Origin of the sequence: [Clostridium] clostridioforme AGR2157, from assembly GCF_000424325.1 — a bacterium.
In the GTDB taxonomy this organism is placed as follows: domain Bacteria; phylum Bacillota; class Clostridia; order Lachnospirales; family Lachnospiraceae; genus Enterocloster; species Enterocloster clostridioformis_A.
The window spans coordinates 1-44,729 of the sequence record NZ_AUJR01000042.1 but is presented as its reverse complement, the minus strand read 5'-3'; the positions used below and the strand labels follow the sequence as shown (position 1 = coordinate 44,729).

Annotated in this window: 35 protein-coding genes and 5 pseudogenes; 10 read left to right on the top strand and 30 right to left on the bottom strand. The window is 51.3% G+C overall.

The genetic code is table 11. From position 1 onward, the window contains the following. Positions 1–394 precede the first annotated feature (394 nt). From G614_RS0117230 to G614_RS0117200, 7 genes and pseudogenes are all read right to left on the bottom strand, one after another. Complete coding sequence (locus G614_RS0117230; protein WP_002565896.1) at positions 395–715, bottom strand: YerC/YecD family TrpR-related protein; 321 nt, start codon at positions 713–715, stop codon at positions 395–397. 225 nt (positions 716–940) lie between these two features. Next, positions 941–1,750 carry a Cof-type HAD-IIB family hydrolase gene (locus G614_RS0117225; protein ID WP_027642951.1) on the bottom strand — a complete coding sequence of 270 codons (810 nt, stop codon included), beginning with the start codon at positions 1,748–1,750 and terminating at the stop codon, positions 941–943. A 95-nt stretch (positions 1,751–1,845) separates the two neighbouring features. Further along, positions 1,846–3,150, bottom strand: coding sequence for a hypothetical protein (locus tag G614_RS0117220; RefSeq protein ID WP_027642950.1), 1,305 nt, complete (start codon positions 3,148–3,150; stop codon positions 1,846–1,848). Positions 3,151–3,199: 49 nt separating this feature from the next. Next, positions 3,200–4,537: an amidohydrolase gene (locus G614_RS0117215; RefSeq protein ID WP_027642949.1), complete on the bottom strand. Its 1,338-nt coding sequence runs from the start codon at positions 4,535–4,537 to the stop codon at positions 3,200–3,202. Between the two features lie 23 nt (positions 4,538–4,560). Then, the gene (locus G614_RS0117210) at positions 4,561–5,667 is read right to left on the bottom strand and encodes a M20/M25/M40 family metallo-hydrolase (protein ID WP_027642948.1); all 1,107 of its coding nucleotides are present in this window, start codon (positions 5,665–5,667) and stop codon (positions 4,561–4,563) included. 127 nt (positions 5,668–5,794) lie between these two features. Further along, on the bottom strand, positions 5,795–6,484 hold the full coding sequence (locus G614_RS0117205; protein ID WP_002589957.1) for a hypothetical protein: 690 nt from the start codon (positions 6,482–6,484) through the stop codon (positions 5,795–5,797). A 13-nt stretch (positions 6,485–6,497) separates the two neighbouring features. Continuing rightward, a pseudogene (locus G614_RS0117200) lies at positions 6,498–7,300 on the bottom strand (DUF5058 family protein). A 419-nt stretch (positions 7,301–7,719) separates the two neighbouring features. Here G614_RS0117200 and G614_RS0117195 point away from each other — a divergent pair. After that, entirely contained in the window at positions 7,720–8,724 is a 1,005-nt protein-coding gene (locus tag G614_RS0117195) for an ABC transporter substrate-binding protein (protein WP_027642946.1), read from the top strand. 186 nt (positions 8,725–8,910) lie between these two features. Here the strand turns inward: G614_RS0117195 and G614_RS0117190 are convergent, their stop codons facing one another. The 8 genes from G614_RS0117190 to G614_RS0117155 form a co-directional block, all read right to left on the bottom strand. Then, positions 8,911–10,431: a hypothetical protein gene (locus G614_RS0117190; protein ID WP_027642945.1), complete on the bottom strand. Its 1,521-nt coding sequence runs from the start codon at positions 10,429–10,431 to the stop codon at positions 8,911–8,913. Beyond that, positions 10,428–11,477, bottom strand: coding sequence for a sensor histidine kinase (locus tag G614_RS0117185; RefSeq protein ID WP_027642944.1), 1,050 nt, complete (start codon positions 11,475–11,477; stop codon positions 10,428–10,430). Before G614_RS0117185 ends, G614_RS0117190 begins: the two co-directional genes overlap by 4 nt. A gap of 24 nt (positions 11,478–11,501) precedes the next feature. Then, the gene (locus tag G614_RS27845) at positions 11,502–13,088 is read right to left on the bottom strand and encodes a response regulator transcription factor (RefSeq protein WP_044918074.1); all 1,587 of its coding nucleotides are present in this window, start codon (positions 13,086–13,088) and stop codon (positions 11,502–11,504) included. A 142-nt stretch (positions 13,089–13,230) separates the two neighbouring features. Beyond that, positions 13,231–14,202 carry an ABC transporter substrate-binding protein gene (locus G614_RS0117175; protein ID WP_330366952.1) on the bottom strand — a complete coding sequence of 324 codons (972 nt, stop codon included), beginning with the start codon at positions 14,200–14,202 and terminating at the stop codon, positions 13,231–13,233. 100 nt (positions 14,203–14,302) lie between these two features. Further along, positions 14,303–15,334, bottom strand: coding sequence for an ABC transporter permease (locus G614_RS0117170; RefSeq protein ID WP_027642941.1), 1,032 nt, complete (start codon positions 15,332–15,334; stop codon positions 14,303–14,305). Positions 15,335–15,350: 16 nt separating this feature from the next. Beyond that, entirely contained in the window at positions 15,351–16,856 is a 1,506-nt protein-coding gene (locus G614_RS0117165) for a sugar ABC transporter ATP-binding protein (RefSeq protein ID WP_027642940.1), read from the bottom strand. 338 nt (positions 16,857–17,194) lie between these two features. Beyond that, complete coding sequence (locus G614_RS0117160; protein WP_027642939.1) at positions 17,195–18,598, bottom strand: D-alanyl-D-alanine carboxypeptidase family protein; 1,404 nt, start codon at positions 18,596–18,598, stop codon at positions 17,195–17,197. A gap of 159 nt (positions 18,599–18,757) precedes the next feature. After that, positions 18,758–19,198: an HIT family protein gene (locus G614_RS0117155; RefSeq protein ID WP_027642938.1), complete on the bottom strand. Its 441-nt coding sequence runs from the start codon at positions 19,196–19,198 to the stop codon at positions 18,758–18,760. Between the two features lie 154 nt (positions 19,199–19,352). On the opposite strand from G614_RS0117155, the gene G614_RS0117150 reads away from it, so the two are divergent. The 3 genes from G614_RS0117150 (at position 19,353) to G614_RS0117140 (ending at position 22,676) form a co-directional block, all read left to right on the top strand. Next, complete coding sequence (locus G614_RS0117150) at positions 19,353–20,933, top strand: hypothetical protein (protein ID WP_027642937.1); 1,581 nt, start codon at positions 19,353–19,355, stop codon at positions 20,931–20,933. Positions 20,934–21,091: 158 nt separating this feature from the next. Next, positions 21,092–21,859 carry an ABC transporter ATP-binding protein gene (locus G614_RS0117145; RefSeq protein WP_027642936.1) on the top strand — a complete coding sequence of 256 codons (768 nt, stop codon included), beginning with the start codon at positions 21,092–21,094 and terminating at the stop codon, positions 21,857–21,859. After that, the gene (locus tag G614_RS0117140; RefSeq protein ID WP_027642935.1) at positions 21,852–22,676 is read left to right on the top strand and encodes an ABC transporter permease; all 825 of its coding nucleotides are present in this window, start codon (positions 21,852–21,854) and stop codon (positions 22,674–22,676) included. Before G614_RS0117145 ends, G614_RS0117140 begins: the two co-directional genes overlap by 8 nt. Before the next feature lie 756 nt (positions 22,677–23,432). On the opposite strand, the gene G614_RS0117135 is transcribed toward G614_RS0117140, so the two are convergent. The 12 genes and pseudogenes from G614_RS0117135 to G614_RS27825 all read right to left on the bottom strand — a co-directional run bounded on the left by G614_RS0117135 (position 23,433) and on the right by G614_RS27825 (position 36,525). Then, entirely contained in the window at positions 23,433–25,235 is a 1,803-nt protein-coding gene (locus tag G614_RS0117135; protein WP_027642934.1) for an ABC transporter ATP-binding protein, read from the bottom strand. After that, positions 25,232–26,962: an ABC transporter ATP-binding protein gene (locus G614_RS0117130; RefSeq protein WP_027642933.1), complete on the bottom strand. Its 1,731-nt coding sequence runs from the start codon at positions 26,960–26,962 to the stop codon at positions 25,232–25,234. Before G614_RS0117130 ends, G614_RS0117135 begins: the two co-directional genes overlap by 4 nt. Before the next feature lie 47 nt (positions 26,963–27,009). Then, positions 27,010–27,609 (bottom strand): annotated as a pseudogene (locus tag G614_RS34530) (hypothetical protein). A 32-nt stretch (positions 27,610–27,641) separates the two neighbouring features. Beyond that, a pseudogene (locus G614_RS34525) lies at positions 27,642–28,447 on the bottom strand (MurR/RpiR family transcriptional regulator); the annotation flags it as partial. A 391-nt stretch (positions 28,448–28,838) separates the two neighbouring features. After that, on the bottom strand, positions 28,839–29,987 hold the full coding sequence (locus tag G614_RS0117115; protein WP_027642932.1) for an ABC transporter permease: 1,149 nt from the start codon (positions 29,985–29,987) through the stop codon (positions 28,839–28,841). After that, positions 29,984–31,132, bottom strand: coding sequence for an ABC transporter permease (locus G614_RS0117110; RefSeq protein WP_044918071.1), 1,149 nt, complete (start codon positions 31,130–31,132; stop codon positions 29,984–29,986). Before G614_RS0117110 ends, G614_RS0117115 begins: the two co-directional genes overlap by 4 nt. A 23-nt stretch (positions 31,133–31,155) precedes the next feature. Further along, positions 31,156–32,220 (bottom strand): HlyD family secretion protein, encoded by a 1,065-nt coding sequence (locus G614_RS0117105; RefSeq protein ID WP_027642930.1) that lies wholly within the window; start codon positions 32,218–32,220, stop codon positions 31,156–31,158. 5 nt (positions 32,221–32,225) lie between these two features. Further along, positions 32,226–32,642: a MarR family winged helix-turn-helix transcriptional regulator gene (locus G614_RS0117100; RefSeq protein WP_027642929.1), complete on the bottom strand. Its 417-nt coding sequence runs from the start codon at positions 32,640–32,642 to the stop codon at positions 32,226–32,228. Positions 32,643–32,997: 355 nt separating this feature from the next. After that, complete coding sequence (locus G614_RS0117090) at positions 32,998–33,600, bottom strand: AAA family ATPase (protein ID WP_022201873.1); 603 nt, start codon at positions 33,598–33,600, stop codon at positions 32,998–33,000. 63 nt (positions 33,601–33,663) lie between these two features. Then, the gene (locus tag G614_RS0117085) at positions 33,664–34,707 is read right to left on the bottom strand and encodes an alcohol dehydrogenase (RefSeq protein WP_420341529.1); all 1,044 of its coding nucleotides are present in this window, start codon (positions 34,705–34,707) and stop codon (positions 33,664–33,666) included. Between the two features lie 213 nt (positions 34,708–34,920). After that, entirely contained in the window at positions 34,921–35,745 is an 825-nt protein-coding gene (locus tag G614_RS0117080) for an SDR family NAD(P)-dependent oxidoreductase (protein WP_027642927.1), read from the bottom strand. Between the two features lie 183 nt (positions 35,746–35,928). Next, positions 35,929–36,525: a hypothetical protein gene (locus tag G614_RS27825; RefSeq protein WP_242828126.1), complete on the bottom strand. Its 597-nt coding sequence runs from the start codon at positions 36,523–36,525 to the stop codon at positions 35,929–35,931. A gap of 195 nt (positions 36,526–36,720) precedes the next feature. Between G614_RS27825 and G614_RS0117070 the strand changes: the two are divergent. Further along, positions 36,721–36,904: pseudogene (locus tag G614_RS0117070) on the top strand (recombinase); the annotation flags it as partial. On the opposite strand, the gene tnpA reads toward G614_RS0117070, so the two are convergent. Both tnpA and G614_RS27820 read right to left on the bottom strand, forming a co-directional pair. Then, a complete protein-coding gene (gene tnpA, locus G614_RS35065; RefSeq protein WP_420341528.1) occupies positions 36,879–37,136 on the bottom strand; it encodes an IS66 family insertion sequence element accessory protein TnpA in 258 nt (85 codons plus the stop codon). The pseudogene G614_RS0117070 and the gene tnpA sit on opposite strands and share 26 nt — an antisense overlap. A gap of 29 nt (positions 37,137–37,165) precedes the next feature. Beyond that, a pseudogene (locus G614_RS27820) lies at positions 37,166–37,294 on the bottom strand (helix-turn-helix domain-containing protein); the annotation flags it as partial. A 58-nt stretch (positions 37,295–37,352) separates the two neighbouring features. Between G614_RS27820 and G614_RS0117060 the strand changes: the two are divergent. The 5 genes from G614_RS0117060 to G614_RS0117040 all read left to right on the top strand — a co-directional run bounded on the left by G614_RS0117060 (position 37,353) and on the right by G614_RS0117040 (position 42,302). Then, a complete protein-coding gene (locus G614_RS0117060; RefSeq protein WP_027642924.1) occupies positions 37,353–37,544 on the top strand; it encodes a hypothetical protein in 192 nt (63 codons plus the stop codon). Further along, positions 37,541–37,909, top strand: coding sequence for an FAD-dependent oxidoreductase (locus G614_RS0117055; protein ID WP_027642923.1), 369 nt, complete (start codon positions 37,541–37,543; stop codon positions 37,907–37,909). Before G614_RS0117060 ends, G614_RS0117055 begins: the two co-directional genes overlap by 4 nt. A 167-nt stretch (positions 37,910–38,076) precedes the next feature. After that, complete coding sequence (locus G614_RS0117050; protein WP_027642922.1) at positions 38,077–38,910, top strand: PRD domain-containing protein; 834 nt, start codon at positions 38,077–38,079, stop codon at positions 38,908–38,910. A gap of 24 nt (positions 38,911–38,934) precedes the next feature. Then, the gene (locus G614_RS0117045; protein WP_027642921.1) at positions 38,935–40,848 is read left to right on the top strand and encodes a beta-glucoside-specific PTS transporter subunit IIABC; all 1,914 of its coding nucleotides are present in this window, start codon (positions 38,935–38,937) and stop codon (positions 40,846–40,848) included. A 26-nt stretch (positions 40,849–40,874) separates the two neighbouring features. Beyond that, complete coding sequence (locus tag G614_RS0117040; RefSeq protein ID WP_002587034.1) at positions 40,875–42,302, top strand: 6-phospho-beta-glucosidase; 1,428 nt, start codon at positions 40,875–40,877, stop codon at positions 42,300–42,302. 274 nt (positions 42,303–42,576) lie between these two features. On the opposite strand, the gene G614_RS32900 is transcribed toward G614_RS0117040, so the two are convergent. After that, positions 42,577–44,729: doubled motif LPXTG anchor domain-containing protein (locus tag G614_RS32900; protein ID WP_242828125.1), on the bottom strand; the 2,153-nt coding region annotated here is incomplete at its 5' end.

Here is a 44,729-nt window from a genome sequence, read left to right as displayed (position 1 = left end):
ACTTCTCACGGCAAGCTTTACTCCGTGACAGCGAATGTTTTATCGCCACTTTCACGTCCGTGAGACCTCCCCGGGTACTCACACGTTCTTTCCCACTTATACCTGCCCCGTTTACTGCTGGCGTTCCGTGCAGTTATTGGACTTTAGTTTGTTAGGCAACCTCATCCACGCTTCACAGCCTATCCGGACAACTTTTACAGGCCAGTGGTTTGCCTCCGGCTTCCTTCAGACCCCACCTCACGATGACGCCCTTGCCATTGGCTGCACCCTTCCCACTGCCGGGCGGGTCAGGGACTTTCACCCGTTAGAACGTGCGCCCGCCGGGCGCACCCAAAACGGATATCGCGGCAATTCCTGCCGCTATATCCGTTTTTTAATACACCCTTTATCATACTCAGCTTTCATTATCCCCTTTGTCTGCCTGCGTTCCCCCTGTGAGCCTGGCGAATACCATGTCGTATCCGTCACTTCCATAATTAAGCGAACGGTTTACCCGACTGATGGTAGCTGTGGATGCGCCGGTCTTCTCCGCAATCTCCAGGTAGGTCTTGCCTTCCCGCAGCATCTTGGCCACCTCATAGCGCTGGGACAGGGACAGCAGTTCATTGATGGTGCACACGTCCTCGAAAAACTTATAGCATTCATCCGGAGTCTTTAAGGTCAGTATGGCATCAAATAGATGGTCCACTGCTTCTGTTTTAATTTTCTTGTTCATGTCCTGGTTATCTCTCCTTATAATTCATACGGCCTTCTCCTTCCGTATATGTATTGTAAAATGATTACAGGTCATATAAGCCCCATACTTGTTCATTTTAGCATATTAAAGTCTGAAAGTCCATACGTGGCAGGAGATTTTATAAGGGCATTTTTTTTCAGATTTTTTCCGGCACTTTTTCTGTGCGTTTCCCGGATATATTTTCTTCTGTTTTCCCTGCCTGTTTCAGGACAGCATGAATTTCTCAACCACCAGCCCTACGCCGTCGTGGTTGTTGGATGCAGTGATATAATCAGCGGCCTGCCTCACCGGAAGGACGGCATTTTCCATGGCCACGCCCAGGCCGGCATACTTAATCATGGTCAGGTCGTTGTATCCGTCGCCGCAGGCTATCATCTGCTCCCGGTCAAGCCCCAGCACCTCCAGCAAACGGGCCAGCGACTGGGCCTTGTCGATTCCCTTTGGCATGATTTCCAGGAAATACGGCTCGGAACGGTACACGCTGAAATCGCGCCCCATGGCGGCCTTTACCTTGGGCTCCACGGTCACCAGATAATCGCCGTCATCCAGCATCAGAAACTTGGGCACCTTAAAATCCACATAGGACTTCATGTCCTCCACCTGGCGCAGAGGCAGATGGTTGATGTTGGACTCGGCTATGGCGTAGGGACATTCCTCATTGTTGGTGATGATTTCCCCGCCTTCATATGTAAGGATATCTACCCTGTGCTCCTCTGCCAGCCCGATGATCTTCTGATTGGACTCCCTGGGCAGCAATGAAGAAAACACGGTTTTACCTGTCTTACAGTTGGTTATCATCCCGCCGTTGTAGGACAGGATATAGCTGCCGAAACGTGACAGCTCCAGCTCCCTTGCCAGCGGCTCCACGCCTGCCGTGGGACGGCCGGATGCCAGCACCACCACGTTTCCTGCTTCCTGGGCCTTCATCAGGGCCTCTTTTGTCCTGGGCGTGATGATTTTATCACGGTTGGTCAGTGTACCGTCCAAATCCAGTACGATTATCTTGTAGTCCATTGCTTTTCTCTCCTGTATCCGCTTCTCTATTCCCAATTACATTTCCAAGGAACCATTTTATCAGAAATACAGCGCAGTGACAACCGGAACAGGTATTAATCCATATCCCTGAGACCGAATTTCAGCTCTACCAGAGCCCTGGGGCGGCCGCCCTTGGCAGCGCTTTCCCTGGCGCAGACCGTCCCCAGGCCGGCTGCCTGAATCTTGCTGAGAATCCGCCTGGCGCTCCTGACCGTAATGCCCAGACATTCGGCCAGTTCCAAAGCGTCAAACACATAGCTCTTCCTCACATCCGCAATGGCCTGAATCTTCAGAATGGATTCCATGCTGAGTCCAGTCTTTTCAGAGATCGTCTGGATTTTGGGTTCAAAGGATATCATGCTGTACCGAAGCTGCTGCACCAGGCCCAGGGGGCCCTGAATCTTCTCTTCCTCATCAATCTGGAAGATTCCTCCCTCCCCCTTGCCAAGAGAATATTCCAGAGCCTTCCTGGCATGCATCTCTGCCTGGTAAGCTGTCACGCCCATGCCCAGACCTATATTTACCACCAGTCCCAGGTTCTTTCCCTCCCCCTGAAGAATCCTCAGGTCCTTGTGGTTCTTCTTGCCCTTCACCACTCCGGAATTGGCATAAATCACATATTCATCACGCCCAAAGGGGAATACAGATCCCTGGATTCCCCTTACGTAGCGTATCAGTTCCACTTCAAATTCCGCCTTGCTTGCCATGGCATTGTAATACTGGTCCTCCTTCTCAGGGAAGTTGGACATCTGAATCAATTCCACCGCAATCTGCGAGTACTCTGCCTGGGCCAGGGCCCAGCCCTTCTCCAGATCGGCCAGGGCATCCCTGACCTGGGAGCGTTTGGGCTCCAGGTAAAAGACCCTGCCGCCCTTTTCTTCTATCATATGATAGACTGCCACATAAGCAGTGACCGCCACATCGGTCATCTTCTTCTCCAGCAGCTCCATATGCCATGCAACATACTCTTCCTCCGCCACACCTGCAAGCAGCGGGCAGGTATATATATTCCTGGGCTGTATGTGAAAGGCATCCAGGATATCCTCGATAATCTGCTTTTCCACCACGTCAATGCTGAAGGTGTCGATTTCACGCCCTTCCCTGACCATTTTCAGAAATACTTCCGAAATACTGCTGGCGGACCGCTTGATGTATGTGTAAGGTTTGTGCATCTGGTGATGCCCCAGCACATAGTCGCAGATGCCGCTTCCGGTAAATATCACACCGTCGCACTCCTGCTCGCAGGTGTCAATGACATCCACGGCCTCTCTTACCAGCTCCCTTGTATATAAACGCACCTCATGACTCTGGTCAATCTGATGAATTGCTTTCCTGATGATTCCGCAGGATTCCTTTGGCCCCACTACTCCCACTATCATTTATACTGTCAACCTCCCGATTTTTTGCGCACAGCGCGCCTTATACCGATTATAAATCAGAAGCGTCGTATAAATCAACCACCTGATGGTCTTTTAAGAGATTTAGATATTCCTCCTTTGTCAGGGCAGGCCGGAAATCCTTCATGATTTCCTTTCCCCTTGCGCCTCCATCCCACAAAAGGTCGATGATGGTAAGGGCCATCATTTTAGCAGGTACAATGTAGGCGGTGTAGGGGTCGTCCATCCGGTAATTCTCCGTGTGGAGGCCGCCTTTTATGCCGCCTGCCCAAATGTGCATGCAGGGCATGATCTGGGAAATGTCCCCCAGGTCCGTGGAACCGGCTGTCTCCCAGTCCTCCACAAACGCATCCTCCCCGGCGTGTTCGTAGGCTATCATGTTGTCCCGGTACAGACGGGCAATCTGACGGTCCGTGTTCAGGGGAAGGTAGCCGATACAGTCGTGAATCTCCACCTTGCCCCCCAGAGCCATGGCAGCTGCCTTCATGCTCCTGTTCACCTTATGGGAGGCATCCTCCATGGCGTCAATGGTAAAGGCACGAACCATGATTTCCATGGTAACACGCTCCGGCACCACATTTACCAGACCTCCGCCCTCCTTGATTACAATGCTTACCCGCACCTTGTCCTCGTCCCTGAAGGTTTCTCTCAGTGCATGAATATTGTTCATGGCCAGCTCCGCCATGTTCAGGGCGTTGATTCCCTGTTCCGGGGCAAACCCGGCATGGGCTGCCTTTCCCAGGAAATGCACGGTCTTGCTGATGAATCCATTGCCTTTGGTGTCCAGGATACAGCATTTTCCCGGCTCCATCTCCATCATATGGCACTGAAGAACCATATCCGTATCGTCCAGGCCTCCACGGTACATAAGCTCCTGTTTTCCTCCCAGATAGTGGATGGTTCCCTGACTCATGAGGCGGTTCCTGTACTCATAGTCCACGCATTCCTCTGCCGGTATGGCTATGAAGTCAGCGGCGCCGCCCAGGTGCTCCATAACGCCTGACGTAAGGATTCCTACGGCTGCCCCGTACAGGTTTGCCAGCTGTACATTGTGCCCGCAGGCATGAACCAGTCCGCCCTCAGCCGCGTCCGGATGAGAGTCGCACATAATGCAGTCCAGCTCGCCCATCACCGCCACCCTGGGACCGTTTCCCTTGGGACCGGAGGATACACGGCAGCCGGTATAGGATACACCGGTCTCCGGCTCCAGCCCAAGCTTGCGGAAGGCTTCCTCCATAAGTTTTCCTGTCCTGAACTCCTTATAGCCCAGCTCCGGCGTTTTATAAGCTTCCTTTCCCAGGGCAATGATCTCGTCCTGGTGTTCCTCAATCACATTGAGGCATCTCTGTTTCAATTCTTCTTTGTCCATATCATCATTCCTTGTCATCTTACTTAAAGTTCTGTCATCCGGCTCATAACCCTGGCGGCGTTCCACAGCTCGTCCATATCCAATGCTTCCTGTACAGTATGTACATCCATCATGCCAACGCTTAATATAAGGCTGCAGCAGCCGTATCCGGCCAATATATTGCCGTCGCTGCCTCCGCCGATGACCATGGGCTTAGGTTCGATTCCTTCCTTCTCCATGGCCTGGGCTGTCATGCGGTACAAATCACTGTCAAGACTTACCTCCAGGGAAGGATATGCCAGTTCATGTTCCATTTCATAGGCGGCTCCCATCTCCAGGCAGGCTGCTTTCAGGCATTCCTCCATGTGGGCCACTTCATTTTTAAGCTTATCCATGCTGTGGGAACGTATCTCGGCGGTAAATGTCACTTCATCGGTCACGATATTGGTGGCTGCCCCTCCCTCGATCCGCCCGATATTGGATGTGGTCTCCTGGTCAATCCGCCCGATATGCATCCGGCTGATTGCCCTGGACGCTGCCACGACGGCATTGATTCCCTTCTCAGGTTCAATGCCCGCATGGGCCTTACGGCCTCTCACCGTACACCTTATGGCCTCCATGGCCGGAGCCTTATAGGCAATGATTCCTGCTGGGCCTGTTGCGTCTGCTATGACCATGTTCTTACATGGCAGGCGGGACGGGTCCATGTGTTTGGTTCCCTGCATGCTTGTCTCCTCAGAGACTGTGAACATGATATAAAACTCCTTGTGGGGTCTGTTGGTCTCCACAATATCCTCCACGATTTCCAGTATGGAGGCCACGGCCCCCTTATCATCGCCTCCCAGGGTTGTGGTTCCGTCCGTGCGGATGATGTGTCCATCCACCACCGGTCTCACATCCTTACACGGCTCAATCTGGTCCAGATGGGCTACAAAGCAGAAGGGAGGATTACATGGCTCGCCCTTGATATGGGCGATAATATTTCCGCCATTTCCTCCATATGCCTTCCCGGCTTCATCTATGGAAGCCTCTATTCCCCTCTCCTTAAAATAGTCCATAAGCCACTGGCACTGCTCCTTCTCCCCGCCGGAAGGGCTGTAAATCTTAACCAATTCCAAAAAACGTTCCTGCAACCGTTCCCGTGACAGCATAGTCATCCTCCTCATTCTATAGGCCTTCATGTACACTTAGCGCCCATGCTTCGGGCGCTTGTGCAAAAATCTTTATTTTCCATCTATATCCTTTTCATATATGTCATTTCCATATATATCCACCCTGTCAGTCAGCCTGCAGCTCCTTCTTGTAGAGAAGCTTGCCTGCGTAGATGGAGCCAAATACAGCTACCAGGATTACCACATAGGATGGATTGCCCGGTATGAAGCTTAGGAAGCCCAGCTTCATGAGCCAGTTCATACCAATGGCGATGATGGCAGCCACCACGCCAAGTTTGGGACGTGTTGCGGCAAACTGTCCGAATACAGCGCCAAAAAGTGCGGGAAGCAGGAAATTAAGCGCTTCCTTCACAGGTGCAGGGAGAATGTTCAGGATAACGCTTCCCGCAACAGCTCCCACGGTAAGAATCACGACATTGACAAGAATGGATGTTGCAATGCCGATGGTGGAAATAATGGAGCCTTCCTCCGTACCCATCTCCACTCCGGCCGCCTCCTGTGCCACGGAAGAACATGGCACACGCATGTTGGAGGTATTGCCTGAGAGGAAGGTCAGGTAGGTGCCCGGAATACCCAGAATCGGGAAGTAGGAAATGGGCTCAACAATGTAAAATGCTCCGCTTACGCTGATCTGCATCAGAGTGCCCGCGATAATGGCGGACACCGGAGGCATGTAGCCTCTGAAGGCCATCACCAGAGCAGGAAGGAATCCTGCGAAAATGCCCAGCAGCAGTGTAATCTTTCCCCATTTCACGATTCCGGGGATATATGTACCAGAATAATAATCGTTTTTCATCTTCTAACCCTCCTTAGATTACGCTGACAGCATATCCGATAAACATGCCGCTGAACATGGCGATTGCAAATGCCCACTCCCTGAGCCAACCGATATCCCTGGCCCTGGACAGCTTCACCAGTATCATCATGATGACGCAGCCCGCTATGGTAGCGATAGCCGGTGCGTTGGTAAAGGTCAGTGAACCCTCAGCCGTAAAAAAGTTGCCGGAAGCCAGGTTGGCAAATGCACCCAGCATGGCGCCTGCGGAAATGATGGGAACCATCTTGGCATTGCCCTTTGACATTAAGTGGTTAACCTTGTCCATCTTATCGCAGAACAGGAAGGTAAAAATCAGCCAGCCCAGAGAGCCGCATACCATGGTCCACACGCCGCAGGCAAATGCCATGGTATCCATGGTCTGAAGTGTCTTTCCCATAGCCTGCGCGCCGAATCCGGCTGCCATGGCCTCATAGTTAACAGAACCGATAAATGACAGACGCATCCACGCCACCGGCGCACCCATGGTGACCAGCAGGGATATCATGGTGACCAGGATTACTACGGACGGGCCAATGGATGATATCACGCTGCTCTTGATTGCCTTGTGTACCTGGTCCGTGGTAAGAGCTGACTCGCTGGCTGCCTTTATAGACCTTTTCATAAACAGAATTGACTGAAACACTACCACCGCTACTGCCAAAGCCGCTGCTGCCCACATCAGAGGGCTGTTGGCATAATCCAAATAATTAACACCTTCGTTCATTCTGACCTCCTTGGTTATCCCCTTTCCAAAAGCTGCAGTCTTTTGGATTTTCTAGTTTCGGTCATGTCCATAACATGTCCTTATATTTATATTTACTACATTTCATCGGTATTGTCAAGTGTTTTTGTTGAATATTCATTTGAATGATGGAATGGGATTTGGCGGAGGTAGTGCAGAATGGTCAGATTTGCCTTACAGATATCAGAACTCTATCTTTGTATACGGAGGACTTTTCGAAAGTCGGAATGGCAGACAAAAAAATCAGAAAGGATCGGCTTAAGCGATGAGCAATCACTAATAGATTTATCCTCATCTGGAACTTTCTTTTCATTCCTTTTTATGGTTTACATAAATTCCCATCTCCCGAAATTTATTTTACGCTAAACACAGCTTCCCGCAGCCATTTTATTTCTCAGTTCCCAATTTTACTCACCGATTCCCCCCAGCCCTAATAGACTATAATATACCAAATCATATAAGGAGCATATTGATGAAAAAAGCAATTAGCATTCTTCTGGCAGCAGCCCTGACCGCCGCTGCCCTAACCGGCTGTTCAAAATCCTCCGGCAGTGCATCCTCCGGCAACACCCCGTTGGTCCTCAACGAAGTAGCCCATTCCATCTTCTACGCCCCTCAATACGCAGCCATTGAGCTGGGATATTTTGAGGACGAAGGCATCGACCTGACCCTTGTCAACGGTGCCGGAGCAGATAAGGTAATGACCGCCCTTATCTCCGGCGACGCCCAAATCGGTTTCATGGGCTCCGAAGCCAGCATCTACGTATACCAGGAAGGTTCCCAGGACTATGCGGTGAACTTCGCCCAGCTGACACAGCGGGCAGGTAACTTCCTGGTGGGACGTCAGCCTGAGGACAATTTTAAATGGGAAAGCCTGAAAGGCAAGAAGGTTCTCGGCGGGCGCGCAGGCGGCATGCCTCAGATGGTCTTCGAGTATATCCTGAAGAAACACGGCATGGACCCCAAGACAGACCTTTCCATTGACCAGAGCATCAACTTCGGCCTGACCGCAGCTGCCTTTACCAGCGATGATGCGGACTATACCGTGGAATTTGAACCTTTTGCAACCACTCTGGAGAGTGAAGGCAGCGGGTATGTGGTGGCCTCTCTTGGAACAGAATCCGGATATGTCCCTTACACTGCTTACTGTGCCAGGAAGAGTTATGTGGAGCAAAACCCGGAAATCATTCAGAAGTTTACCAATGCCATCCAAAAAGGCATGGACTACGTAAATTCCCATTCAGCCGAAGAAATTGCCAAAACCATACAGCCCCAGTTCAAGGAAACGCCGGTGGATAAACTCGCGGTCATCGTAGGCCGTTATAAGGAACAGGATACATGGAAGGATGACACCGTATTTGAGAAAGAAAGCTTTGAGCTTCTGGAAAACATCCTGGAAGAGGCAGGTGAACTGTCAGCACGGGTTCCCTATGAGGACCTTGTTACCACACAGTTTTCTGAGCAGGCGGCAAAATAATTTTCCTCTCCCTTAACTATAAATAGCCGGATTATAAACTGTTACCTGCCCAAATGCCGTACAGTATATAATCCGGCCTGATTCCATTTAACTCACCCACTCCGCCTGTCACTCATCCACGCCGTCCGCCACCCATCCACGCCGTCCGCCACCCATCCACGCCGTCCGCCACCCATCCACGCCGCCTTACCACTCTTGTCTGTACTTCTCCTGATACAAATACAGCCATGGCGTATTCACCGGCAATGCCGCAAACTCATCCCTATGATACTCCTGTACCTGCCCGCCCCGGCGCACCCGCAGGAGCCGGTCCGCCAGAGCCAGAGAATCTGCCAGGTTCACCGCCATAATCACCACAGGAATCCCCTTATTTAAAAACCGTTCCAGCAGCTCCATGATATGGATGCGCAGGGCTACCTCCGCGCTCTTAAAGGGCTGCACACAGAACACGATTTTGGGATTCTGAAGGTATATGCGGGTATATATGAGGTCGTATTTCTGCCATTCCGTCAGACGGTCCACAGGCAGGTCAAATACATCCTCTCCCAAAAGTCCTGCATATTCCTGGCGCAGGCTTTTCTTAATGCGCTTGCTTCCCCACACGCCCCTGACCCGGTGGTCCAGAGTAAAACAAAGATTATCCAGATAGCTCAGGTTGGAAAACAGCATGGAATGTACCGGCAGTTCCTGGATAACTGCGATGCGGCGGTCATTTTTCCCTCCCAGGGGCGTTCCTTCAATGAATATCTGTCCCGCTGACGGCTTTCCTTCACCGGACAGGACCGGAATCAGTTCCTGAATCATGCAGTTATCCAAATCCTGCATCACCAGACATTCTCCCCTTGCCACTGAAAACCTAAGTTCTCCCTCTGCCTGAAACACAATCCGGTTTTCCTCTGGTCTTGGCCTCTGGTCCATCTGCTCCCGCACATGACGGTCAAAGTCCTCGGTACAGTGCAGGAAAAATGGGTCCGGCGCTTTGTCCTTTGCCTGGAAGCACTTTATAATCTGTCCGTTCAGCATGAGGGCCGTCCGCCCGCATACCTGGCGCGCTTCCTCGAAATGAGCGGCTATGTAGAGAAAGGACATGCCCTGTTTTGCATAGTGGTGCAGGATTCCGCTCAGCTGCTCCAGCTCTGCGTCGCTGATGAAGGTGCTGATGTCCTCCAGCACCACCAGATGATTGCCTGCCACAACTGCCTTTAGCAGCTCCACCACAAACCTCTCAAAGTTGGTCAGCTCCTCCACATAGGCGTCGGCCGGAATCTCCACTCCAATATCCTCCATGAAGGGCTTCAACTGTTCCCTCAGTATATGAGGCTGCATCAGCCGCTTCTTGAATCCGGGACGGAGCACGAAAATGTTGTCGGCCACAGTCAGTCCCTCCGCCAGGCAGCTCCGGTTGCGAATCACGCTGATTCGGTTCATGGTGGTTTGATTCATGGCGGTCAGGTTCATGATGGTATGGTTCACGCCTGTACATGGAAATCGCCAGTCGTTTACCAGCTTTTCCTTATAATACACATAGCCGTAATGCAGGGGAAGGTTTTGCTGCAGCAGACGCACCAGGGCGGACAGGCCCAGGTGGTTTACCGGCACCAGGCCCAGTATCTCGCCGGCCCAGATTGTCATGCTGAAATTCTCCAGCAGGGCCACTCCCTGTTCCCGGTAAGTCACCCGCTCCATGCGCAGAATCTCTTCCCTCATTTTAATGCCTCTTTGTTCTTTAAGTCCCTGTCATTGGTAATGGCAGGCAGGTTGATTTCCACATCTGTCCCAACTCCCGGCATGGAGAATACATGAAGCCCGTATTCCTCTCCAAAGAGCAGGTGAATCCGGTTGTTTACATTTACAAGGGCTATGCCGCCCCGGGTCTCTGAACCCTGGGACGCAAATGCCTGACCGCTCTTTCCCAGCCGCTCGTTCATCCTGGACAATACCTCCTCATCCATCCCCACCCCGTCGTCAGAGATGCGTATCAGCAGCCGTTTTCCGCTCCGCTCCAGATGGATGGTCAGGTGACCTGTGCCTATCTTGCACTCCGTTCCATGGATGATGCTGTTCTCCAGGATAGGCTGCATGGTCAGCTTCGGCAGCCGGCTGCCGTATATCTCCTCCCGGTCTTCCGGATCGCATTCCATGGACAGGCTCAGACGGGAACCGAACCGGTACTGCTGTATCCGGAAATAGGTCCTGCAGTTCTCCAACTCCTCCTCCACGGACACCAGGTTTTCCACCTTGCTGATGGTGTAGCGGAAAAATGTGGCCAGGGCCTCCGTCATATCCGCTACGCTGGTAAGCCCTGCAATCAAAGCCTCGCTGCGGATGCTCTCCAGGGTATTGTACAGGAAATGGGGGTTAATCTGGTTCTGGAGCGCCAGATACTGGGCCTGCCGCTTGTTAAGCTTAAGCAGTTCCGATGAATCCATAATTTTCATCATGTGCTCCAGCATCCGGTACACCATGGGAGTCGGGACCACCTGGCACAAGTCAGTCAGATCAGTGGTGGTATATCCCTCCAGGAACAGGTGCATGGTCCGTTCCAATTGGAGGTAGGGCCTGAGTATCCATGTACTGAAGGCCCATATGGAAAGGAGCAGCAGCGCAGCGCCCATGACGCCGGGCCAGAAGGGTGCATTTCCCCGGAACGCCTGGACCAAGCAGGCCACGGTCAGAAACAGTGTTAAACACAGAGCGGCAATAAGCAGCGCCATGACCCGCACTGAAAGATATCTGAACCTGTTTTGTTCCATTTCCCCGCCTCCCTCCTGTTCCCTTTATCCATACAGCTTCCGGTACTCCACCGGATTCAGTCCCGTGGCCTTGTGGAAGGTATGGGTAAAATGCTTCCTGTCGCTGTACCCCACCATCTCACATATCTCCGCAATGGGAATACCGGTCTCGCGAAGCAGTGTCTTGGCTTCCTCAATCCGTACCCTGGTAAGGTATTTTGCAAATCCTTCCCCTGTCTCACGCTTGAACAGCATACTGAAATAATTGACGCTGAAACCGATATCCTCGCACACGGTCTCCAGGGTAATGGGTTCGTCAAAGTGCTGCATCACATATTGTTTGGCAATGCGAATCGGTCTTGCGGCCTCACTGCTTCGAAGCTCCCTGGCCTCAGACAGCAGCCGTTCCTGGATTCGGGCCAGCTGGCCAAAGAGCTCTCCCGCTGTCCTGCACTGGCTGCAGCTGTTCACAAATTCCTGCTGGATTTCCTCCACATTGCTCAGGGCTGTACGGGCGATGAAGAGGCGGCCTGCAGACAGCACCAGCTCCAGTATCTCCCTGCCGCATATATGATCCAGCCCCAGGGCCTCTGTCTCCAGCATACGGCAGGCCTCCCCTGCCTCTGCTGTGCTCAGGCTGTCCACGGTGTGCTCCATCACCTTTACGTATTTGTCCAGCAGGTTCTGCTTTTCTATGCCGGAGCCCGGCGGCACTGTATCCAGCAGCCTTCCGGTTCCCTGAATCAGGCGCTCTGTCATGGCGTTCCTGGCTGATTCCAGGGATAGGGGCATTTTCTCCGGCGCATCCACGGCAATTCCCAGGGAGACGGAAAATTCAAAGGGGCCCAGCAGACTTCTCTTTACTTCCAGGTGATTCAGGCATTCCCTCAGCCCTCTGCGCACCTCATCCTTTTTAGCCGGGTCGTAATTCATGACGCCGCAGCCGGTACAGGACTGGAAATACAGCAGCATGTCATGGCAGACCGGGGCCAGGGAGTTACTGAAGATGTCCTTTATTTTCTCCTGCATGACTTCCAGGCCGGAACGGCTGACCTGGTCAGTGCTGCCGTCTATTTTTACCATGAACACCTGGTATATGCCGCCGTATGTCTCCACATGGTAGATGTCCCTCAGGGCTTCCGCTGTCAGCTCCGTAGGGGTCGTCATCAAATCCTTTACCAGACTCTCCCGGATGCGTCTCAAATCCTTCTGGCTGTTCTGATGCTGCCTGCTGATGGATGCCATTGTCTCCAGCCTGGATTCACATTTTTCCCGGATTTTTTCCAGTGTCTCCATCAGCTCCGCCTGTTTGATGGGCTTTAACAGATAGTAGCCGGCCCCGTACCGCATGGCGCTCTGGGCATACTCAAAATGGGCATAGCCGCTGATGATCACCACTTCCAGGTCCGGCATGATTTGTTTCGCGCTCCGTATCAGCTCCAGCCCGTCGCAGCCAGGCATACGGATGTCCGTAATCAGTATGTCGGGACGCTTAGACTGCACCAGTTCCAGCGCCTCCAGGCCGTTTTCCGCCATGGCCACCACCTCCATGCCCAGTGAGTCCCAGTCCGCCAGCATCTGCACCAGCCTGCATATCAGGCGCTCATCGTCCGCTATTATTACCTTTAACATATACCACTCCCCCTAAGACAGCCTTCCAGGCTATACCCGCGCCCTTCCTCTGACCTTAATCATAACATGCCCTATTTTACATTTCAACAAGAACGCCGTTCCTCAGAGCGGCGTTCCTGGCATATCCATTCTTGGTGATTTCTTACTTCTTCAATACAGACACTCCTGTATCCGTCACAGTTCCTCCTAAGGATTCGCCTTCCAGAGCCTTCACACATGCTTCCACACCCTTGTAGCCCATAACGTCCGGGTTCTGGGCCATGGTGCACAGCAGGTATCCGTCGTCAATCAGGCCGAGGATTGCATCGGACTTGTCAAAGCCAACTCCGATGATTCCGTCTTTGCCGGAAGCCTTGATTGCGTTGCCGGCCCCTGTGGTGGAACCCTCGTTGCAGCCGAAGATGCCCACAACGCCCTGGGTGATATAGTTTTCCGCAATGCTCTGCGACTTGGCTGCGTCGCCTTCGCCGTACTGTGTCTCTAACAGGGTGAATCCGCTGCCCTCAAATGCGGAACGGAATCCTTCTTCACGCATTACACAGGAATCGGTTGCTGCATTTACATTGATGATGCCGATGGAACCGGATGTCACCCCTGCATCCTTCAGGGCCTTAAGCATTTCCCCGCCTGCTGTCTTGCCCGCCGCCTTATTATCCGTGGAGAAGGTTGCCTCTGCGTCCACGTTGGCCGGGGAGTCTACATATACGATTTTTACGCCTGAGGACTGCGCCTCCTTTAATGCGGATGAGATGGCGTCCGGACCGTTGGCTGCCACGATGATGGCCTTGGCGCCTGCGGATACCGCATTGTTCACACATTCAATCTGCTGCGCGTCATCCTTGGTGTTGGGAGCCATAAACTGGACCGTTACACCCAGCTCCTTTGCAGCCTTCTGCGCGCCCTCGTTCAGGGTCACCCAGTGCTGGTCAATGGAATCCATGGTAATCAGGGCAATCATGGTGTCGGAACCAGCTGCCGGCGCTTCTGTCTTTGCTGCTTCTGCCGATGACTGCGCTGCGGTGGTGGCTGATACAACCTCAGTCTTGCTGCCGCACCCGGTAATAAGGGACGCGGCCAGGCCCAGGGAACAAGCCAGTGCTAACATTTTTTTCATTGCATTTCCTCCTTTTTTGCGTACACGCATGTTCACTTTCACATTCATTTTATATTAGCGTCAGGGAAGCTGGCCCGTGACGTCTAATTCCATAAAGTTCCTAAACCTTTTTTTCCGCTGCCGGACGTTTCCTTATGAGCATTCCCTTGCGGAGCACCACGTCCAGAAGTACTGCAAATACCACGATGATACCAATGACAAGGCGCTGGATTCCTACCTGGACCCCAATCATGTTGAGTCCATTTTCAAGGGTCTGCCATACAGCCGCCCCTGCAAAGGTACCCAGCAGGATTCCCGTTCCCCCCAGTGGCGAGATACCGCCGATGACGCCGGCTGCCACTGCATACATCTCATACATATTGCCTGCTTCCATATTGCCCATATTGGCCTGGCCGCAGAGAATCAGACCTACCACAAAGGAACAGAAGGCACTGACCAGATATGTCTTTGTGACTGTCGCCACCACGCTGACTCCGGAGAGCTTGGCTGCCTCCACATTGGAACCAATGGCGTAGATATGGCGGCCTGTCCTGGTCTTGGAGAGCAGGAAAAAGAATGCGATAAACAGTACCAGGGCAATCCAGAAGGTATTAAACACCCCAGCCGTTTTTCCATAGTAAAAAAATGCCTGGAACTTATCAGCCGCTTCCTTGCCAATGCCGGAACTGATGGCATCCGTGTTGCGGTTCCCATTTACCATGTAAGCCACGCCTCTGGCCACGAACATGGTGCCCAGGGTTGCTATGAACGGAGGAAGCTGGAACTTTCCCACCAGAATACCGTTTACCACGCCGATGGCCAGGCAGCAGACCAGTGTAATTAGTATGGCGGCCATGGGATTAACCCCATGGGTCATGAGGGTTGCTGATATCATGGCGCTCATGCCCACCACGGAACCAATGGACAAATCAATGTTGCCTGTTATGAGCACGTAGCTCTGACCGATACCGATAATCAGGTACTTTGACATGGAACGGAACAGGTTTGTAACATTTTGTCCTGAAAATACAGTGGGGTTAATTGCCCCGAATGCTATGTAAATGACAATGAGTCCCGCAAAGGCAGTCAAAGCCCCTCTCATGCCCCTTATATTCAACAACTGTCTGAGGGCCCCTTGATTCTTGTGATTCATACCTTTCTCCTCCTCATTATAAGTCAATCTTCTTCTCAAATCTGGTTGCCAGGGTCAGGATGCTGTTCTGGGTGGCCTCCTCTGCCATCAGCTCACCGGTAATACGGCCGTCACACATGACGACGATTCTGTCAGCGATTCCCATGACCTCCGGCATCTCCGAGGACACGAACATGACTGCAATTCCCTGCTGCTTTAGCTGGTTCATCAGATTATATATTTCTACTTTGGCAGCCACATCAATTCCCCTGGTCGGCTCATCAAATATTACCACCCTGGAATTACGGGCCAGCCATTTTCCAACAACCACCTTCTGCTGGTTGCCGCCGGACAGATTGCCTGCATTCACATCCACATTGGGGGTTTTGACCTTTAAGTCAGCCACCACCTTCCGGCACATCTCATCTTCCCTGGACCGGCTTACCACGCCCATCTTGTTGCAGAGCAAATCCAGGTTTGGCAGGGCTATATTATGCCGGATACTCAGTTTTGTACAGAGTCCATCCTTTTTCCTGTCCTCAGGGGCCAGCACGATTCCTGCCTTTATGGCATCCTCGGGCTTGTGAATCGCCACCTCTTTTCCGTCCAGGAAAATCTGTCCGCTCTCCTTGGGATCAATGCCGAATATGGCCCTGGTGGTCTCGGTCCTGCCCGCTCCCATCAGCCCTGCAAATCCCACGATTTCCCCTTCATACAGGGAGAAATCCACATCCCGCACCATCCTGCCTGCGTTCAGGTTCTTTACTTCCAGTACTTTCTTTCCTTTTTTGCAGGAAACGCGCGGGAACTTTTTCTTAATTTCACGTCCCACCATGTTGGCAATTATCTCATCCAGGGTGGTGTCCCGGAAATTCATGGAGGTTATGTACTGACCGTCCCGCATAATGGTCACACGGTCCGCAATGGACTGAAGCTCCTCCAGCCGGTGGGAAATGTACACGATGCCGCATCCCTTTTCCTTCAGGTTGTGGATTATTCGGAATAAATCCTCTATCTCCCTGGCTGTCAGGGCGGAAGTGGGTTCATCCATAATCAGGATTTCCGCATGGGTGGATAGTGCCTTGGCTATCTCCACCATCTGCTGCTTGGACACAGGCAGGTCCCCCACCACCTGATGCGGGTCCAAATCGATTTTCAGATCCTCCAGAATCTTTCTGGCTTCCTCCTCCATCTCCTTATTTGACAGGACCATACCCTTTACCTTCTCACGCCCCAGGAACATGTTTTCCGTCACCGACAGATGCCTGCACATGTTCAGTTCCTGATGGATGATTGCCACTCCGGCTTCCTGGGCCTGCTTCGGGTTCATGTCCCCGTACTCCCTGCCGAATATCTCCACTTTCCCTTCATCCCTTGTGTAGACACCGCTGAGCACCTTCATCAGTGTACTTTTTCCCGCACCATTTTCTCCCAGAAGCGCCATGACTTCTCCTGAGCGCAGTTCAAAATGCACATGGTCCAATGCCTTGACTCCCGGAAAACTCTTACAGATATTCTCCATGGAAACAATTGTATCGTTCATTCTCAGCCACCTGTCCTTCTTCATAATCCATTGTCTGACTTTTATCTCTGGTTCTATTATACCAAGCTTCAGTTTCACAAATAAGGGGGGCTTTTTCCTGATTAGGGGGGTATTTTTATGCATTTTTATAGAATCACAGAAATGAGACGAAAAATTGTTTGTCATATACATTATATTATCTTTATTCCCGCCTGATGTAATTGGTACTTTTTTCTATTTTAATATTCATTGTCTAATAATGAATGCAGCCATATTTTCCGTTAAAAATCCCTCTAAAAAGGCCGTCCTCCACCAGGAGGACAGCCTATTAATACCCGCAATACCCAACCCCCAACGCCCTACTGCCGGTTCAGCTTCCAAGCCCCCACAAGCTTCTTCAAATAATCCATATACCCTGCTTCCCGTATGCTTCCGTTGGTCAGCACATTAACCTCTCCCAGCTTTTTGCCGCCCAGGGAGTATTCCAGCACGCCTGCCTTCTGCCCCGGTTCCACTGGGGCGGGTACGGATTCCAGAAGCACCAGCTTCTTCTCGATGGCTCCCAAATCCTCCCCCTTAAGGCTCAGGTAGGAAAATGTTCCCTCGTAGGTCAGCCCTACCTCATCCTCCACGCCTCCTGTAACCGGCATCTGGGGCAGCGGCAGATGTTCCTTGTCTTCATAGAGCTTGCAGTTTGCATAACCATAGTTGAGAAGTGTCTGGGCGTCTGCAAACCTGGCCTTGAAATCCGGCGCAGCCATGATGGCAGCGATAAGGCGTACCCCGTCCTTTTCCGCCGTGGCTGACAGGCAGTACTTGGCAATGGACGTGGAACCCGTCTTAAGGCCCGTGACCGTAAAATTAGTTGCCATCTTAAGCAGCTTATTTGTATTGGACAGGCCGAATTCCTTTGTTCCCTGCTTTGTGACATGTGTTATATTTTCCATCCATATGGTGGAATAATTATGTATCTGCGGATATTTATTAATCAGCTCGCGGCTCATGATGGCAATATCCCTGGCCGTGGTGTAATGGTCCGCGGATTCCGTAAGGCCGCAGCAATCCACGAAATGGGTATTGACCATGCCAAGGCCGGCTGCCCTTTCATTCATCATCCGCACAAATTCATCCTCGCTGCCTGCTATGTACTCCGCCATGGCCACAGACGCGTCATTGCCGGATGCAATGACAATGCATTTAATCAAGGTCTCCACGGTCTGTTTCTCACCTTCCTCCAGGAACACCTGGGAACCTCCCATGGATTTGGCATGGGCGCTGGTGACCACCTCGTCCGTCAGCTGGATTTTCCCGGACTGAAGGGCATCGAAAATCAATATCAGCGTCATAACCTTGGTAACACTGGCCGGGCTGCGCTTTTCATCTGCACCCTTTTCATAGATTACCTGTCCGGTTGACGCTTCCATGAGAATGGCCGATGGAGCGGCTATCTGGACCGCTGCCTGGTTCTGGTCCGCAGGCGCCTCAGCTGCCTGGGCATTTCCCGCTGCCTGGGCATTTCCCGCTGCCTGGGCATTTCCCGCTGCCTGCACATTTCCTTCTGCCTGCGCGCCTCCCGTTTCCTGCCCGCTTCCCGCCGCCTGCGCATCCCCTCCTGTCCATCCTTCTTCCTGTCCATAGAGACTGCTCCCTGATACCCCTGCTCCCACGGGGATGGCTATTTCCGGCTCCTGACCCAGGGCGGCAATCCCGGGATAGGAGGCCAGTATTGCTGCTGAGCACAATATCGCTGCAATCCGTCTCATATTTTCCTCCAATAAAATCATCTGCTACTAATTGTATGGGAGTGGACAGACAGCTTATGCCCGCAAAACCTTGGTTTCTACCGCAAAAAAATGCAGCGGGCCGTGATTATACCGGATCCTGCTGCATTTTTCCTACCTTATTTTCCTGCCTTATTATAATTATACTTCCTTCAGGGCCTGTCTTAAGTCCTCTGCCATCTTCTCGTACTCAGCGTCTGTGAGCATGGTCCTTCCGCTGTTCATCTCAAAGGTACCGCCCCATTCCTCACCGCCCTCATACTTGGGGACAATGTGAAAGTGCAGGTGATGTCCTGTATCTCCGTAAGCGCCGTAATTTACCTTGTCCGGCCGGAACACCTTATGAACGGCGCGGGCCACCTGGGCCACCTCCGCAAAGTAATCATTCCTCTCCTCGTCGGTCAGGTCAATGAGCTCACTGACATGCTTCTTATGGGCCAGGATGACCCTGCCCTTCTTGCTCTGCTCCTTAAATACATAGAGAAAGCCTGTCTTCATCTCGCACACAGGATAACCGAACTTAGCCACCAGTTCTCCCTGCATACAATATGCGCAATTAGGATCCTTTACCATATCTTCCATGTTCCTGTTCTCCTTTATGTTTATTCATATCTACTTAAACATACCACGGAAAAAGATGAATTTCAATTCCAATATTTGTTTTTCTTTCATAGTACCCACTTCATGGATTCTATGCTATAATGAGTAGGCAAGTACCAGATACAGGAGAGATTTTATGAGCAGAACAGATTTCAGACGCAGGCAGTCACGCAGGCGCAGGCAGAAGCTTGCACGGATGTCACGGCATCTTCCTATATTTATTTTATTATTAGCAATCACTGTACTGGCAGGGGGAGGCACTTTCGCCCTCTACCGGTTTGTTTTAGCGAAACAGCCGGACGGAACGGTCCAGGTCATTGCCGCATCAGGGCAGGGCGGCTCTCCTAATCCGGACGGGGGCAGCGCTTCCGATGGTCCGGATTCCTCCGGCGGGGCTTCCGGCGGCAATTCCGGCGGAGTCTCCGGCGATGGTTCCTCCGGGGCTTCCGGAGATAGTTCCTCCGGCTCATCGGACCAGCCTTCCACGGTAGCTCCCCAGGACGATATTTCCCGGCTCATAGCCCAGGCTGACCGCATCGCCATGGGTTATGATTACGACAAGGCGGCAGAGCTTATCAACTCCAGCGGCCTGGACCTTAAGGACTCCCGTATGAAGGAGGCGCTGGCACGGTATGAATCACAGAAGGCCGCCCTGGCTCCCGCCGACATGAACGCTGTCACCCACATTTTCTTCCACTCCCTTATCATGGATACCTCCAAGGCATTTGACGGGGATACGGACAGCGCCAACTATAATTCCGTCATGACCACCAGGGATGAATTTCTTAAGATACTGGAGGATATGTACCAGAAGGGCTATGTGCTGGTCCGCATCCACGATGTGGCCTACGAGGCACCTGATGAGAACGGAAACGTCCGCTTTGTAAAGGGCAGCGTCATGCTCCCGGAGGGAAAGAAGCCCTTTGTCATGTCCCAGGATGATGTCTGCTACTATCCCTACATGGACGGGGACGGGTTTGCCAAACGGGTCGTGATTGGCGAGGATGGAAAGCCCACCTGCGAGATGGTCATGGACGACGGCACCACATCCACCGGTTCCTATGATTTGATTCCGCTTTTGGAGGACTTCATACAGGAGCACCCCGACTTTTCCTACAAAGGGGCAAGGGCCATTATCGCATTTACCGGCTATGAAGGCATACTGGGGTATCGAACTGCCTCCTCCTACCAGGGCAGCCCCACCTATGAGGCTGACCGGGAACAGGCAGCCAGGGTGGCCCAGTGTCTGAAGGATAATGGCTGGGAGCTGGCTTCCCACAGCTGGGGCCACCTGCACCTGGGCGTGGCGGATGACCCGGAGGCCGGATTTGCCATTGATGAGGAGCGTTTCCGGACCGATACGGACAAATGGGAGGCCGAGGTGGAGTCCCTCATAGGGCCCACCGATATCATCCTCTATCCTTATGGCAACGACATTGCCGACTGGCGTCCCTACCATCAGGACAATCCCCGCTTTGCCTACCTGGAAGCCAAGGGATTCCGCTATTTCTGCAACGTGGATGCCAGCAAGCCCTACTGGTCCCAGATGGGTACAAACTACTTCCGTATGGCCAGAAGAAACCTGGACGGCTACCGCCTGTATGAGGACCTCATCCAGACAGACCCGGCCAGGAAACGCCTGACCGATTTGTTTGACGCCGCCCAGGTGTTTGACTCAGCCAGGCCCACGCCGGTGAGCTGGAGCTACCAGAAGTAACGGCTTACGGCTCCCACTCATATTGTTATCATGCAGGCTTCCTGCCGCGCCCAAGCGGCGGGGGCCTGTTTTCTTTTTTCCTGCTCCGAGCGAACGGTTTCCCGTTGTCTACATATAATAAATCAAGGAATTGATTTCTAATTGAAAGGAGCTTCTTCATGATTCCCAAACTGGAAGTAGACGGGGTCAGCTATTCCTACCATTCGCTGGATGGTGAGACGCTGGCCCTTGACCATATATCATTTGATGTGTCCCCCGGGGAATTCCTGGCTATCGTGGGACCTTCCGGATGCGGCAAGTCCACCCTTCTGTCCATGCTGTGCGGACTGACACAGCCTGAGGGAGGCACCATCAGCATAGACGGCGTCCCCCTGACCAAATCTCCTTCAGCCATTGGATACATGCTGCAGAAGGATCATTTATTTGAATGGAGAAATATTTTCTCCAATATATCCCTTGGCCTTGAAATTCAAAAGCGGTTGGACGAACCTGCCAGGCAGGAACTGCTGGAAATGATGGCGGCCTACGGTCTGGCAGGTTTTGAATATGCCAAACCTTCGGAGCTGTCCGGCGGCATGCGCCAGAGAGCGGCCCTCATACGGACCCTGGCCCTTAAACCGGACCTTCTTCTCCTGGACGAACCATTTTCAGCCCTGGATTACCAGACCCGGCTGTCTGTGTGCGACGACATCAGCTCCATCATCCGTCAGACACACAAGACCGCCATACTGGTGACCCACGACCTGTCTGAGGCCATCAGCGTGGCTGACCGCATCCTGGTCCTGTCCCCCCGTCCCGGCCGGATCAAGAAAATCCTGTCCATTGATTTTCCGGAAATGTGCACCCGCTCCCTGGACCGCAGGAACTGTCCGGAATTCTCTGCTTACTTTAATATGGTATGGAAGGAGCTGAAGACATATGAATAGAGATAAACAGCCCGTATCAGCCTGCAATATGTCCGTGGCCCAGCAGGAATATGTGGCCCGTGAAATACGGCGCCACCACCAGGTGACCATATGCCGCGTCATGCTGCTGGTCCTTCTCCTGGCCCTGTGGGAACTGGCGGCCGACATGCACTGGATTGACAGCTTCATTTTCAGCTCCCCTGTCATGATTGCCAAATGCCTGGTTTCCATGGCAAAGGACGGAAGCCTGTTCCTCCACACAGGGGTGACCCTTATGGAAACCCTTATCAGCTTTGCCGTGTGCACAATCTTCGGCCTGGCATGCGCCCTGCTTCTGTGGTCCAGCAAAAGCGTGGCCCTGGTGCTGGAGCCCTTCCTTGTTCTGTTAAACAGCCTACCCAAATCCGCCCTGGCCCCCCTTTTGATTGTGTGGCTGGGCAATAACATGCGGACCATTGTGGTGGCTGCTGTGTCCGTGGCTGTATTTGGCTCCATTCTGACCTTATACACAGGATTTTCCCAGATGGATGCGGAACAGATCAAGCTGATTTACTCCCTGGGAGGCGGACGAAAGGATGTGCTCCTGAAGGTTCTGCTGCCCGGTTCCCTTCCCCTTGTTATAAGCAATATGAAGGTGAACATCGGACTGTGTCTGGTGGGCGTGATTATAGGTGAATTCCTGAGCGCCAAAGCCGGACTGGGATATCTGATTACCTATGGCTCCCAGACCTTTGCCATGACCATGGTGGTGACCTCTATTGTGATACTTTGTATTGTGTCGGGGGTGTTGTATCAGATTATTGCGTATGCGGAGACCAAGATAACTACTCTTAGATAAACTGCAACACAGACCGTACATTAGCCTAAATTGTTTAAATGCAGAAGGCAAAAAATATAAACTCAATTTCAAGCGTCATGACCACTTTAGTAGTTACTGCTGGCATGACGCTTTATCTTTCCATCATTTCATCATCAATCCTGGATCCTAGAAAATCTGACGAGTATTTTCTACAAATGCAGCGTCTATAAGCATTTCAACGTTTTCGACACGTCATGTATTAAAAATGTTAACATGACGAGGAACCCTGCATCCCGCCCCGTTTCCATGTTTGCAAGTCACATGCTTATTACAATACCAAAGTAATCTGCCATGTGCAAAAATAGGGATACGCACTTGCAATTCCCATTCCGGATATTGTTTTCGTAGCATAATACTATCACCTGTCAAGCTTTCACGGGTTGCAGTAATTTTAGTTTTTTCCCACAACAAAATATGCTTGTATCCGTTATTGCAGTAATCATATTTCCGCAGTTAGGACAGATATAGAAGTTCGACGGCACATACTATGAAGTGTCTACCTCCTGCGGCGGCTCGGAACGGCTCCACGACAAGATGATACGGCTCATAAAATCAGAAACCGTCAAACCGCCCAATGACAAATAAGGACAGGTGCGCTATAATAAGAACAGCACTACTGTTTGTCGGGCGTTCATTACAGGAGGAATGAACCCATGACAGGCTTTTTTTATGGTATCGCAAACCTTCCTGTCCCTTGCACCTTGATTTTTTCACGCCTGCACTGTTCTAAACATCCTATCCCGCATTTTCAGCCGCAAACTGGCTGTTATACAAGGCTGCATAGTAGCCGTCCTTAGCCAAAAGCTCCTTGTGGTTTCCCACCTCCTTGATATCTCCATGTTCCATGTACACAATCAGTTCCGCATCCTTAATCGTGGATAAACGGTGGGCAATGACAAAACTGGTCCGTCCTTCCATCAGTTTATTCATGGCCTTCTGGATTGCCACCTCGGTCCTTGTGTCCACGGATGAGGTTGCCTCATCCAGAATGAGGATTTCCGGGTCTGACAGGAAGGCCCGGGCAATGGTCAGAAGCTGGCGCTGGCCCTGGGCGATATTGGAAGCGCCCTCGTGAAGCTCCATCTCGTAGCCTCCCGGCATAGCCATGATGAATCCGTGGGCGTGGGCTGCCTTGGCAGCGGCGATGACCTCCTGGTCAGTGGCATCCAGCCTTCCGTAGCGAATATTTTCTTTTATGGTGCCTGCGAACAGCCATGTATCCTGCAGCACCATACCTATCATGGAGCGCAGGGCCTCCCGTTTCATATCCCGCACATCCACGCCGTCAATGGTAATGCTCCCTCCATTTACATCGTAAAAACGGAGAATCAGATTTACCAGCGTTGTCTTTCCTGCTCCGGTGGGCCCTACAATTGCAATCTTGTCGCCTGCATGTACATGCAGGTCCAAATTATGAATCAGGGGCCGGCCCTCCGTGTAACCAAACCGCACATGGCTGAAATCCACATTTCCTTCCCGGCTTTCAGGGAATTGTGGTTTCTCTGCTTCCGGCACCTCCTCCTGTGCATCCAGGAACTCAAATACCCTTTGGGCCGCAGCCATGGTAGCCTGCATGATGTTGGCAATGTTGGATACCTGGTTGATGGGCTGGGAGAACTGGCGCAGATACTGGATGAAGGACTGAATCATACCTATTCTCAGCCTGCCGTTGATGCAGAGCCATCCGCTGACAACTGCCACACCCACATAACCGATGTTGGTCAGGGCCTGTGTTAAGGGCATGATGATGCTGGAAGAAAACTGCGCTTTCCAGCCATTGTCGTAGAGGCGGTTGTTGATGTCCTCAAAATTACCGATGATGTCCTCCTCTTTTCCAAAGGCGGCAATCACGTTCTGTCCGTTGTACATCTCCTCCACATACCCGGTAAGCTCCCCCAGCGCGGACTGCTGTCCCTGGAAATACCGCTGGGAATGTTTTACCACCTTCATGCTCACCAGGCCGCAAACCGGGATGACGCAAATCCCAATCAGGGTCAGGACAGGGCTGACCACCAGCATCATTACGAATATGAATACCATGGTACAGACCGCTGTGATAACCTGGCTGATGCTCTGCTGAAGGGAGGTGTCTATGGTATCCACATCATTGGTGACGCGGCTTAACACTTCTCCGAATGTATTGCTGTCAAAGTAGGCCAGGGGCAAACGGCGGATTTTCCTGTCCACTGCCATGCGCAGATCATGCATTGTGCGCTCCGCCACCCCTGCCACGATGTATTGGCCGGAATAGTTGAAAAGAAAGGCCAGTATATACACACAGCCCAATTGCATCAGCACGGTGATGAACGCCTTAAATCCCTGAAGGACCCCGGCGCCGTCCACCGCCACGGCCACCAGCGCATCCATGGCCCTGCCAAGGGTATATGGTCCCAGGGTGGTAAACACGGCTCCCATGACAAGGCAGGCCACCATGACAATGGTTCTGATTCTGTATGGTTTCATAAAACGGAACAGACGGCCCATGGTGCCCTTGGTATTGATTTTCTTATCTGTTACGCTGACATTCATTTGCTTCATGCACTCATCTCCTCCTCTGATAACTGGCTCCGGACGATTTCCTGATAGGTCTCACAGGTATTTAAAAGCTCCCTGTGTGTCCCAATTCCCATGACCTTCCCTTCATCCATCACTATAATCCGGTCCGCATTCATGATGGTGCTGACGCGCTGGGCTACGATTACCACGGTGGCGTTCCCTGTCTCTTTGGACAAGGCCTGGCGCAGGGCTGAATCCGTCTTGAAATCCAGCGCGGAAAAGCTGTCGTCAAACACATATATCTCCGGTTTCCTGACAATGGCCCTGGCAATTGCCAGACGCTGCCGCTGGCCGCCTGAGACATTGCTTCCGCCCTGGGCAATGGATGAGTCAAATCCGTCCGGTTTATCTACGATAAAATCCGTGGATTGTGCAATGGCTGCCGCCTCTCTCACCCGCTCATCGCTGGCCGAATCATCCCCGAAACGGATATTTTCCATGATAGTGCCCTTAAACAGCAGGGCTTTCTGAGGCACATAACCGATTTTCCGGCGGAGGGTCCCCCGGTCATAGTCCTTTACGTTGACTCCATCCACCAGGACCTCGCCCTCCTGCACATCATAAAAACGGGGAATCAATCCTACCAGTGCTGTCTTGCCGCTGCCCGTACTTCCGATGATAGCAGTTGTCTCTCCCGGCTTTGCCTCAAAACTGACATGGCTGACAGCCGGCTCTTTTGCTCCAGGAAAATAAAAGCTTACATCGCGGAAGGTGAGATACCCTCTCTGCCCCTCTGATGTCCTGGGCACAGCCGGATCCCCGATGGAATTTTCAGTATCCAGCACCTCACAGATACGGTCCGCAGAAGCGGCACATCTGGGATACATGACGAAAATCATGGAAAGCATGGTGACCGATATCATGATCTGCATGACATACTGGATGATTGCCAGGATATCTCCCGGCATCACGGGCTCCGTGCCGATTCCCTGGCCCGCGCGCCAGAGAAGTCCCACCACGGTCAGGTTTAATATCAGTATCAGGGACGGGCCCAGCAGTGACATGGCATGCATCATTTTCATGGCATTGTTCATCAGGTCCTTGTTGGCGCCGTCAAAACGCTTTTCTTCGTAATCCTCTGTTCCAAATGCCCGGATGACACGGATGCCCGAAAGCTTTTCCCGCATAATCAGGTTGATTCGGTCAATCCTGGTCTGCATCTTTCTGGAAAGCGGCATGGCCCTCCTGCCAATCAGGCTGATAATCAGCACCATCACCGGCATGGATACCACGAGTATGCTTGACATTTTCGGATTTTTGCTGTAAGCCAGCATGATGCCCACCACGCACATGATAGGGGCTGTCAGTATGACGCGCAGAAACATGACCATGAAATTCTGTACCTGGGTAATGTCGTTGTTGGTGCGCGTAATCAAAGACGCGGTTGAAAATGTGTCGATCTCCGCCTGGGAGAAATATTCCACCTTTGTGAAAATCCTGCTCCTCACATTCCGCCCTAAGCCCAGCGCGATTCTGGAAGCAAAAAAGCCTGTGGCAATATTACATACCATTCCCACAATGGCGATTCCCAGCATGATGACGCCGGTGTGAAGAATGTAATTCATATCCTTATCCGCGATTCCCTTGTTAATGATATCTGACAGATAGGTAGGAAGCCCCAGCGTGGCTCCTACTCCGGCCGCCACACTGACCAGCACGAATAGAAGTTCCAGCCGGAATGCTTTCAGCTCTGTAAATATTTTTTTCATGTTCTGCCTCCTTGTTCTTGCAAAATAAAAACATCTGGAAAAGTAGTTCAGCTCTGCAAATACTTTTCCAGACATTTTAACCCTTTTAAAATAGTCTCCAGATCTTCTTTCCTCATGGTATCCTTCTCAGAATGGTTGCCCATCTGTTCCATCATGCCCTGAACCAATGCCCGCCCTTTTTCGGTAAGGACCACATTTATGAAAACCATCAGGTTCTGGTAAACCTTGCCGATTCCCACCATACTTCCTGTGGATATCATGTTCAGAACCATCTTCTGGGCCGTTCCGGCCTTCAGCCTGGTGGAACCCGTAAGGACCTCCGGGCCGCACAGGTTCAATGGCCAGATCTGCCTCCTTTCCTATCTCAGAATCCCGGTTGCAGGACACTGCCACGGTCCTGCAGCCAGCCTTCCTGGCATACCGGAGGCCGTACCGGCTCCTATATAGATGATTCTTCCCTTTTGTTTCAGACTGTCCGTACACCAGGCAATGGCCTGGGCAATCTGAGGCAGGACCTCCCCCACAGCGTCCACTGCCTTCCCATCCTCCCGGTTCATGACGGTAACAATTTCCAGGGGTGTCATCTGGTCCAGCCCCATGGTCTCCCCATTCCTGCTTTCTGTTACCAGCACTGACAAATCTATCATGGTGTTTCCTCCCCTAACAATGAGTTTTGGTTTTAATCCATCCCCTCGGATTTGGCTATATGGGTCTTCCTGAACTGCTCCATACACTCGTCATACCGTTTGTGTACATAGGCCGTGTACAGAATATCTATCATGTTCAGCTGAGATATCCTGGAGCCCCGCTCCTGAAAATCAGTTCCGTTGCAGCCACTGCCAGGTTATAATCAGCCAGACGGACCAGGGGTGACTGCTCGAACCTGGATATGGTGATGACCGGCGCCTCCCTCAGCCTGGCCTCCCGGGCACATGTTATCATTTCCTCTGTAAGACCGGAATAGCTGACGATCAGGGCCAGGTCGCATCCCCGGATGTTTCTGGCCTGGAGGAGCTGGGCATGCCATTCATTGCAAATCACACATGGCTTGTTGACCCGGATAAGCTTCAGATACATGTCCCTGGCCACCAGCAGGGAAGAACCAATTCCGAACAGATACACGGTCTGACTCCGGTCCAGCAGCTCCACACATTGATTCAGGATTTCCAAATCCACAAGCTTCCTGGTATTGTCAAGGGACACTATGTTCTTATAGGTCACCTTGTTCACCAGTTCCTCCAGGCTGTCGTCCTTCTTTATCTCCTGCTCCATGGGCCGTGTACTCTCCCTGCGCAGGGCTGACTCATATAACAGGGATTTCTGCAGCTCCTTATAGCCGTCAAACCCCATCTTCCTGCACAGGCGGACAATGGTTGCCGCTGAGGAAAATGTTTTGTCCGCCAGCTGTTTTATGCTGTATCCGGCGGCTTCCTCGGGATTTTCCCTTAAAAATCTGAGGACCCCTTTCTCAGCCCCGCTGGCCTGCTTTTGACTTTTTCGCCTTTTATTGCGCGTAAATAGTGAAAAGCCGCCGCTTTTTTACTGAGCGGCGGCCTTGACCGTACCATGAAGCATAAAGAGCATGGGGACCTTGGAAAGTCCAACGCCGCGCAGGGCGCCGTGCCTGCGGTTCATTTGTAAATACGCTGATTAACAGAGGCGCGCCTTGCGGGCTCCGATGTTCTGCCCCACAAATGTGGTGATTGCTATATTAAAGCACTGCCCTGCTTTGCAAGACAACACCCCATTCTCCAAACATTGTTGGCTGCCATTCCCTGTATACCATCACAAAAAAAGACTATCTGTTTCTCATTTATTCCCTTTTACTCTATCCCTTTATTTCTATCCCTTTCTGCCATTCCTTTTACTCCGCCCCTTACTCCGCCGCCCCGGCAAGCCTCCGCTCCTTCTTAATGCTCAGAGCGTACATGGCGCCTCCTGCCGCCAGCCAGAACACGGTATACAGGGCCGTTCCCGCCAGCTGGGGCCAGGCAGCGTCCCAGCCGATTCCCTTCAGGTTCACAGCCTTTAATTCCACGGCAATATTGGCAATGGGCGAAAATATCCTGGAAGCAATGCTGAGCCATTTCGGCATCAAATAGTATGGAAAAATAAGTCCTGAGGTAAATACAATCAGGTTGCTGCACATCATATACAGCTGTGCAAAGCAGGCCAGCCTCCTGGTAAAGGACCCAAGCATCACGCCAAAGGCCACGGCTGCCAGCATGAAAAGCACTGTGCTGAACAGATAGAGGCCGATTTCCCCTCTCAGGGGAATATTCTTATACAGCCCCACCACGCTCAGCGCCGCGAACTGGGTCACCACTGCGCCGCCCGCCACCACGGCCGTCCTGATGATTCCGTCCTTTAATTCCTCCCCCCGCTTTTCCGGGGCAGCCGCTGCCAGGGCTTTCCTCTTGCGTATCATGAGAGGAATGAAAAATGAGATGAGGAAGGTCTGCATGGTGATGGAGGGAACCAGCAGATAGCTCATTTTCCTGATGTAATCGCCCTGTGGCTCATACAAGGTCCTGTCCACGTAAGAAAATGTACCCAGGCTGGTCTGGGCCGCCGAGGGGTAAAAGTTATTTCCCTCCAGCATCTTAAGCTGCATTCCCGCGCTCATGGTACCCAGCACAGACGATGCAGCCCCCACAGCCCCTCCTCCGGTGATGATGTTGGAGCAGTCCGCAAAAATCACTGCCTGGGGTGATTTCTTCAGTGACATATCCCGGCTGAAATTTACGGGTATCATGACGCCGGCCTCTATCTTCTTATCCAGGATGGCCTGTTTCAAATCCTGCTCCGAATCCGCGTAATATACAATGTCCAGAGAGGGATTGATGCCAAACTGCTTCACAATGGACTGGGACAAAGAGGACCGGTCCTCATCCAGAATTCCGAAGGGAATATTTTCTGTGTAATCATTTTTCCAGATAGTAGTAATCAGGAGCATGCCGGCCAGCACGGAAATAAAAAGACCGATAACCGTGTTTTTTTCTTCCTTCCATATCCTGCTCATCATATGCCGGCCACCCCGCTTTCCGTCAGGGGACTATCCGTCAGCGGGCTTACCGCCTCTGTCCTGACATCCCTGAATTTCTTGGCCACCAAAAGCGCCATCACCGCGCAGAATCCCATAAGCCACAGAACATGATGGGCCTCACTCAAAAAGCTGCGCTCCACCAGGGCCATGTCCCTCAGAGGCACGATATAATGGGTATTGGGCATGAACCAGGTAAGAAACTTACAGGGCCAGGGCATGGAGATGACCGGAAATGTGTAACCGGCTAACAGCATGGTAAAACTTATGATGCTGCATTTCTGCACTGCCTCCTCACAGTTTCCCCCGGTACCCAGGTTCTGGAGTATTCCAAAAAGGGTAATGCCGAAGCAGGTGAAAACTGTCATCAGAATGCCGGCCCAGGGCGAACTCTTATACGGAAACCCGAAACACAGGGTCTGGGTCACCATACAGCCCAGGGCAGAGACGCAGGCAATGCCGGTGATGAATCCGGCCTTCTTCATCAGCCTTCCAAAGCTCGCCCTCTCGCACACGCAGGCCCCCACGCATCCGGCTCCAATCTGCACAATGGTAAGAAGGATGCCCTCCATCATCATGTATGCCACGTTCTTGGAGGGATTGCTGATGGCCTTTGTCACATATCCCATGGGCGCAATCAGGTTCATGGCTGCCTGGGGCGGTATGCCCTTTCCCTCTGCCAGCTTCAGCATATAGCCGCTCTTAATGGTTCCCAGGGCTTCGGCTATGGTTCCCCTCATGCCGCTGGCAACCGTGGAAAGGGCGCCGTCGTTAAAAATCATGATTTTGGCTTCCCTGCCATTTAACAAATCCTCTGAAAAATGCTCCGGAATCACGATTCCGGCCAGGGCCTTATTGTAGTAAAATGCTTCCTTCAGGTCATCCTCCTCATCCGTACATGCAATGACGTCAAATGTCCTGTTATCCGAAATCAGTTGAATCAGGCTTTGGACCGTCTCAGAGTGGTCATGGTTCACAATGACCGTGGGGACCTTCTGAAAAGGCAGGTGAATGAACTCAGCGCCCATGAGCAGACTCAGGATGGTGGGTGCCAGAAGAAGAATCAGCATGGGAATCGTTATGTACCGTTTTTTCACAGAAGATGCCAGGCTCCCTGCCCGTTTCATCCATTCTCTCATATACCATCACATCACTTTCCAAAGTCAACATAGGCTGTCATACCGGAACGCAGCTCATCCTGCAATCCCGTCAGGTCGTCAAAGGTTACCTTGATTCCGTAGGTCAGGATATCCCAGTCAGCTTCATTGGACGCCTTCTTGGTGGCAAAATCCGCTTCTTTATTGATTCGCACCACTTTTCCCTTATATGTATCCTTTCCCAGGGCTGCCAGGGAGATATCCACCTCCTGGTCCAGCTTTACCCGGGGAAGCTTCATTTCATCCACATCACATGTGATATAGGGGGTATAAATGTCCGCAACCACAACGGAGGGAAGTCCGGAGGACACCACATCACCGGCCTTGACATTTACCGTTGTCACCAGACCGTCCACAGGGGAGGTGAGGACACATTTATCCAAGGTGGTGTCAATCTGTTTCAGGGCAGCCTTGGCCTGGTCCACCCCGGCCTGGGCCTGGGCAATCTGTTCCGGCGTGGCTCCGTTCTGGGCCTCGGAAAGCTTGCTCCGGGAAATCTCCAGATTGGAACGTGAGCTGTCAAGGGCTGCCTTGGCAGAAGCCAGGGCTGCCTTCTGCGCATCCACGGAGGACTGGGACACGGCTCCCGCCGGAACCAGCGCTAAGGTCCTCTGATAATCCGCCTCCATCCTGGTATAGGATGCCTGGGCATTTTCCAGGTTTGCCTGGGCAATCTGGACCGCCAGCTGCAGCTGCTTCATCTGTTCCTCTGTGGCGCCGTTTAACAGGCTCTGATAAGATGCCTGCGCCTGGGCCAGGGCTGCCTGGGCCTGTTCCCTCTGGGCCATCAGGGTATCACTGTCCAGACGGACCAGCTCCTGGCCTTTCGTCACCAGATCCCCTTCCTCCACCAGGACATCCTTAATCTGGCCTCCTGTCAGCGCGTTGATGTTGCTCTCATCCATGGTCACATAGGACTGCACCACCAGATTTTTCTTATTCTTAAATAACAGGTCATCCCCGGTCACATGGCCGAAGATGAGCACCAGGACAATGGCGCATAAAATAACAGCCGCCGCTGCCCCTATGATTTTCTTCTTGGATTTTGCCAGTTTCATTGTTATTACAGTTTCTCCCTTCCAATATTTCTTTCATACTCCCTTACATTTCCGACGATTTTGCACATAATCTGTTCCAGGGCCCGTTCCTCCTGGGTCGTAATTCCGGCAAAGATGATTTTCTCCCACTGGTCCATAATGTCCTTCAGTGTATTAGCTGCCTCTTTTCCTTTTTCTGACAGGCAAACCAGCTTTTCACGCTTGTTCCCAGGGTTAATCTCCCTCCTGATATATCCCCGATCCTCCATGGCAGCCAATACCTTGGCTGTCTGGTACTTATCAATTCCGGACAGGCTGGAAATGGTATCCTGATTGCTGTATTTGCTGTAGCCTATGACCAGTAGCGCGATTCCCTCGGAAAAGGAAAGGCCGCAGGCCTTGAATTTAATGCACAGAAACCTTCGTTTGCTCTTTTCTATCATGGTGGCTATTTCCTGTATGGTACTCACCTCCTTGCGGGTGCTGCCGCAGACACTGCTAAGGAATGCTTTGTGCGGCTATCATATGTATTTAACAACTGTTGTGTTTGACAAATATTATATGCATTTTGCAAATGAAAATCAACCCGTTTTTTTTTCACAAAATTACGGCTCAACTTTTATTATTTCTCCGTTTATTTGACGGGATGGTTCTTCTGACAGGGCGCGGAGGAAGAAAAATGCCGTGAAGAAGCTGGTTTCCTGGTTTGGAATCCGGCTGATTCACGGCATTATCACGGCGTTTTCGCAGCGTTTTCATATAATGTTTTTATACTTCCTTTGATGACATTCAACAATCTCATTCCATCATTTTCATAATCAGGTCCGCGCAGCCCTCATATCCCAATACAGAGGTATTCAGACAGGCATCATAATTTTCCATATCACCCCAGTTTTTTCCGGTAAAATAGTGATAATAGTCACTTCTCTGGCTGTCCCTCTTCTGTAATTCTTCCTCCGCCTTCTCAAAGGCTATGTCATCCACCTCGCATATACGGCGTTTGCGCTTCTCCATGGATGAAGCGTAGATAAACAGTTTAAGTACGTCGCATTCTCCGTCCAGGGCAAAATCAGCGCATCTTCCGATAAAGATACATGGTCCCTTCCGGGCCAGCCTGCGGATGGTGTCAGATACCTCCTTATTAATATCAAAGGGCTCCTGCATCTTATTGTAATTCTGGAACCGGAAGGCATACAGCACCAAATCATGAAGCAGGCTTCCCGTCCGTTTTTCATCCAGCTTTTTCAGTTCCTCGATGCTGATTCCATTGTCTGCCGCCGTCACTGCCAGAAGCTCCCTCCCATAACAGGGAATCCCCAGGCGCTCCGACAGGATGCGGGCCACCTCCCTTCCTCCGCTTCCGTACTGACGCTCAATGGTGATACAACAGTTCCTGCCCATACTCATTCCTTCTTTCTTATATATCTGTAAATGTCCTCAAATTACTCTGAACGTCCATAAGCCTTATGATACCTCAATTGCGTACTTTATCACATGGTCCCTCTTATTCTCAAACACATCATAGGCTTCCATAATGTTTTCAAGCTTTGCCCTGTGGGTAATCAGACAGCTGGTATCCAGTTTTCCGGCCTTTATCAGTTTCATGATTTCCTCACAGCAGGAAGCGTCCACTCCTCCTGTCTTAAAAACCAGGTTCTTCCCGTACATGTCCGGGAGGGGGAGTATCTGCGGTTCTTCATATAAGGCCACTACACAGACCACTGCATTGGGCCTGGCAATCTTCCATGCCATCTGGAAGGTATCCCTGCCTCCTGCCACTTCCAATACGGCATCCGCGCCGCGTCCAAGGGTCAGCTTCCTTATCTCCTGTTCCACATCCTGCTTTAGCGGGTTGAGGCCGACATCCGCCAGTCCCTGATCCTTAGCCAGCTCCAGCCGTTCATCAGACGTATCAATGGCAATGATCATTCCGGGACCGTAAAGCCTTGCGCACATCAGGGTACACAGCCCGGTAGGGCCTGCGCCAATAACAGCTACCGTATCAGCCGGTTTGATTTCCGCCAGGGAAGCCCCCCAGTAACCGGTGGAAAGGATGTCGCCTGTAAACAGCGCCGCCTCGTCCGTCACTTCACCGGGTATCCTCGTTAGTCCGTTGTCAGCAAACGGAACCCTTACATACTCGGCCTGACCGCCGTCAATCCTGCACCCCAGCGCCCATCCTCCGTGCTCATGGGTACAGTTGTTGACATAGCCCCGCTTACAGAAATAGCACTCCCCGCAAAATGTCTCCACATTCACAGACACCCTGTCTCCGGGCTTAAACCTTCTTACCGCCTCCCCGGTCTGCTCCACTATGCCCACAAACTCATGTCCCAGTATGGTTCCCGGCACAGCCCTTGGGACAGCGCCGTTCTTAATATGGATATCGCTGGAACAGATGGTGGTAAGGGTCACCTTTATAATGGCATCCTGCGGATCTTTCAGCCTGGGGACAGGCCGGTCTTCCAGGGTTATGATACCATTTTCTTTATAGACGGCGGCTTTCATTGTCTTGGGCTGGGGAGTCCGGGACTGGGGAGCCGGGGACTGAGGAACCGGGGATTGGGTCGCCTGAGACTGGGCCGCCTGGGATTGGGACACCTGAGTTTGCATATCGCTTTGCATCTTTACTATACCTCCGATTTGCTGCTGTTTTCTCCAATATCATCTTATCATATATATATATAAATATAAGGATATTATAGCATATATCAGGCATTCCTAAAAGGACGTCCATCCTCCGTCTGTCTGTACCGTGGCCCCTGTCATGTGGGTGGCGTCATCTGATACCAAAAACAGGATGGATGCCGCCTGCTCCTCTGCCGTGGCCTCCCGTTCCAGCATGGAGGTGAGCTTCTGTCCGGCCATGGACTGGGCCTTTGCAGGGTCCATACCGGCTTTGATGGCTGCCTCTCTATGGTTCTTCACATATTCATATGCCTCGGCTACCATGGGCGTGGTGGTGCCTGCGGGATTGACTGAGTTTATGCGGATTCCGTATCTGGCGTAATCAAGGGCCAGGTTCTTAGTCAGTCCGTTGACCGCATGTTTGGACGCCACATAGGCAGGATTGCCCGGAAGGCCTGTGAGCCCGGCAATGGATGCATTGTTGACAATGACGCCCCCATTCCCTTCCTTCATGAATTCCCTGATTTCGTGCTTGCAGCAGAAAAATACGGAATAAAAGTTGTTCGCCATGGTGTAGTCCATCTGCTCCTGCTCTAACTCATGGAGCGGACTGGGATTTCCCATGACGCCCGCGTTGTTAATGGCAATGTCCAGATGTCCATAAGTCTTCACTGCCGCATCCACCATCTGTTCTGCATGCTCCTCCGCGGACAGATCCAGATTCAGGAAAATGGCTGTGCCTCCTTCTGCCCTGACAGCTTTGAGCACACGCTCTCCCTCCTCCTTCAGCCGGTCAGCCAGCACCAGCTTCGCTCCTTCCTTCGCCGCCCGGATGGCTGTGGCCTCACCGATACCCCTGGCCGCGCCAGTCAGAATGATTACCTTATCTTTAAAACGGTTGGGATAAAATTGTTTCATGTATGAATTGCCTCCTGTTATTTGGTGGGGTTATTATATCCCAAATACAAAGGTATTTCCACCACGTCTGATTGTGAAAAAATTATTAAAATTTCATAAAAAACACAGCAGTACAGAATTCCTCCATACTGCTGTGTCCCCTCACTTTATGGTTTATATTATGCCTTATTTATTATGCTTTATTTAATGAGGCTTATTTAATCCGTCATCAATAACTGCCATACCTGTCTCCGGGGCCTCGGCCAGCGGAACAGGGTTTCCTCCAGGGTAACTACTCCTGGACCTGCATCTGCGGATACATACCTTCTGCCGGATCCGCCTCCTGAGCCGCCGCTTCCGCCAGAACCTCACCGCTGTTTCCTCTGATATCCGGAGTGTTACCGCGGTTCCATTTTTCCTGACACCCTGTACAGGCTCATAGGACTTGTACATCATTCCGGTATAGATATAATGGTTTCCGTCTGTCCCGTCGATTGATTCAGGAATCAGTCCGTTCAGCCTGCCGTCCGCTTCCGGATCCCGTCCCAAAGGGCACCTGCTCCAGAGCTTACTGTCAAGCACATTCGCCGGAACTTCCTTGTCTACCATCTCCACATTTACAGTATACATATTGATATCCCAAACCGCTTCAAAGGCAACATTGCCGGTAAACTCATGGTTGTTGATTTCTGATGCCTGATATAACTGATCTGGTTTAAAACCTGCATCCGAGGATTCCACGACCTTCCAGCCGCTGAATCCGCTTCCCTCCAGTGAAGGAATCAGGTTGTTTGTTATCACCCCATATTTCTGCAGGCTGTAGGTCAGCAGGGGGCCGTAGAATCATTCAGTGTTCCGCCTTTCAAATCAAAGACAACTGCTATGTTGTGCATCAGCTCACCGTCTACATGCCGTTCATAAGGGTCGCCTTTTTCATACTGGATCCTGTACCATATGATATCGTCCCTGGATTAGGTCTTTCCGTCCATGGTATGTCTGAACGTGGAATACTGCAATGAAAATATCAAGGACGTATATCACGATTGATAAAGCACTTGCCCGGTACAATGAGAAGCAGACCAGAAATGACCGCCGGAATGACGATAACTATGAGAAAATTCGTTCCGGCAAGCAGGAGAAGCCATTCCATGAAATTATTTTACTAATTGGGGATAAGGATATCTGGCTGGACAGTCCGCAGCAACTTCAATAGGATCAGAAGCACTTTCTGTCTCAGCGGCTTCTGACTGGAGCTTTCGGATCCAGTAACCCAGTGTAGACTGTGGGATTCCATTCTGCTGACACCATTCTTTGCGGGATAAACCGCTTTCCTGAAAAGCATGGATCCGGTCTGCCCAAGGGTCAGCCTTTGAGGTTGCATTGTCATTCGTATTTATTGGTATCACCTCCATCATTACCTACTTACGTATCTTTAACTATGGGAAACTCCACGTTCCCATTTTGATACTGCCTTATCGGTTACATTGAGTTTTTCAGCTAGCTCAAGTTGCGTCCAACCTTTCTCTTTCCTAAGAGAGAGAATGAACTGTCCAAACTTTTGATTGTCCATAAATACCGCCTTTCTCTTGGTTGGGTTTATTGTATAACCAAACAGCATAGTTGATACCATGTCCAAAGAACTGAAAGAAGCAGGCGTAGAAGTTCTCTTAAACACAAACGCTACTGTGGAAACGGTTGAAAAATATAATCCGATGGCAGTATTCCTCGCAGGTGGTGCTGAACCGATCTGTCCGCCGCTGCCAGGACTGGACAGCGACAATGTGATCATGTCTTCCGATATACTGATCGGTGCAAAATGACAGATGGCCGTGTCACTGTAATCGGCGGGGGACTTACAGGCCTTGAAACAGCAGAGTATCTCTATAATCATAACATGACGTCCGAAGTGCGCATTGTAGATATGCTTCCCCAGTTTGGAGCAGGAATGTACCCGGTTATCTTTATGGATATCATGAAACAGCTGACCCCTCATAATCCTGTGATGATGCCAGGTCACAAGATCATCGGCCTGGAGGGGAAATCTCTGAAACTCCTTGAAATTGCTACTGAAAAAACAGTGGAAGTAGAGTCGGGTTTACAAAATTTGAAGACATGTAACATAAGTCAAAAAAACGGGGGAAGTCTACCACGAAAAAGTAAAATTGCCAAAAAACAAGTTGACTAACCCCTCCGCGCATGGTAATATTACTATATAATTTAAACAAAAGGTCAGGTATAGCCGTAAGGTGTCACTGGTAAAGCAGGCAAGACTGGGTTATCCTATTCTGTTGTATATACAATGCAGCAGTCTGGGATAATGCCGGTCTTTTGTTTTGGGAAAAGGGACTGGTTATGGAGATAACAAAGATCATTAATAACAATGTGGTCAGTGGATTGGATGAGAGCGGGCGGGAAACCATCTGGATCGGAACCGGAATCGGTTTTCACTACAAAACCGAAGGCGTGTTTGATGAAAGCATAATCCAGAAGAAGTTTCACCTGGAGGACTCAGAAGCAGTATCCAAATTTGCCGGAATTGCGGCTGGGATTCCCTATGAGTACATTCAGACGGCAGAGGAGATTATCAGCATTGCCCACAAAAAGCTGCGTCACAGGCTGGATCGCAGCATTCACATCGGACTGACAGAGCACCTTTGCTGTGCTGTGGAGCGGAAAAATCAGGGCATTGAATTGCCCAATGCGCTTCTGTGGGAAATCAAGAATTACTATCCGGAAGAATACGCTGTGGGAATCGAAGCCCTCAGTATTATTGTGGAAAAGCTGAACATAGTCCTCTCGGAAGACGAAGCAGGATTTATCGCCATCCACATCGTCAATGCGGAGATGGGGAATTTCAATTCAAGGGGCTACGACATCGTTGTCATGACAAAAGATATCATCAATATCATCCAGTATCATTTCCAAAAAGATCTGGACCACAGGTCATTTGCGTTTGAGGAACTGATGGTCTATATCAAACATATGCTGCGAAGAATCATCACCAATCAGATGCACCATGGTGAGGATGAGGAGATCTGCGCGCTGATTTGTACAAAATTTCCGGCGGCATATGATTGCAGCGCTAAAATTGCAAAATTCATCTTACAGCAGATGAAGGTACAGCCCAACATGGAGGAAATTGCTTACATGACTTTGAATATCAACAGAGCCATGCGAGACAAATGAACTTAAGCTATAGGAGGAGAGAACATGGCAAGTAAGTATGACGCACTGGCCCGCATAATCATTCAGAACGTGGGTGGAAAGGAAAATATTGTAAGTCTGACGCACTGTATTACCAGGCTGCGTTTCCAGCTGAGGGACGAGTCAAAGGCCAACACGGAGGTGTTAAAATCAACCGACGGGATCGTTACGGTCATGCGGTCAGGAGGACAGTATCAGGTGGTGATCGGCAATCATGTGCCGCAGGTATATGAGGTGGTTTGCGAAAAAGCACATATATCCGGCGCGCAATCCGAAGAAGCAGAAGGCGACAAAAATATGGCCTGGGGGGCCTGGATGCTGGATCTGCTGTCCGGAACCTTCCAGCCGATCTTGGGATTTTTGGCAGCGGCCGGTATTGTAAAAGGTCTTTTGGCCGTGCTGGTGTTCGTTGCCGGAGCATCGGTGAAGGACAGCGGATTTTACCAGATGATGTATGCCATTGGAGATGGATTTTACTACTTCCTTCCCATGATCATTGCGGCATCCTGCGCAAAGAAGTTTAAATGTAACCCATATCTGGGCATGAGCATCGCGGCTGCCCTTTTGTATCCGGCCATGGTTGGCCTGGAGACCACCGGCACCCTGTTTGAGGGCACCCTGATGGCTCTGGATTATAAGACCACCTTTCTGGGAATCCCGGTGGTATATCCCAAGTCAGGATACGCCTCATCCGTAGTTCCAATCCTGGTGGCCACCGGAGTGGGAGCGAAGCTTGAAAAATACTTTAAGAAGATTGTTCCGGATACCTTAAAACTGTTCTTTGTACCGTTTTTGACGGTGATTATCATTGTTCCGCTGACTTTTATTGTGATTGGTCCGGTGGCCGGCATCCTTACCAACCTGCTGAACGCGTTTTTCCAGGCGATCTTTGCGATTCCGGTGCTGGGCGGCGTGGTAACCGGTATCCTGATTGGCGCGCTGTGGCAGATCTTGGTTATCTTCGGTCTGCACTGGGCGGTTATCCCGATCGGAATTGCCAATATCAGTACATATGGAAGCGATTTATTCATGACTCCTTACTTTGCGGCTTCGTTCGCGCAGTCTATGGTAGTTGCGGCTATTTATATTAAGACTAAAGATAAGAATATGAAGACAATGGCGCTCCCAGCCCTGGTTTCCGGTCTGTTCGGTGTTACGGAACCCTGTATTTACGGTATTACACTTCCTAAGAAAAAACCGTTCATTATCTCCTGTATCGCGGCAGCAGTGGGCGGCGGTATCCTGGGCGGAGCCAAGGTTTTACGATATCAGTCCGGCGCGTTGGGCTTCTTCGGATTCATGTCATTTGTCAAAGACGGCGAGCCTATGTCCAATGTAATCTGGGCTGTGATCGCAGTGGCGGTGGCGATGGTTTTAGCCTTTGTAATGACAATAGCTACCTATACAGATGATGAGCCGAAGGCAAAAAAAACCACTCTGGCAAAAAAGGCTTCGGTGGATGAGGACGCTCCCAAATCCGTGTTTGCTCCGGTAAAAGGCGAAGTAATCCCGCTAGATCAGGTAGACGACCAGGCATTCGCCAGCGGAGTGATGGGAAAAGGCATGGCAATCATTCCCACAGAGGGCAAGGTATGCAGCCCATGCGATGGAGTGGTTTCCGCAATCTTCCCCACCGGACATGCGGTAGGAGTAACCAGCAATGACGGCGTGGAGGTTCTGATTCATATCGGCATGGATACGGTGAAGATGGAAGGCCGGGGCTTTGATAAGAAGGTGAAAGAAGGAGACAAGGTAACGAGAGGACAGATCCTGGTGGAATTTGATATGGACGCTGTCCAGAAAGCAGGATATTCCCTGGTTACTCCTGTCATCATCACCAACACCAATCAGTTTGCGGACATTGTAACCAGCGCTTCTGGAACGGTGGATGTGGCGGATGAACTGCTTGTAGTTATGTAAAAGAGATATGGAAGGAGGAATTCATCATGAGCAAAATGCCAGAAGGATTTTTGTGGGGAGGCGCTACGGCGGCAAACCAGTGTGAAGGCGGATTCGACCTGGACGGAAGAGGAATTGCTAACGTGGATGTGCTTCCGGCAGGGGCAGACAGGCGTGCGGTCATGAGCGGCAGGATGAAGATGCTGGCCTGTGACAGCGACCATTACTATCCCTCCCATGAAGCCATTGATATGTACCATCACTATGAAGAAGATATCCGTCTGTTTGCGGAGATGGGATTCAAATGCTATCGTTTTTCCATTGCCTGGTCCAGGATATTCCCCATGGGGGACGAGGAACAGCCTAATGAAAAGGGACTGGATTTCTATGAGAAGCTGATTGACACCTGCCTTAAGTACAACATTGAACCGCTGGTCACTATCTGTCACTTTGATGTGCCCATGCACCTGGTAACGGAGTACGGTTCCTGGAGAAACCGGAGGCTGGTGGATTTCTACCTGAATTTCTGCCGCGCCCTGTTTACCAGATTGAAAGGGAAGGTAAAATACTGGCTGACCTTCAATGAGATCAACATGCTGCTTCACCTACCCTTTATGGGCGCAGGTCTTGTGTTTGAGCCGGGAGAGAACGAGACCCAGGTGAAGTACCAGGCGGCTCATCATGAACTGCTGGCAAGCGCCCTGGCAACCAGGATGGCTCACGAGATGATGCCGGGCTGCATGGTAGGCTGTATGCTGGCGGCAGGAAGCTTTTATCCCTACAGCTGCGCCCCGGAGGATGTGTGGGCGGCCATGGGACGGGATCGGGACAACTACTTCTTTATCGATGTACAGTCCCGCGGCGAATACCCGCCCTTTGCGAGAAAACGCATGGAAAAAGCGGGAGTGGAGCTTGTTATGGGGCCGGAAGACCTTTCTGTTCTCAAGGAAAACACAGTGGACTTTATCTCATTTTCCTACTACGCATCCCGTCTGACCAGCGCCAATCCGGAGCTGAGTAAGCAGACCGCGGGCAACGTGATGGCCTCCATGCGCAATCCGTACCTGAAAATGAGCGAGTGGGGATGGCAGATTGATCCGCTGGGCCTTCGCATCACCATGAACAGCCTGTACGACCGCTACCAGAAGCCGCTGTTCATCGTAGAGAACGGCCTGGGCGCGGTGGACACGCCGGACGAGAACGGAGCGATCCATGACGATTACCGCATTGACTATTTAAGGGCGCATATTCAGGCCATGAAGGATGCGGTCAATGAGGATGGAGTGGAGCTTTTGGGCTATACGGTTTGGGGTTGTATTGATCTGGTAAGCGCCAGCACCGGCGAGATGAAGAAGCGCTACGGATTCATCTATGCGGACAAGGACAACGAAGGAAAGGGTACGCTGAAGCGCAGTAAGAAAGATTCCTTTGACTGGTATAAGAAAGTGATTGAGACGAACGGGGAAAGTCTGTAGATTTAAGCCGGCACAGCTGGAAGAATCACATCCAGCTTTATCGGGCATCTTCCAAAATACATGCAGGATGCGCTTTCTGATGCTCAGTCGGCTGCCTGAAAGCTATTTTGTGTTCTAAAGTATTGAGTTTTCAAGGAACAATCCCATTTTAGCTATGGGAAGTTTGAGTTATTTCATTTGACTGCAAATTTGATTGTAAAAGAACCCCTGACCATATTGGCCAGGGGTTCCTGTTATACTGCTATTTTGTTTTTACATTGACTGTAATGGACCGTTATGAATCCTCTTCTTTACGTTTCCTGCTTAACGCTGTCACCGCAACGAAGATTCCTGATAATATCATGGTCAATGTGGTTCTCTTAGATGTCTGACCTGTCTTTGGCAGTGGTGCCAACGGCACTTCATCGTCATCGATTAAGGTTACATCTACTGGTAATTCTGGAAGAGGTGCTAACGGCACATCTTCTGGGGTGATGGTTGTAAAGCCTGGGCCACCAGGTGTACCTGTGTAGCGTCCACCGCCTGTGGTTGGGCCGCCACCGGTTCCGCCGCCGCCACCGCCGCCGTTATAATTGAACTGTGCGGTAAAGGTTGTACTCTGTATGAACTCCGCAGCTTTAATCTCATTCGCGTCAGCATAGCTCCTGCTTCCATCTGTCCAGTTATTGAAAGAATATCTTCCAACGCTGGATACTGTCACGTCAGCGCTCGGTCTTGCAGGTCTCAGTTCCCTGTGGTCATTACCATCTTCTCCTGTAACGATTTCATAGATAGTCCTGACTTCGGTTACCGCTCCTATTACTGTTCCATGATTTGTGTCTTCCGATACATATTGGAACATAATCTGGTACTTATCCGGTACTCCGTCTGGTGTGTTTGGTTCTTCTGTGCCGATTTCATCAACATCAAAGTATGCTGTGAAAGTGGTATCTACCAGATAGGTATTCAACTTCATCTTTGACATGTCTGGAGTGTAGTCATTAACTTCTCTATCAGTCCAGTAGTCAAATGCAAAACCATCCAGTGCTGTTGCGTTTGCTCCCTTCGGGCTAACTGGTGTCTTTTCTGTGTAGTTGCCATCCACGTCCTTAAATACATGAACCTCTGCCTCAAGTGGATCCGCATCTACGGTACCCTTTGTTACATCTGCACTCTTGTATACGAAGATTGTTTCATACTTATCCGGTACTCCATCGGGTTCATTTCCGTCTGGTCCTTTTCCCTTCTCGTCTGAATCAAAGTATGCTGTGAAGGTGGTATCTTCTAAGTATTGCTTTGACTTCAGAATACTCATGTCAGATGTCGGATCCTTTGTTTCGTTGTCTATCCAGTACTCAAATGCATTGCCATCTTTTGCTATCGCAGTTGCTCCATCCGGGCTTATTGCTGTTTTCTCAGTGTAATGTCCATTTTCATCCCTAAAGGTATGAACTTCTTCCACAGTACTAACAGTACCCTTCGTCTCATCTGCACTGATATAATAGAAAATTGTCTGGTACTCATCCGGGATTTGGTCTCCGTTGTCGTCCACTCCGAAGTTCGCCACGTATTCGGATGCCACATACAGGCCTCCCACCTTCGCGATATCCTCCGGCTTCAGCTCTGCATTCCAGCTTACCACTTCTCCGTCCTTCGTCCAGTTCTTGAACGCATATCCGGCCTTTGCTGTCGCTACGGAGCCTTTCGGCGTTCCTGTTGCAGGATTCACACTATCAGGATTGTTAGTCGTTGTTCCGTGCTCTGCGTCATCCGGTATGTATCTTATCTCTACTGCCGCATTTTCAGCAAAGCTGATTGTATAATGCGTATCTTCCGTGAACTGCGTGATTCCGGCTTCCGGTTTCTCCGGAGTCCAGCTCTCGCTTGCCTGGTTGTATCCGTTGGCTGCTGTTGCCTTTGCTATCTGGTCCTCGGTCAGCGTTCCCACGCCTCCCTCTTCCTTCGTCGCATAATGGTCATCCTTATACAGCGTCACATACTGCGCTTCCGTCAGGTCCACGCTTCCGTTCACCGCACTGTAGGTTACTTTAATCTGGTACTCATCCGGGATCTGGTCTCCGTTGTCATCCACTCCGAAGTTCGCCACGTATTCAGATTCCACATACAGGCCTCCCACCTTCGCGATGTCCTCCGGCTTCAGCTCTGCATTCCAGCTTACCACCTCTCCGTCCTTCGTCCAGTTCTTGAACGCGTAGCCTTCCTTTGCTGTCGCTACGGAGCCTTTCGGCGTTCCCGTTGCCGGGCTTACTTTATCAGGGCTGTTCGTTGTGCTTCCATGCTCTGCGTCATCCGGCACATAGGTTATCTCCACTGCCGCGTTTTCGGTAAAGCGGATTGTATAATGCGTATCTTCCGTGAACTGCGTTGTTCCGGCTTCCGGCTTCTCCGGGTTCCAGCTCTCGCTTGCCTGGTTGTATCCGTTGGCTG

Bases quoted from the DNA above. Each gene is read 5' to 3' on its own strand.
- G614_RS0117230 (WP_002565896.1), bottom strand. From the start codon at position 715: ATGAACAAGAAAATTAAAACAGAAGCAGTGGACCATCTATTTGATGCC.
- G614_RS0117225 (WP_027642951.1), bottom strand. From the start codon at position 1,750: ATGGACTACAAGATAATCGTACTGGATTTGGACGGTACACTGACCAAC.
- G614_RS0117220 (WP_027642950.1), bottom strand. From the start codon at position 3,150: ATGATAGTGGGAGTAGTGGGGCCAAAGGAATCCTGCGGAATCATCAGG.
- G614_RS0117215 (WP_027642949.1), bottom strand. From the start codon at position 4,537: ATGGACAAAGAAGAATTGAAACAGAGATGCCTCAATGTGATTGAGGAA.
- G614_RS0117210 (WP_027642948.1), bottom strand. From the start codon at position 5,667: ATGCTGTCACGGGAACGGTTGCAGGAACGTTTTTTGGAATTGGTTAAG.
- G614_RS0117205 (WP_002589957.1), bottom strand. From the start codon at position 6,484: ATGAAAAACGATTATTATTCTGGTACATATATCCCCGGAATCGTGAAA.
- G614_RS0117195 (WP_027642946.1), top strand. From the start codon at position 7,720: ATGAAAAAAGCAATTAGCATTCTTCTGGCAGCAGCCCTGACCGCCGCT.
- G614_RS0117190 (WP_027642945.1), bottom strand. From the start codon at position 10,431: ATGAGGGAAGAGATTCTGCGCATGGAGCGGGTGACTTACCGGGAACAG.
- G614_RS0117185 (WP_027642944.1), bottom strand. From the start codon at position 11,477: ATGGAACAAAACAGGTTCAGATATCTTTCAGTGCGGGTCATGGCGCTG.
- G614_RS27845 (WP_044918074.1), bottom strand. From the start codon at position 13,088: ATGTTAAAGGTAATAATAGCGGACGATGAGCGCCTGATATGCAGGCTG.
- G614_RS0117175 (WP_330366952.1), bottom strand. From the start codon at position 14,202: ATGAAAAAAATGTTAGCACTGGCTTGTTCCCTGGGCCTGGCCGCGTCC.
- G614_RS0117170 (WP_027642941.1), bottom strand. From the start codon at position 15,334: ATGAATCACAAGAATCAAGGGGCCCTCAGACAGTTGTTGAATATAAGG.
- G614_RS0117165 (WP_027642940.1), bottom strand. From the start codon at position 16,856: ATGAACGATACAATTGTTTCCATGGAGAATATCTGTAAGAGTTTTCCG.
- G614_RS0117160 (WP_027642939.1), bottom strand. From the start codon at position 18,598: ATGAGACGGATTGCAGCGATATTGTGCTCAGCAGCAATACTGGCCTCC.
- G614_RS0117155 (WP_027642938.1), bottom strand. From the start codon at position 19,198: ATGGAAGATATGGTAAAGGATCCTAATTGCGCATATTGTATGCAGGGA.
- G614_RS0117150 (WP_027642937.1), top strand. From the start codon at position 19,353: ATGAGCAGAACAGATTTCAGACGCAGGCAGTCACGCAGGCGCAGGCAG.
- G614_RS0117145 (WP_027642936.1), top strand. From the start codon at position 21,092: ATGATTCCCAAACTGGAAGTAGACGGGGTCAGCTATTCCTACCATTCG.
- G614_RS0117140 (WP_027642935.1), top strand. From the start codon at position 21,852: ATGAATAGAGATAAACAGCCCGTATCAGCCTGCAATATGTCCGTGGCC.
- G614_RS0117135 (WP_027642934.1), bottom strand. From the start codon at position 25,235: ATGAAGCAAATGAATGTCAGCGTAACAGATAAGAAAATCAATACCAAG.
- G614_RS0117130 (WP_027642933.1), bottom strand. From the start codon at position 26,962: ATGAAAAAAATATTTACAGAGCTGAAAGCATTCCGGCTGGAACTTCTA.
- G614_RS0117115 (WP_027642932.1), bottom strand. From the start codon at position 29,987: ATGATGAGCAGGATATGGAAGGAAGAAAAAAACACGGTTATCGGTCTT.
- G614_RS0117110 (WP_044918071.1), bottom strand. From the start codon at position 31,132: ATGAAACGGGCAGGGAGCCTGGCATCTTCTGTGAAAAAACGGTACATA.
- G614_RS0117105 (WP_027642930.1), bottom strand. From the start codon at position 32,220: ATGAAACTGGCAAAATCCAAGAAGAAAATCATAGGGGCAGCGGCGGCT.
- G614_RS0117100 (WP_027642929.1), bottom strand. From the start codon at position 32,642: ATGATAGAAAAGAGCAAACGAAGGTTTCTGTGCATTAAATTCAAGGCC.
- G614_RS0117090 (WP_022201873.1), bottom strand. From the start codon at position 33,600: ATGGGCAGGAACTGTTGTATCACCATTGAGCGTCAGTACGGAAGCGGA.
- G614_RS0117085 (WP_420341529.1), bottom strand. From the start codon at position 34,707: ATGAAAGCCGCCGTCTATAAAGAAAATGGTATCATAACCCTGGAAGAC.
- G614_RS0117080 (WP_027642927.1), bottom strand. From the start codon at position 35,745: ATGAAACAATTTTATCCCAACCGTTTTAAAGATAAGGTAATCATTCTG.
- tnpA (WP_420341528.1), bottom strand. From the start codon at position 37,136: ATGGAGGTGATACCAATAAATACGAATGACAATGCAACCTCAAAGGCT.
- G614_RS0117060 (WP_027642924.1), top strand. From the start codon at position 37,353: ATGTCCAAAGAACTGAAAGAAGCAGGCGTAGAAGTTCTCTTAAACACA.
- G614_RS0117055 (WP_027642923.1), top strand. From the start codon at position 37,541: ATGACAGATGGCCGTGTCACTGTAATCGGCGGGGGACTTACAGGCCTT.
- G614_RS0117050 (WP_027642922.1), top strand. From the start codon at position 38,077: ATGGAGATAACAAAGATCATTAATAACAATGTGGTCAGTGGATTGGAT.
- G614_RS0117045 (WP_027642921.1), top strand. From the start codon at position 38,935: ATGGCAAGTAAGTATGACGCACTGGCCCGCATAATCATTCAGAACGTG.
- G614_RS0117040 (WP_002587034.1), top strand. From the start codon at position 40,875: ATGAGCAAAATGCCAGAAGGATTTTTGTGGGGAGGCGCTACGGCGGCA.